Origin of the sequence: Fontibacillus forbon (genome assembly GCF_046559655.1) — a bacterium.
Taxonomy (GTDB): Bacteria; Bacillota; Bacilli; order Paenibacillales; family Paenibacillaceae; genus Fontibacillus.
The window spans coordinates 1-57,671 of sequence record NZ_JBKGFV010000005.1; the positions used below are offsets into that span (position 1 = coordinate 1).

General features: G+C 47.8%; 45 protein-coding genes and 1 pseudogene (1 of these 46 running past the window's edge). 28 read left to right on the forward strand and 18 right to left on the reverse strand.

Annotated elements, in window-relative coordinates:
• Nucleotides 1-922 precede the first annotated feature (922 nt).
• The 12 genes from ACLB09_RS18935 to ACLB09_RS18990 all read left to right on the forward strand — a co-directional run bounded on the left by ACLB09_RS18935 (nt 923) and on the right by ACLB09_RS18990 (nt 16,707).
• A complete protein-coding gene (locus ACLB09_RS18935; RefSeq protein ID WP_410771416.1) occupies nt 923-1,375 on the forward strand; it encodes a hypothetical protein in 453 nt (150 codons plus the stop codon).
• 498 nt (nt 1,376-1,873) lie between these two features.
• Nucleotides 1,874-3,037 carry a cysteine desulfurase family protein gene (locus ACLB09_RS18940; protein WP_410771417.1) on the forward strand — a complete coding sequence of 388 codons (1,164 nt, stop codon included), beginning with the start codon at nt 1,874-1,876 and terminating at the stop codon, nt 3,035-3,037.
• 42 nt (nt 3,038-3,079) lie between these two features.
• Complete coding sequence (locus tag ACLB09_RS18945) at nt 3,080-3,907, forward strand: response regulator transcription factor (protein ID WP_410771418.1); 828 nt, start codon at nt 3,080-3,082, stop codon at nt 3,905-3,907.
• 344 nt (nt 3,908-4,251) lie between these two features.
• Complete coding sequence (locus ACLB09_RS18950; protein WP_410771419.1) at nt 4,252-4,788, forward strand: hypothetical protein; 537 nt, start codon at nt 4,252-4,254, stop codon at nt 4,786-4,788.
• 14 nt (nt 4,789-4,802) lie between these two features.
• A complete protein-coding gene (locus tag ACLB09_RS18955; protein ID WP_410771420.1) occupies nt 4,803-6,647 on the forward strand; it encodes an ABC transporter ATP-binding protein in 1,845 nt (614 codons plus the stop codon).
• A gap of 167 nt (nt 6,648-6,814) precedes the next feature.
• Nucleotides 6,815-8,446 carry a formate--tetrahydrofolate ligase gene (locus ACLB09_RS18960; RefSeq protein ID WP_410771421.1) on the forward strand — a complete coding sequence of 544 codons (1,632 nt, stop codon included), beginning with the start codon at nt 6,815-6,817 and terminating at the stop codon, nt 8,444-8,446.
• 179 nt (nt 8,447-8,625) lie between these two features.
• A complete protein-coding gene (locus tag ACLB09_RS18965) occupies nt 8,626-9,981 on the forward strand; it encodes an extracellular solute-binding protein (RefSeq protein ID WP_410771422.1) in 1,356 nt (451 codons plus the stop codon).
• Nucleotides 9,982-10,100: 119 nt separating this feature from the next.
• Nucleotides 10,101-11,060, forward strand: a complete 960-nt coding sequence (locus tag ACLB09_RS18970; RefSeq protein ID WP_410771423.1) for a carbohydrate ABC transporter permease — start codon at nt 10,101-10,103, stop codon at nt 11,058-11,060.
• On the forward strand, nt 11,057-11,920 hold the full coding sequence (locus tag ACLB09_RS18975; protein WP_410771424.1) for a carbohydrate ABC transporter permease: 864 nt from the start codon (nt 11,057-11,059) through the stop codon (nt 11,918-11,920). The genes ACLB09_RS18970 and ACLB09_RS18975 overlap by 4 nt, the downstream gene beginning before the upstream one ends.
• A gap of 83 nt (nt 11,921-12,003) precedes the next feature.
• Nucleotides 12,004-13,725, forward strand: coding sequence for a sensor histidine kinase (locus tag ACLB09_RS18980; protein WP_410771425.1), 1,722 nt, complete (start codon nt 12,004-12,006; stop codon nt 13,723-13,725).
• 17 nt (nt 13,726-13,742) lie between these two features.
• On the forward strand, nt 13,743-15,092 hold the full coding sequence (locus ACLB09_RS18985) for an ABC transporter substrate-binding protein (RefSeq protein WP_410771426.1): 1,350 nt from the start codon (nt 13,743-13,745) through the stop codon (nt 15,090-15,092).
• A 22-nt stretch (nt 15,093-15,114) separates the two neighbouring features.
• On the forward strand, nt 15,115-16,707 hold the full coding sequence (locus ACLB09_RS18990; protein WP_410771427.1) for a response regulator: 1,593 nt from the start codon (nt 15,115-15,117) through the stop codon (nt 16,705-16,707).
• Between the two features lie 68 nt (nt 16,708-16,775).
• Here ACLB09_RS18990 and ACLB09_RS18995 read toward each other — a convergent pair whose 3' ends face one another.
• Nucleotides 16,776-17,033, reverse strand: coding sequence for a GlsB/YeaQ/YmgE family stress response membrane protein (locus ACLB09_RS18995; RefSeq protein ID WP_114498768.1), 258 nt, complete (start codon nt 17,031-17,033; stop codon nt 16,776-16,778).
• A 382-nt stretch (nt 17,034-17,415) separates the two neighbouring features.
• Here ACLB09_RS18995 and ACLB09_RS19000 point away from each other — a divergent pair, with 382 nt between their 5' ends.
• Entirely contained in the window at nt 17,416-20,841 is a 3,426-nt protein-coding gene (locus ACLB09_RS19000) for a carbohydrate binding domain-containing protein (RefSeq protein ID WP_410771428.1), read from the forward strand.
• A gap of 72 nt (nt 20,842-20,913) precedes the next feature.
• Here the strand turns inward: ACLB09_RS19000 and ACLB09_RS19005 are convergent, their stop codons facing one another.
• Genes ACLB09_RS19005 through ACLB09_RS19020 form a run of 4 tightly spaced genes read right to left on the reverse strand, consistent with a single transcriptional unit; the run spans nt 20,914 to nt 25,273 of the window.
• The gene (locus ACLB09_RS19005) at nt 20,914-21,687 is read right to left on the reverse strand and encodes a VOC family protein (RefSeq protein WP_410771429.1); all 774 of its coding nucleotides are present in this window, start codon (nt 21,685-21,687) and stop codon (nt 20,914-20,916) included.
• Nucleotides 21,688-21,743: 56 nt separating this feature from the next.
• On the reverse strand, nt 21,744-23,834 hold the full coding sequence (locus ACLB09_RS19010) for a CotH kinase family protein (protein ID WP_410771430.1): 2,091 nt from the start codon (nt 23,832-23,834) through the stop codon (nt 21,744-21,746).
• 15 nt (nt 23,835-23,849) lie between these two features.
• A complete protein-coding gene (locus ACLB09_RS19015) occupies nt 23,850-24,545 on the reverse strand; it encodes a DUF4956 domain-containing protein (RefSeq protein ID WP_410771431.1) in 696 nt (231 codons plus the stop codon).
• Nucleotides 24,546-24,550: 5 nt separating this feature from the next.
• Nucleotides 24,551-25,273, reverse strand: a complete 723-nt coding sequence (locus ACLB09_RS19020; RefSeq protein ID WP_410771432.1) for a polyphosphate polymerase domain-containing protein — start codon at nt 25,271-25,273, stop codon at nt 24,551-24,553.
• 174 nt (nt 25,274-25,447) lie between these two features.
• On the opposite strand from ACLB09_RS19020, the gene ACLB09_RS19025 reads away from it, so the two are divergent.
• Nucleotides 25,448-26,698, forward strand: a complete 1,251-nt coding sequence (locus tag ACLB09_RS19025) for a purple acid phosphatase family protein (RefSeq protein WP_410771433.1) — start codon at nt 25,448-25,450, stop codon at nt 26,696-26,698.
• Between the two features lie 51 nt (nt 26,699-26,749).
• Here the strand turns inward: ACLB09_RS19025 and ACLB09_RS19030 are convergent, their stop codons facing one another.
• The 4 genes from ACLB09_RS19030 to ACLB09_RS19045 all read right to left on the reverse strand — a co-directional run bounded on the left by ACLB09_RS19030 (nt 26,750) and on the right by ACLB09_RS19045 (nt 30,216).
• Nucleotides 26,750-27,295: an HXXEE domain-containing protein gene (locus tag ACLB09_RS19030; RefSeq protein WP_410771434.1), complete on the reverse strand. Its 546-nt coding sequence runs from the start codon at nt 27,293-27,295 to the stop codon at nt 26,750-26,752.
• Between the two features lie 16 nt (nt 27,296-27,311).
• Nucleotides 27,312-27,893: a TetR/AcrR family transcriptional regulator gene (locus tag ACLB09_RS19035; RefSeq protein WP_410771435.1), complete on the reverse strand. Its 582-nt coding sequence runs from the start codon at nt 27,891-27,893 to the stop codon at nt 27,312-27,314.
• 184 nt (nt 27,894-28,077) lie between these two features.
• Complete coding sequence (locus tag ACLB09_RS19040; protein ID WP_410771436.1) at nt 28,078-29,853, reverse strand: SulP family inorganic anion transporter; 1,776 nt, start codon at nt 29,851-29,853, stop codon at nt 28,078-28,080.
• Nucleotides 29,854-29,886: 33 nt separating this feature from the next.
• Nucleotides 29,887-30,216: an ArsR/SmtB family transcription factor gene (locus ACLB09_RS19045; protein ID WP_114498759.1), complete on the reverse strand. Its 330-nt coding sequence runs from the start codon at nt 30,214-30,216 to the stop codon at nt 29,887-29,889.
• A 206-nt stretch (nt 30,217-30,422) separates the two neighbouring features.
• Here ACLB09_RS19045 and ACLB09_RS19050 point away from each other — a divergent pair, with 206 nt between their 5' ends.
• The 4 genes from ACLB09_RS19050 (at nt 30,423) to ACLB09_RS19065 (ending at nt 33,813) form a co-directional block, all read left to right on the forward strand.
• Nucleotides 30,423-30,749 (forward strand): antibiotic biosynthesis monooxygenase, encoded by a 327-nt coding sequence (locus ACLB09_RS19050; protein ID WP_410771437.1) that lies wholly within the window; start codon nt 30,423-30,425, stop codon nt 30,747-30,749.
• Between the two features lie 196 nt (nt 30,750-30,945).
• Complete coding sequence (locus ACLB09_RS19055; RefSeq protein WP_410771438.1) at nt 30,946-31,728, forward strand: exodeoxyribonuclease III; 783 nt, start codon at nt 30,946-30,948, stop codon at nt 31,726-31,728.
• 165 nt (nt 31,729-31,893) lie between these two features.
• Nucleotides 31,894-32,808 carry a helix-turn-helix domain-containing protein gene (locus ACLB09_RS19060; protein ID WP_410771439.1) on the forward strand — a complete coding sequence of 305 codons (915 nt, stop codon included), beginning with the start codon at nt 31,894-31,896 and terminating at the stop codon, nt 32,806-32,808.
• 108 nt (nt 32,809-32,916) lie between these two features.
• Nucleotides 32,917-33,813 (forward strand): MBL fold metallo-hydrolase, encoded by an 897-nt coding sequence (locus ACLB09_RS19065; protein ID WP_410771440.1) that lies wholly within the window; start codon nt 32,917-32,919, stop codon nt 33,811-33,813.
• 1,317 nt (nt 33,814-35,130) lie between these two features.
• On the opposite strand, the pseudogene ACLB09_RS19070 reads toward ACLB09_RS19065, so the two are convergent.
• Nucleotides 35,131-35,958 (reverse strand): annotated as a pseudogene (locus tag ACLB09_RS19070) (VanZ family protein); the annotation flags it as partial.
• Nucleotides 35,959-36,166: 208 nt separating this feature from the next.
• On the opposite strand from ACLB09_RS19070, the gene ACLB09_RS19075 reads away from it, so the two are divergent.
• From ACLB09_RS19075 to ACLB09_RS19085, 3 genes are all read left to right on the forward strand, one after another.
• A complete protein-coding gene (locus ACLB09_RS19075) occupies nt 36,167-36,997 on the forward strand; it encodes a DUF6492 family protein (RefSeq protein WP_410771441.1) in 831 nt (276 codons plus the stop codon).
• A gap of 39 nt (nt 36,998-37,036) precedes the next feature.
• A complete protein-coding gene (locus tag ACLB09_RS19080) occupies nt 37,037-38,395 on the forward strand; it encodes a sugar phosphate nucleotidyltransferase (protein WP_410771442.1) in 1,359 nt (452 codons plus the stop codon).
• Between the two features lie 124 nt (nt 38,396-38,519).
• Entirely contained in the window at nt 38,520-39,287 is a 768-nt protein-coding gene (locus tag ACLB09_RS19085; RefSeq protein ID WP_410771443.1) for a YheC/YheD family protein, read from the forward strand.
• 92 nt (nt 39,288-39,379) lie between these two features.
• Here the strand turns inward: ACLB09_RS19085 and ACLB09_RS19090 are convergent, their stop codons facing one another.
• The 4 genes from ACLB09_RS19090 to ACLB09_RS19105 form a co-directional block, all read right to left on the reverse strand.
• Nucleotides 39,380-40,420 (reverse strand): hypothetical protein, encoded by a 1,041-nt coding sequence (locus ACLB09_RS19090; RefSeq protein WP_410771444.1) that lies wholly within the window; start codon nt 40,418-40,420, stop codon nt 39,380-39,382.
• Nucleotides 40,421-40,423: 3 nt separating this feature from the next.
• Nucleotides 40,424-40,768, reverse strand: a complete 345-nt coding sequence (locus ACLB09_RS19095) for a PadR family transcriptional regulator (RefSeq protein ID WP_410771445.1) — start codon at nt 40,766-40,768, stop codon at nt 40,424-40,426.
• A gap of 233 nt (nt 40,769-41,001) precedes the next feature.
• Nucleotides 41,002-41,826, reverse strand: a complete 825-nt coding sequence (locus tag ACLB09_RS19100) for an SDR family oxidoreductase (RefSeq protein WP_410771446.1) — start codon at nt 41,824-41,826, stop codon at nt 41,002-41,004.
• 74 nt (nt 41,827-41,900) lie between these two features.
• The gene (locus tag ACLB09_RS19105; protein WP_410771447.1) at nt 41,901-42,350 is read right to left on the reverse strand and encodes a MarR family winged helix-turn-helix transcriptional regulator; all 450 of its coding nucleotides are present in this window, start codon (nt 42,348-42,350) and stop codon (nt 41,901-41,903) included.
• Between the two features lie 213 nt (nt 42,351-42,563).
• On the opposite strand from ACLB09_RS19105, the gene ACLB09_RS19110 reads away from it, so the two are divergent.
• The gene (locus ACLB09_RS19110) at nt 42,564-43,973 is read left to right on the forward strand and encodes a deoxyguanosinetriphosphate triphosphohydrolase family protein (protein ID WP_410771448.1); all 1,410 of its coding nucleotides are present in this window, start codon (nt 42,564-42,566) and stop codon (nt 43,971-43,973) included.
• A gap of 79 nt (nt 43,974-44,052) precedes the next feature.
• On the opposite strand, the gene ACLB09_RS19115 is transcribed toward ACLB09_RS19110, so the two are convergent.
• A complete protein-coding gene (locus tag ACLB09_RS19115; protein WP_410771449.1) occupies nt 44,053-44,622 on the reverse strand; it encodes a thymidine kinase in 570 nt (189 codons plus the stop codon).
• 178 nt (nt 44,623-44,800) lie between these two features.
• On the opposite strand from ACLB09_RS19115, the gene ACLB09_RS19120 reads away from it, so the two are divergent.
• The 5 genes from ACLB09_RS19120 to ACLB09_RS19140 all read left to right on the forward strand — a co-directional run bounded on the left by ACLB09_RS19120 (nt 44,801) and on the right by ACLB09_RS19140 (nt 51,707).
• Nucleotides 44,801-45,841, forward strand: coding sequence for a helix-turn-helix domain-containing protein (locus tag ACLB09_RS19120; RefSeq protein WP_410771450.1), 1,041 nt, complete (start codon nt 44,801-44,803; stop codon nt 45,839-45,841).
• 6 nt (nt 45,842-45,847) lie between these two features.
• Nucleotides 45,848-47,098, forward strand: a complete 1,251-nt coding sequence (locus tag ACLB09_RS19125; RefSeq protein ID WP_410771451.1) for an FAD-dependent oxidoreductase — start codon at nt 45,848-45,850, stop codon at nt 47,096-47,098.
• Between the two features lie 250 nt (nt 47,099-47,348).
• Nucleotides 47,349-48,263 (forward strand): DUF5692 family protein, encoded by a 915-nt coding sequence (locus ACLB09_RS19130; RefSeq protein WP_410771452.1) that lies wholly within the window; start codon nt 47,349-47,351, stop codon nt 48,261-48,263.
• A 356-nt stretch (nt 48,264-48,619) separates the two neighbouring features.
• On the forward strand, nt 48,620-50,605 hold the full coding sequence (locus ACLB09_RS19135; RefSeq protein WP_410771453.1) for a beta propeller repeat protein: 1,986 nt from the start codon (nt 48,620-48,622) through the stop codon (nt 50,603-50,605).
• A 217-nt stretch (nt 50,606-50,822) separates the two neighbouring features.
• Nucleotides 50,823-51,707, forward strand: coding sequence for a pentapeptide repeat-containing protein (locus tag ACLB09_RS19140; protein WP_410771454.1), 885 nt, complete (start codon nt 50,823-50,825; stop codon nt 51,705-51,707).
• Between the two features lie 80 nt (nt 51,708-51,787).
• Here ACLB09_RS19140 and ACLB09_RS19145 read toward each other — a convergent pair whose 3' ends face one another.
• The 3 genes from ACLB09_RS19145 to ACLB09_RS19155 are packed head-to-tail and all read right to left on the reverse strand — an operon-like array spanning nt 51,788 to nt 55,408.
• Entirely contained in the window at nt 51,788-52,927 is a 1,140-nt protein-coding gene (locus tag ACLB09_RS19145) for a toxic anion resistance protein (RefSeq protein WP_410771455.1), read from the reverse strand.
• A gap of 29 nt (nt 52,928-52,956) precedes the next feature.
• Nucleotides 52,957-54,645, reverse strand: a complete 1,689-nt coding sequence (locus tag ACLB09_RS19150) for a vWA domain-containing protein (RefSeq protein ID WP_410771456.1) — start codon at nt 54,643-54,645, stop codon at nt 52,957-52,959.
• A gap of 13 nt (nt 54,646-54,658) precedes the next feature.
• Nucleotides 54,659-55,408 (reverse strand): hypothetical protein, encoded by a 750-nt coding sequence (locus tag ACLB09_RS19155; RefSeq protein ID WP_410771457.1) that lies wholly within the window; start codon nt 55,406-55,408, stop codon nt 54,659-54,661.
• Nucleotides 55,409-55,778: 370 nt separating this feature from the next.
• Between ACLB09_RS19155 and ACLB09_RS19160 the strand changes: the two genes are divergently transcribed.
• Nucleotides 55,779-57,671: the 5' end (the start) of an S-layer homology domain-containing protein gene (locus tag ACLB09_RS19160; RefSeq protein ID WP_410771458.1), read on the forward strand. The gene runs 2,436 nt beyond the window's last position; 1,893 of the gene's 4,329 nt are visible here — the first part of the coding sequence; its start codon is at nt 55,779-55,781; its stop codon lies beyond the right edge, outside the window.

Consider the following 57,671-nt stretch of genomic DNA (forward strand, 5'->3'; position numbering starts at 1 on the left):
CAATCGTTTTTCGTCTAAATTCTTCAGTGTAATGTTTCCGTTTTTGTCCCATGTCACACCTCAACATTATTTCTTTTAGTTTAGCAGGTTCCATTAGAGGTGTGTCCACTTAATAGTCTAAGTCCAGTTTGAGCCATTTTAGCGGAAAAGTGTGAAATTAGCTGGAGGTTTTCCATCTAATTTAGGTCGGCAACCCATAAAGACAAAATTAACTGTAGAAAATCCAGTTAATGAGGCAAATCCAAAGTGTGTTAGGCCGGATCACGAAAGTTAGATGGAGTTATGGGAATTAGAGTTGGTAATCAGGGAGTATAGAAGTTGATGCATAGAAATTAGTGTATAGCAGCAGTATCAACACTGCCGCTATCCTCGTTGGTGCTCTTTTGCTATTCAGACCCTACAAACTAACTGGAAAACTTACAGTTAATTTTAGCGTAGATCCTCTTTTTGAGACAATTAACTGGAAAAGGTACAGCTAAGTCGGAGGGTTTGAGACATTTCAGCGGAAAAGCGCGAAATTAGCTGGAGGTTTTCCATCTAATTTACTCCGTCAGCCCATCCAGACAAAAATAACTGTAGGAAATCCAGTTAATTAGGCAAACCCAAAGTGTGTTAGGAAGGGGCCACGAGAGTTAGACGGAGTTACGGAAACTAGTCGGTAACCGAGGAGTATAGAAACTGGTGTATCGAAGTAGTATCAACACTGCCGATAACTTCGGTGGTGCTTTTTTTTGTGCTATATATCAGGACGGATATCATTTGTTGTTTAAATGAAAAATGAATAATTTATACAAAATCAGCGAAATTTCAAGTATATTATCATAATTTTTTAAATCTTGACGAAAAAAAGGAGATCCAAGTAAAATTATAGTAAATAATGTAATTAATAATATATATACCCTTTAGAGAAAGAAGGTAGAAAATGAGTAATTTTATTGGTGAAATCGTAGATTTCCCTCTGGGTAAATTATTTCCGGAAATAATACAGTTGCATCTTGATGATTTAGGAACAGATTTCTCATGGATTAAAAAAAATGGCAGAGGATCAATGATATTCTTTTATGGTGATTTCTGTTCCACTTGCAATACTCAAATCATTGAAGATATTAGTACCAGAGGATACGAAATAAATATTATTTTTTTCAACGTTACTTACTCGAATGCATTAACTACTCCCCATAAATTCAATAAGATTTCCTCATTGGGCGTCTCTGTTTATAGTATAAATCTTGAGTTTCTAGTAAGTGCATTAGGAATATCAATGGTTCCTAGTGTGATTACTATTGATTCCTACGGGAGGATAATAAGCGGTAGTATAATATCCAATTCTAGAAAAGTCGAAAAAATGGCGAAAAAAATATTAAAGATTTTATAGAAAGAAGGCAAAGGTATGCAAATAAACGGCCATCCGATGAGCAGGTCTAGGACAAGCAAAATACCCAGTACGATTCCCCAATTATTCCTTCATGATTGTAGAGATAATAGGATTCAAATTTCCCCGAACGGCAAATTTCAAGTCTTTTTTTTTATTTCACTTTATTGCGTACGTTGTATTGAATTTATCTCTGTCTTAAAAGATGTGAAGAAGAAGCTTGCGACAACAGACTTTGTAGTGTTCTCAGCCGGCGATAATAAGAGGAACGAACAAATGGTAAGTTATTTCAATTGGGACTTTCCGGTTATTTCTCTTCAACCAGATGATATGCTTAATTATTTTAACGTATCAACTATGCCGTATATGATTTATGTAAACAAAACCGGTGATGTGGAGATATCCGGCCTGGTTCACAGTGAACAGGAATTCTTGTCATATCTCGAAAAAATAAAATAGCATTTAAAGTTTCTTCAAGAAGAAATTCGATCGGGAGGAAATATGAAAAATTTATATTTTGATTATTGTGCATCTGCTCCAAGTTACCCCGAGGTAAATCAGCTTGTGTTTGATATTTCTAGTACTATATTTGGAAATCCCTCTTCAAATCATGAGCATGGGTATCAGGCAAAACAGCTTGTTGATCGTTCTAGAAAAATCGTATCCAGTATATTAAATGTGGAAGAGTCAGAAGTAATATTTACATCAGGGGCAACAGAAAGCAACAACCTCGCAATTCATGGAGTTCTTAATGTTCTAATGATCAATAATGTCGAGCAGAAACCTTTGCACGTTATTATATCGGATATTGAACATTCGTCGGTATATAATTGCCTTCAGTTGCTGGAAAATAAAAACCTAGAAGTTTCGTATTTACCAGTTGATTCGAATGGTATTGTTTCAGTTTCTTCCGTAAAAGAGGCAATTAAGGATAATACGGTTTTGATAAGCATTATGCATGTCAATAATGAAACTGGAGCTATTCAACCGATCGAGGAGATCGGGGAGCTTCTTAAAATGTATAAAGATATAGTTTTTCATGTCGACGGAGTTCAGGGTTTCGGAAAGGTGAAATTAGATTTAACTAACGTGGGGATGTATACTTTGTCTGGCCATAAAATAGGAGGTCCTAAGGGAACTGGGGTTTTAGTTGCGAAAAACAACATTGAAATTGCACCCTTATTACATGGGGGAGGGCAAGAATTTGGAGTTAGACCGGGGACGGTTAATGTTCCAGGTGTTGTAGGCTTAGCTGAAGCGATCAAAATTACAGACATGGCAAAAGAAGCGAGTATTAAAAAAATAATACTTCTAAATGCCTTTTTGTATACTGAACTTAAAAATATTCCTGAAATTGTGCTTAACAGTCCCCCATATCCATTATCTTCCCCACACATAATAAATTTCTCATACCCAGGAGTTACCTCCGCTTTTATTTTAAATTACCTTTCAAAACGGGGAATTATGGCTTCCTCCCAATCAGCTTGTTCCTCTCAAGAAAACAAGGCGAGTAGAGTTTTAATGTCCATTACTAAAGATGAAAGTATAGCTTCCAGTGGAGTCAGAGTTAGCCTGCATGAAACCGTTGATTTAGAAGATATAGAATATTTGGTACGGTCCATATCCGATATGATATGTGATTTGTCCGGTATGAGAATTGGATAAAGTAATTTTGCCATTCTATAAATTCCGGGGAGGTAACAGAATATGGCTATTATTTTGCTGAATACTGGATTAGCCTATTTGGCAGCATCCATAGTAATAAAGCTTATTGATAAGAAGTCTTTGATCTACAAATACTTCTCAATGTTTTGCTTGGGTATCTCTATAACTTTTTTCTATTACTTTCTGCGCCAATCGCATGGTTTGATTATGGAGTCCCTTTACTTTATTGGAGAATTATTAACTCTGTCAGCTTGTTTACTGTTTTCAAAAACCTATTGTCAGAAATCTTGGTCAATAAATAGGAATACCTTACCATTCATTATCACGATTGTTCTAGCGTCATTTATTTTATTCGTTCGGAATTATCATCTTGAACTTAGGTTTTTGGCAGCTCCCTTTTACTTTTATTCAATTTATATCTTGATAAAAACTTTTTGCAGTATTAAGGGGGCCGAAAAAGGGCGATTTGCGCTAACAAGCTGCATAATTATTTTCCCAGTAATAAGCTTCATTTTAAATCCGATTTTTATGGTATTTAAGGGATTTACGTGGAGCTGCCTGGTATCTCTTATGCTTTGTATCTCTAGTCTTGTTATATTTACATTTAACTTAAATAATACAGGTTTTATGAATCACAAAGTTACTATAACGGTAACGCGAATAAACGAATCCACTCCTGTTAATCTGACCGAACGTGAAATAGAGATTTTAAAATACATCGAAGGTGGACTTACGAATAAAACGGTAAGTGAACATTTATATCTTTCCGAGTCTACAGTCCGGAATCATATTACGAATATCAATCGAAAACTCTCGACTAAGAACAAAACAGAGGCATTGGAAAAAGCTAAAAAGTTAAATATTGTGTAGTCTAGGAGGTCCTATATCGGTGTTTGTGAGTATCGCCGGCAAAAGTCATGTGTGATGATAATAGTTGATTAGCTAATCAGAAACTGAGTAGAAACTCTAAAAGAAAGGAGGGAACAGAATATGTGTTATTCATATACTGTAACCGGGAGTACATGTACGGAGCCTTGGTATAATGATACAGGCGTATGGAAAGAAGAGTATACATGCTGCCCAAATGGCCCTGGCCAATACAAATGTGAATTGACTAGTTCATACTGTGATTATAACTGATTATTTTTCTTGAAAGGGGGCAAAATGCCCTCTTTCATTTTAATTTACATACGAATAGAGAAGGGATGGAGTTTATGACTTTTCTGCAGATATCGAATTACGCGTTATGGTGTTCAATGATATTCTTGTACTATTTGCATTTTAAAAAGGGGAAGTCATCTAGTGAAACGATTAACTATAATCAAGGCACAATAAGTGAAAGTGATCATGGCATAGATCGGGGACGTGATTTTCCGATTATGGAATTCATATCTAATGAAGGGAATAAAACTAAAGTTTCTGGTGAAGGTGAAAGTTTGGTTATCATTACCTCGGCATCCTGTTTGCCGTGTAATTCAGTTTATCGGTCTTTGCCCAAATTCACAAAAAAACATCCTGATACGAGGGTGGTACTATTTATGATTGGTTTAATAGAACAGATAAATCAGAAAATAATAGAAGAGAACATACAATTGCCAGTATGTCCGGTTCACCCAAAAGACTTGGATATATTAGAAACTAGGATTTTCCCTTTCGGGTATAGATTAAATGGTGCGGGCAAGGTCGTTTGCAAGGGGCTGGTCAATACCGATCTAGAGATGGTAAATATTTTGAATTGTAAAGGTATTTAATTGGAGGGTTGGACATGTCGGAATCGAGCATTTTTAGTTCGAACCGAATGAAGAAGATAAAAATTATTGGATCCTATTCAAAAAAAGTACTGGGACTCCTCTTTTCACTTGCACCAGGTTATTTGTTCCTAAATATTTTAATAAAGATTTTACAAGTACTTATCCCGTTATATCAAGTTTACTTAACAACACAATTAATAGATCGAATCGGACTTGTATTTCTTGGAAAGATACAGTGGGAACATGCTTTTATTATAATTCTAATACAAACTATGTTGACCTATTTGGATTATTTTTTAACAAATATTAACCGTTTATTTTTGATAATTATGTCCCAAAGAATGAGCTATTACTTTGACTATAACATTATTGTTAAGTCATCAAGTGTTCCTTTTCTTTTATTTGAAAAAGAGGATTATTATAAACAAAAGGAACTAACTCATGGACATTCCGATAGGGCGATTAGGTTTGTTAATAATTTGCTCGATATTATAAAAAACTTCATGACCATCCTAGGTTACACAGGTATTTTGATTTCAATTCACTGGACGTTAGTCTCCGGCATTATTATTACAGTGATCCCCTTTTTAATTTTAAATATGAGAATTAGCAAGTGGAAGTATGAACTAACATATGGGCAAACAAATAGTGTTAGAAGATCAAGTTTTTTAATGTCATTATTAACTGATCGTAATTCGGCGAAAGAAATCCGTTTATATGAGCTATTTCCCTTTTTATCTGCTAAATGGAGTAAACTTTATTGGGAAAGAGCCAGGCAACTAATACAATTAAATAAAAAAGTAACTTATGCAACCATGGGAATTGATGGATTCCGAACCGTTTTGGGATTCATGGTCTCCGGATTGTTACTATGGTTGGGGGTTATTGGAAAAATGACAATCGGGCAGTATGTTGCACTTCCTCAAGCTATACTCAAAACCCAATCCAATATAGAAAGTATCGCTACTAAATTTTCTGGAATTTATGAAGATGCCATGTATATTAAACATTATTTTGAGTTTTTAGACTTGCCCGAAGAAAAGACAGAGGCTCAAATTCAAAACTTTGAAGTTCCTCTGCAACAAGGAATATTAGTCAAGGATTTAAGTTTTTCATATCCGGGAAATCCGGTCGCGTTAAACGCCATATCTTTTAGTATAAAACCAGGGGAAACAGTAGCTATAGTCGGAGAGAATGGATCCGGGAAAACCACTTTAATTAAGTGTTTGCTTGGACTATACAATAGTTATGAAGGAGAAATTCATTACAATGGCATTGAACTCAAACAGATTAGAGTTTCGTCATTACGGAGGCATGTATCTGCAGTGTTTCAAGATTTTGTACAGTATCCGTTAAGTGTAAAAGAAAATATAGCATTAGGGGATACGGATAAAATTAATGACAATGATTTAATAATGCGTGCAGCGGAGAAATCAGGTGCTGACCAATTTATTCGGTATTTAAAAAATGGTTACGATACAGACTTAGGTCCTTATTTTACCGGAGGGCAAGATATTTCTTATGGGCAGTGGCAAAAAATAGCAATAAGCAGAGCCTTCATGAGGGATGCTGAGGTTTTAATTCTGGATGAGCCAACTGCCTCATTGGATCCAAAAGCGGAAGAGGCGATCTTTGAAAGACTTATGGATATCTCTAAAGGAAAAACCTCAATTTTCATATCTCATCGGCTCGGAAGTTGCCGCAAAGCTGATAGAATTTTAGTTATGCAAAGAGGTCAACTGACAGAATCCGGAAGCCATGAGGAATTGATGAAATTAAACGGAGAATACGCTCAAATGTTCTATAAACAAGCTAAATGGTACGGAAATGAAATAAACTATAGTTCAATTAGCATTTAATTACTATTTCAAGACAATTAAAAATAACACGCTTCTAATCTCTTTTATAACTTAGGGATAGTAACTTCCTTATTTCCGTCACGCACATACAGAGGCATCTCATGTACAATAAGAGTTGTGTCATTTACATAAGGTTGACGGACTAAATTTGGAGGTAGCTTGCGGGAATGAGACCAATCTTGGAAGTAGCCGGATCGTTTGGGATACCGGAACATTATCTGGAACTGTACGGCAGATATAAAAGCAAACTTGATTTGAGTTTAGCGAGAGATTTGAAGGATCGTCCGGATGGTAAATTAGTGCTGGTGACTGCGATGAATCCGACGCCTGCGGGAGAAGGAAAAACGCTGACGACGATTGGTCTTGCTCAAGCGCTCAATGCGATAGGCGAGCCGACCATCGCCGCGCTGAGGGAACCGTCGCTTGGTCCGTGTTTTGGCATGAAAGGCGGTGCCACGGGGGATAATCAGGCACGATTGATGCCTTCCGAGGATATTAATTTGCATTTTACCGGCGACCTGCATGCGATCACTTCGGCGCACAATTTATTGGCCGCGATGATCGACAATCATATATTCCAGGGGAATCGTCTTCAAATTGATCCAGGACGCATTGTATGGAAGAGGGCCATGGACATGAACGACCGCAGCCTCCGTCAAATCGTAGTAGGAGTTGGCGAGGGAAACGGAAGTGTACATGAATCCGGCTTTATGATAACGACGGCCTCCGAGGTGATGGCAGTGCTATGTCTCAGCGAGGATCTTCAAGATCTCAGGGAGCGTCTAAGCCGTATGGTAGTGGCTTACAATATGGCTGGCGAGATAGTTACGGCATCGCAGATCGGCGCGATCAACGCGATGACCGTGCTGCTTAAAGATGCGGTCAAACCGAATCTGGTGCAGACGTACGAAGGTACGCCGGCAATCGTTCACGGCGGGCCTTTTGCGAACATTGCCCATGGCTGCAGCAGCGTCATCGGTACCAAAACCGCGCTGAAGCTCGCAGATATCGTCGTAACGGAAGCTGGATTCGGAGCAGATCTTGGTGCGGAGAAATTTTTTGATATCAAATGCCGGCAAGCCGGATTAAAGCCGGATGCTGCGGTATTGGTGGTCACGGTTAAGGCGCTGAAATTTAACGGAGGCGTCGCTAAGACTGAACTTGACCGAGTGAATATGGAAGCTTTGCGAAAGGGCATGCTCAACGCAGCCAGGCATCTTGAGAATATTACGAAATTCGGTGTTCCGGTGATGGTGGCGATTAACCACTTTGCTAACGATGCGGAGGAGGAAGTTTCGTACATTATGGAGGAATGCCGCCAGTTAGGTGTTCAAGCGGAAATTTCCGATGTATGGGCAAATGGAGGCCGGGGCGGAAAGCAAATGGCGATGACACTGCGGGACATGCTCCAGCGGGAAGACGCCTGCTTCTCGCCGCTGTACCCCGATGGCTTAGACATCAAAGCGAAAATAGAAATCATCGTGAAGGAAATTTACCGGGGAGATGGCATTAAACTCACGCTTCAAGCCGAGACCAAAATCCGTGATCTGGAGCGCCAGGGCTTCGGTCATCTGCCCGTGTGCATGGCGAAGACGCCATATTCTTTTTCCGATCAAGGCAAACTGCTCGGGGCTCCGCATGACTTTACCGTCCAGGTTCGGGACGTGACATTGTCGGCGGGTGCCGGTTTTGTCGTCGTGCATACCGGAAATGTGGTTACCATGCCCGGGTTGCCTGAAGTCCCTGCGGCGGAGCGCATTCATCTCACTGAACAGGGTGAAGTGGCCGGATTGTTGTAGGGATTATCATGCTTAAAATATAGCCGATCTTTTCGCCTGCCAAGGGTGAGAGGATCGGCTTTTTATTTTCAATCATAAAAATTCCCACCATAAATCGCAATATTGCCTCCTCAAAAGTTCGAAGCGTTTCCATTAGACTGATAATGAAAATAAGAGTTTTAGAAAGGGGTTATTAAGCAATGAAGAGAACCAAACCTTGGGCAATTCTGCTGATAGCTGTTCTGATGATTGCTTCCTTGGCAGCGTGCGGAGGAAACAACAACAAAGCGGCCAACAACGGCGGAAACGCACCTGCTGCAACAACGACAAATGAAGGCGACAAGGCGAACGACGCTGGAACCGAACCGGCGGAAAAAGTCGAGCTTTCCTTCTGGTCGCTGGGAACGACGAACTATGAGGATCTCGCAAAGGAATACACAAAAGAGCATCCAAACGTTACGTTCAAGTTCCAAAATACGTCTGACCAAACTGCGCACCACAACAATCTGACAACTGCTTTGTCCGCTGGTTCCGGAGCACCTGACATTTTCATGCTTGAAATAGCCTTCATGGAGCGCTTTATCAGCAACCAAGACAAGTTCTATAACTTGTATGACCTTGGAGCTAAAGATATCGAAGGTAACTACCTCGATTGGAAATGGAAACAAGCTACTTCGGTAGACGGCTCCTTCCAATTGGGTCTTCCAACAGACATCGGTCCTACAGTAGTTTACTACCGTACGGATTTGGCTGAAACAGCCGGCTTGCCGACGGATCCGGACGGATTCAGTGCAGCGATCGATACTTGGGATAAATTCGCAACTGTAGCTAAGGACTTCAAAACCAAAACCGGCAAACCGTTTGCCGATTTGACGGACCTTGTTTACAACGGCTTGCGCGACCAATCTCCTGATCAAATTTATTTCAACAAAGAAGATGGCGCTTTCATTGGCGATACGAATGCGCAAGTAAAGAAAGCTTATGACTTTACGGTAAAAGGCATTCAAGAAGGTTGGATCGGCAACTGGGTATTGTGGTCCCCTGAATGGCAAAATGCCATTAACAAAGGCGACTTCGGCGTCATGCTCGGCCCTGCTTGGATGGCTGGTACGATCAGAAACGCTAAGGACTCCGCAGGAAAATGGCAAATTGCTCAACTTCCTGAAGGCGCCGGTAACTGGGGCGGTTCCTTCCTGACGCTGCCAAAAGAAGGAAAACATCCAAAAGAAGCTTATGAATTTATTTCCTGGCTCGTAAACAAAGAAAACCAATTGAAATCTTTCAGTGACAGCGGCTTGTTCCCATCAATTCCAGCTGTATACGATGAACCGGATTTCAGTTCGAAGCCTGACGATTTCTTCAACGGTCAAGTCATTGCCGAAGCCTATGCCAAATCGGCTGAACGCGTAAAACCGGTTTACTACGGTCCGCTTCATGACCAAACCGATACCATCATCAAAAATGCGCTCAAGAACGTCCTTGAGAAAAAAGCGGATCCGCAAAAAGAGTGGGATGAAGCTATGAAACAAATCAAGACGTTGGTAGAACGCAGCTAATCTAGAGAGTGCCAAGTTCAACGAAACATTCTCATAGCTAGATTCATTATCCGAATTCGCGGGGAGGCATCATCCCCCTGCGGATTCGGATTTATCAATTACTTCCTGGAGGTGCGTTCATGGCTGACACAGCTACAGCTAGTCCGGCCCAGCCGATCCCGGCGAAGCGGCGCTTTTGGACGGAGAAGAGACGGAGCCAGCTAACGGCTTATACGTTTATCTCGCCATTCTTTATACTTTTCGCCATATTTGGTCTGTATCCGATTCTGTTCACTATCTACTTGTCATTTTTCAAATGGGACGCACTGGGACCCATGAAATACGTAGGATTCAAAAACTACGATTTAATTACGAGCGATCCAACCTTTTGGATTTCTTTCAGCAACACGATCATTATGGCTCTGATGGGTACGGTACCGCAGCTGATTCTGGCGCTATTCGTAGCTGTCATGCTTAACTCGGCCTTGAATAAATTCAAGAATACATTCCGTATTTTATATTTCATGCCGAATATCACTTCGATTGTTGCCGTTACGTTGGTGTTCAGCACCATGTTCGGGAACAACGGGATGGTTAACTGGTTGCTCAATAGTCTGGGCCTGGATAGCGTTCCGTTCAACTCCGGTTGGTGGGGCGTCAAAATTGCGATTTCAACCATGGTCTTGTGGCGATGGATGGGCTATAACGCCATTATTTTCTTATCCGGTCTGCAAAGTATTCCGACCGATATCTATGAAGCCGCCAGAATTGACGGTGCCACACGAAGTCAGCAGTTGTTATACATCACACTTCCGCTGCTGCGGCCATTTATTCTTTTTGTTACTCTGACATCGACCATCGGCGCACTACAGCTCTTTACCGAACCTTATGTGTTCCTCGGCCAAGGCGGTACGGGTTCCACACGCCAGGAAGGGGTAACGATGGTTACTTATCTGTATAGCGAGGCATTCAGAAACGGGTTCTTCGGTACGGCGGCGGCTACGGCGGTCCTTCTGTTTATCGCCACAATTCTTTTCTCCGTGCTTAACATGTTGCTATCAAGCCGTATGGGCGGAGATACGGGAGGTAAAAAAGCATGAGTACTGTCGCAGTTAGAAGAAAAAAACCGGATGAACCGGGAATCGTAGGAAAAACATTTTTCTACCTCTTTATGATTATTGGCGCACTGGTTTCCATCTTCCCATTTTACTGGATGTTTGTGGTTGCGACCAACGATAAGGATGCGGCATTTCAAATTCCGCCACTATTGACGCCGGGACTGCATTTCTTTGACAATTTCTCACGCGTTCTGGAACGGACCGACTTTTTCCGAGCGCTACTGAATTCCGTGGTCGTATCTTCAGCGGTTACGGTATCTGTTGTTTTCCTTTGTACCCTGGCGGGGTACGCCTTTGCCAAATACGAGTTTCCTTTGAAAAATGTTTTGTTCGTTTGCGTTATCGCCACGATGCTTGTACCGGCACAATTGGGTGTACTGCCACAGTACGTCATTATGGCCAAGCTTCATTGGATCGACAGCTACAAAGCGTTGATCGTTCCGGCAATGGTGAATGCGTTCGGGATCTTCTGGATGAGGCAGTATATCTCTTCGGCGGTCCACTCCGAGCTTATCGAAGCCGGGCGCATCGACGGAGGCGGACATTTCCGGATTTTCTGGAACATCGCGATTCCGGTCGTAACTCCGGCCATGGCAACCCTCGGGATTTTGAATTTTATGAACGTTTGGAATGATTTCTTCTGGCCTTTGGTCGTGTTGAAAAATAGAGAGAATTACACGATCCAAATCGCATTGCAGCAGTTGTTCACCAACAAGGACGGCTTGGACTTCGGGATGATTATGTCGGCCACCTTTACGGCGACTTTGCCGCTGCTCATCGTCTTCCTGCTGTTCAGCCGCTGGGTGATTGCAGGCCTGACTTCCGGAGCTATTAAAAGTTAGGCGGACTTCATCATAGCAATACAAGGAAATAAGAAGCATAATGAAGAATAATAGAGATAGGAGATTGTGGAGGGAGGGCGCTAATGAAGCTCCGTCGGAAAATCTTGCTGGCTATTATTCTTCTTGTGTTTATTCCGGTTATTTTGATGGGCTCGATTTCGTATTTCAGCTTTTCCAATGCCATGGAGAAAAAATCAACCAACTTTTATTGGGTATCCTTGCTGGAAACGGACCGCAAGCTGAAATATGCTTTGAACGAAATCACGACCAACTCGAACTCGGCGATAACACAACCGGTCATTCAAGAGACCTTGAAGGAGCCTACATCTGTCGTCACCTACGACCAAAGGCAAGATATTAACAAATCAATAGATCACCCGATGATTAGCTCATTCGGACTTTATTCGAAAGACAAATTGATTTACCAATACAATGAAGTTATGACATTCGATTCGTTAAGCCACCAAAACTGGTATGAGGCGATGAAAGCCGCGGAAGGGCGTCCGATCTGGATCGGCCCCGGCGAAAATGGCAGCGCCTCCACGGGGAAGCCGGTTTTGATCCAGGCACGCATCGTTAAAGATTATTATTCGCTGGAAGATATCGGCGCCCTCGTGATTTACGTAAAGCCGGACATTTTGGATCAAGTGTTTTGGGATGCCGCCATGCTTAAACAGGGGGATATTTTGCTGGTCAATAAACAGGGGAATATCGTATTCGACAAATCTGGCGAGCATATTGGGGAACGTACGGAATTTCCTTTTCTGAACGATGTCGAAATGAACGGAAAAGGATATTATGTGGATAAATATTTGGGGGAAAAATCGTTGATCACTTATTTGCCTTCCCATAACAAGGACTGGTATCTGGTAGCGATTACCCCAAGCAAACTGATTAATTCGGAATCGAACAATATCCGCAATATTGCGGTGATTCTTGTGCTGGTTTCCTTGATTTCGGCGTTTTTGTTCGACCGTTATTTCGTGCGCAGACTGGTCCGGAGCATCATCGGCGCCGTTAACGGCATGAAGCGGGTGCAACAAGGGATTTTTGTACCCATTCCGCCCATGGTACGGGCCGAGGACGAGACCGACTTGCTGATGGACGGCTTCAACCGGATGAGCACGCAAATTTCCGAGTTGATCGAGCAGGTGCAGGTAGAGCAGGCACGAAAAAAAGAGGTGGAGTTACAGGCGCTGGTCGCGCAGATCAATCCTCACTTCATTTATAATTCACTGGAGTCGATTAACTCGATGGCTGTGCTTCAAGGAAACAGGGATATCAGTAAAATGGTGGTGTCGCTGGGCAAGCTGCTGCGGATCAGTATCAGCGAAAATCAGCAGTTGATTCCGTTATCCATGGAAATGGATCATGTCCGGCATTACTTGGATATCCAGAAGTTCCGGTTTGAAGACAAGTTTTCCTATCAAATCGAAATTCCGGAATCACTGAAGTATTACAAGACGCAAAAGCTTATCGTACAGCCTATCGTCGAAAATGCGCTTTATCATGCCATCGAACCTATGGAGGGCAGAGGCTTCATTTCGATTACCGCCCGGGACGGAGAAAGGGATATTCTAATCGATGTCATGGACAATGGTCCGGGGTTTGATCAGGAGACTCTGATGCATCTGTGGAGCAAGGATCGCAGCAACTTGAAGAAATACCGGGAGAACGGCGTTGGCCTAAAAAATGTCCATGAGCGGTTAAGCATCCGATTCGGCGGTTATTACGGCATCATGATATGTTCTTCCCCCGGCTTCGGGTCCATCATCCGAATCCGAATTCCGAAGATCATTACTTAATGGGGGGGAAGACAACTGTGAAATGGTTTGTGAATTGGGGCTGGATTGTCATGTATGCCGTGGTGCTCGGCATCTCGGTATTGATTATCTCAATGAACGGCAGCGAACCGATTGAAGAGAAGCAGACCGAGAAGATCACGCTGACTTTTCGTCACTTCTGGATTAAGGAACATGACCGGAAGATGCTGCACATTTTTGAGGAAGTGGTAGATTCCTTTCAAAAGTCCCACCCTAACGTAAAGGTGAATTTCGAGGGGGTGGATCAAACCGTTCACCGTGAACAGAAGCTTAAGGGCGAGATGGTGACGGGTACGGCGCCGGATATGTTCGTACTGTTCGGCGGCGGTGAAATCGAACCTTACGTAAGATCCAATCGGCTAATGGATTTAACGGATTTCGTCCAGGATAACGGTTTGAAGGAGAAATTTCAGGACCTTCATTTATGGACCTATGATGACCGTATTTACGGTTTACCTTTGGAGGGCCACGCTGAGCCGCTCTATTATAACAAAGAAATCTTTGCAAGGTTAGGTATCTCGCCGCCCAAAACGCTCGATGAAATGGATGCCGCCGTGAAACTGTTGAAGGAAAAAGGGTACATTGCTTTTGCGCTCGGTAATGAGGAGCGCTGGCCGGCCGCGATTTTTGCCCATTATTTCATGGATCGTTACGCGGGTCCCGAGATGATCAATGCACTTACCCGAGGCGATGATAAAGAAAGTTTCAACAACAGTGCTTATCTGCAAGCGTTCATGCATTTTAAGAAATGGGTATCCGAGGGAGCGTTCAGCGAACCGGCTAACGATCTGTCCACCGAAGAGGCGATCGGGTTGTTTACTTCCGGTAAAGCCGCCATGTACGTAAACGGGAGCTGGGATATCAATCTGTTTCATAATGGGGAGGAACCGGATGACTTTCCGAACCGGGTGGGCGTGATTCCGTTTCCTACGCTGCTTCCGGATCAGCAAGGCTCGATGGCGGGCGGATACACGATCGGAATCGCGCTTTCCTCGAATCTGGACGAGATTAAGCGGGAAGCCGCATTGGAACTCATGCAAGCTTTTTACACCGAGGAAATCCAGAGAAGGATCGTGTATGAAGGGCTGCGCATCCCTTCGATGGAAATCTCCTTCGACTCCGAAAAAACGGGTCCCGTCTTTGAGCAGGTGGTGAGGTTAATGGAACAAAGCGAAAGTATTTTCCTTGCGTACGACAACGTATTGTCGCCCGAAGTGAATAAAACCTACTTGAAAGTCATAGAAGAGATTATCTCCGGCGAGATCGCGCCGAACGAAGCTTTGGATCAAATACAGGCGGCCTCAATGCAATATTGGAAGCAGCGAAATAGTTCACTGCCGGATGATTAATGGTCAGGAGGTGAGGGGGCTTATGGAAACCAAAGAGGCGAAATACCGGGTTATACTCGTCGATGACGAGCCGATTATTTTGCGCAGCTTGAAGGTGGCCATTCCGTGGAATGAGCTGGATTTGGAAATCGTGGGCGAAGCGAGAAACGGAGAGGACGCGCTCAAGCTGGTCCGCGAGCTTTCTCCGCATATGATCATCAGCGATATCCGCATGCCGGGTCTTGACGGGATTAGCCTGATGAAGGAAGTGATGGCGGAGAACGCCAAGCGGCTATTTATTTTTATCAGCGGATACGGGGAATTTGAATACGCCAGGGAAGCCCTGCGGGAAGGCGCATTTGACTATCTGCTCAAACCGATCGACCATGACGAACTGATTGAAATGATCCTTCGGGCCAAAAAGACCCTGGAAAAGCAGTCGGAAAACGACAAGTTGCTTCATTCGGTACAGGTCTTGTCCATGCTGGCGAGAGAGCGGATGTTTGCGGAGTTTTTGGAGGGGAATCCCAGCGATAATCACTTGCGGCATATGCAGTGGCTGGAGAGCAGCGAATTTCAGGAAGATTATTTCGTAGCGGTTCTCCAGTTGGATCACTATATGAAATTGTACGAAAACTGGTCCATGGAAGAGAGAAGGCTGTGGCTGTTTGCGATCCGTAACATTTTAAGCGAATGGTCTCTGTCCCACGGGGCGCTGACGGTGTTTCCTTTTCATAGCGGAGAATGGGTCATGCTGTTCCCGGGGTCCTTAAGAGATCGGAGAGAAAGTTTAGGCAACGATATTATCCAGCAAATTAAAATCAATGCCAAGCTGTCCTGTTCCGTCGGGTTCAGCCAATCGGCGGAAGGCATCGATCAACTGAGCGAGGCTTACCAGAGTGCAGTGAAGGCGTTATATCGGCGTTTCTACAGCGATCAGGAAGGCGTATTCGTTGATCCGGCACCCGAATTGGGAGCAACCAGGGAAGCAAGGTATCCGAAACATCTCGAAGCCAAAATGCTTGAATGCATTCGGACGCTGGATAATGAACGTCTGCTGATATTGTTAGACGAGACGAAAGCGTACATCGAAACACAGGCTTTCACCAAAGAGACCGCGGAACGGATGATCGTAGAATTGACGGTCGTGCTGTACCGCGAATTCGAGCAAATGAAACTGCTTTTGGAATGGTCGCTTGAAGGGTTGCTGCAGGAACTTCATTCGCTGGGTAGCCTGGGCGAGATGATCGGGGTTCTCAAATACAGTTTGGGGAACTGGATCCGGGAAAGCAAAGAATCCCAGCCCAAAGAAAATATCCATAAGGTTATCGCCAAAACGCAAGACTATATTTCTAACAATTACCACAAAGATCTCAGCATCGAGGAAGTATCCGAAATTGCGGATCTCAGCATCAGTCATTTTTGCATGTTGTTTAAGCAAGTGACCGGCTACACCTTTTTGGAATATTTAACTCAGTGCCGGATTGAAAAAGCCAAATATATATTGAAAAATAGCCAGGTTAAAGTGTATCAGATCGCACCTTTGGTAGGTTACCAGGATCCGCGTTATTTTACTCAGGTATTTAAAAAGGTGACCGGAATGACGCCTTCGGAGTATAGGGATGAGACCGCTTGAAAGACATAAACGATAAAAGAACCGCCCAAGGGCGGTTCTTTTATTTTCATGCGTCATCAATAGTATTCTTACGAACGTCCTCGTCTCATCGAACCCATAATGAGGCTTACGATAAATACAAGAACGACCGCACCGATCAACGCCGGAATGAAGTAGAAGTCTCCGATTACCGGCCCCCAGTTACCTAAAATCATGCTGCCCAGCCAGGCCCCGATAAAACCTGCAATGATATTCCCGATGATACCGCCGGGGATATCTCTGCCCATAATTAGACCTGCAAGCCATCCGATTACGCCACCGATGATTAAAGACCATAAGAAACCCATTTTGTATCACCTCTAAGTTATTAATTTGCTTGTCGTTTACTATTAACCAAAGAGGGGCTTTTTAAACAATTCGACTTTATTCCTGTTTTTGGATGTAGTTATCCTCTTTTTCTAAAATATGTATACAGAGGGTGGTGATATCTGATACAATTCGCTTGAGCGTCTTCCATAATTAAGCAAAAATAACATACGAGAAATGTGAGTGCATTTTAAATTTGATGTGAGAAGATGTACCCGAGATATGAGGGGGGATTTTTCGAAAGAAAATTCAAACGTTTGCATCTCGCATAATGGCTAAAAACTAGATCCGGGCTATTCAGTAGACGAAATTTTTATCAAAAATTCAAACGTTTGCACAAAAATGAGAGGAGACAATAATGTGATGAAAAGATTTACTCGTGCTGCTTCTTTTTTTCTTAGCCTTGTTTTTCTGGTCACCTCCATCTATGTCCTACCCGCAATTCAGCCTCAGGAAGCCGCTGCGGCAGCAGGGGATTTTACGGAGCTTACAAATAAACCCTTCAGTTGGGATAACGCTAACGTGTATTTTGTAATGACGGATCGATTTAAGGACGGAAATTCCAGCAACAACAATTCTTACGGCAGAACCAGTGTCGATGCGACCGGGAAAAATATCGGAACTTTTCACGGCGGTGATTTGAAAGGGCTTACACAGAAGTTGAACGAAGGATATTTTACCGAACTTGGCACCAATGCGATCTGGATTACGGCACCATATGAGCAGATGCACGGCTGGGTCGGCGGAGGAAATGGCGGGGACTTTGCGCATTATGGTTATCACGGATATTATGCGCTTGATTACACGATGATGGACAAAAATATGGGCACCGTGGAAGAAATGCGCGAGTTTGTGGATACGGCCCATGAAAAAGGAATTCGGGTCGTGCTGGACGTGATTATGAATCATCCGGGCTATGCAACCTTGAAAGATATGGAGGAATATAACTTTGGAGCAAGGAACGGCATCGGTTACAACTGGACGCCGGGAAACGGCCAGACTTGGCACAGCTACCATGACATGATCAATTATAACGATTCCTCCGCTTGGTCCAAATGGTGGGGGGGGTGGGTGCGTGCAGGCATCGCCGGGTATGAAAATTGCGGCGGCAGCGATTTGACGCAGTGCGTAGGCAATTTGCCGGATTTCCGCACCAATGTGACGAACAGCATTGGCCTTCCTCCGCTCCTGCAAACGAAGTGGGGAAAGGAGACCAGCGGATACGAGCCATGGATAGTTCCCGCAGCCAAAAACTTGCGCAAAGACTTGGGCGTGGCTCCGGCAGACTACGTGAGCAAGTGGCTGGCGGCTTGGGTGGAAGAGTTCGGGATTGACGGATTCCGGGCGGATACGGCTAAGCATGTAGAATTAAATCGGTGGAAGCAGCTTAAGAACGAAAGCAGCGCCGCGCTCGAAAGATGGAGACAAAACAATCCGGGTAAGCCGGGCGCGGACTGGACGGACAACTTTTGGATGACCGGGGAAGTATGGGGCCATGGGGTAGGGAAAAGCGAGTATTTCAATAACGGATTTGACTCGATCATCAATTTCTCGTTTCAGGATGCCAATATCAATTCGTTGGAAGGCATTTATGCGGATTATGCCTCCAAAATCAACAGCGACCCGAACTTCAATGTTCTAAGCTATATTTCATCGCATGATACCCGGTTGTACGACCGAAGCCGATTAATTCAAGCCGGTACGGCTCTGCTTCTTCTGCCTGGAGGCGTTCAGACGTTCTATGGCGATGAATCGGCCAGAGCTTTCGGCGCAACAGGATCCGATCCCCAGCAGGGAACGCGTTCGTCGATGGACTGGAACAATTTGAATCAGAGCGTACTATCGCACTGGCAAAAAGTAGGCCAGTTCCGCAGCAATCACATATCTGTAGGGGCCGGCAGCCACGAAAAAATCAGCGATAGCCCATATACGTTTAAACGGGCGTATAGCAAGAACGGAATCGAAGACAAGGTGGTCGTCGTTGTAGGCGCGTCGGGATCCACGAACGTAAACGTAGCTTCGGCATTCCCTGACGGCACTATGGTCCGTGACGTCTACACCGGCACTGAGGCCCTTGTAAGCGGCGGCATTGCCACCTTTACCCCGGGGACGAACGGATTGATATTGATCGAGCAAGGAGCGGAAACCAAGCTTCCGATCCTATCGGCGTCTCCTGCAGGCGGGACCTTTAAGACGGAAACTCTGAAGATTACGCTGCGTTTGAACAAGGCGGAGAACGGGAAATATACCTTGGACGGCAGCGTACCGGAGCAAGGAATCCGTTTTACGGACGGAACCGAGATTACAATCGGTGAAAATATGGCCTTCGATGACTCCGCCACATTGAGATTATATGCGGAGAATGAGGAAGGGGTATCGACGCAGCAGTACAAATACACCAAGAAGGATCCTAATGCCGGACTGACGATCCACTTTAAGAAACCGGCCAACTGGGGAAGCCCGTACTTGTATTATTACGGCACTTCGCCTAAAGTGACCGAGCCAACCTGGGCTACCGCTCCGGCCATGGTTAAAGAAACCGGGGATTGGTATTCCTATAAGATCGATGGCGTTGACAGCGTCACGGTGATCTTCCGTGACGGAAGCGGCAAGCAGAATCCGGGGCAAAATCAGCCGGGATTCGTAAGAAGCGCCGAAGGGTGGTACGACGGCACTTGGCATGACTCCAATCCGGATGGCGGAGGAGATACGATCGCTCCGACGGCTCCCGGGAATTTGCGCTCCACAGGGGCGACCGATAAGACCGTTACTTTGGCCTGGGATGCTGCGACCGATAATATCGCGGTAACCGGATATGATATTTACCGGAATGAGGCCAAAGTTGGCAGCACCGCGGCCACCACTTTTACGGACACGGGACTTTCCCCGGAAACGGCGTATGCATACACCGTTAAAGCCCGAGATGCCGCCAACAATGAGTCGGATCCAAGCGAAGCATTGGAAGTAACTACCGAGCCTGCCGGAACAGGCGGAAATAAAGTGACGGTGTACTATAAGCATGGCTATAGCACGCCTTACATGCATTACCGTCCGGAAGGAGGCACATGGACGTCCGTGCCGGGCTTGGCAATGGAAACTTCGGAGGTTCCCGGATACAGCAAGCTGACGATCGATATCGGAACGGCCACCCGCCTGGAGGCTTGCTTTAATAACGGGAATGGACAATGGGACAGCAATAATCAAAAGAATTATTTCTTCGGTACTGGAATATGGACTTACAAAGGCAATGGTCAAATCGTCGAAGGCGCACCCGATCCGACAGCCGCCAATACGGTAACAGTGTACTATAAGCACGGTTTCGGCACACCTTACTTGCATTATCGTCCGGAAGGCGGTGCTTGGACAGCGGTTCCGGGGGTGAAAATGGAAGCCTCCGAAGTGGCTGGATACAGCAAGCTTACAATCAACATTGGAGAAGCAACCCGTATAGAGGCCTGCTTCAATAACGGAAATGGGCAATGGGACAGCAACAACGGAAGAAATTATTTCTTTAACGCTGGGACGTGGACCTACACGGGCTCCGGCAACATCCAGCCGGGAGCTCCGGCAGCGGCCACTCCGGCGGCGGATGTTCCTAGTGGGCTTGATTCCATCATAGAACCCGAAGCTTCGGTTGAGAGTGATGTCCCGGTGGAGCCGGACAATCCGACTGAACCGGAACCGGAGATTCCGGTGAATCCGGATGTCTTGGCGGAACAGGGACAGTCATCGGATTCATGGACTTACGGTTTGCAAAGCAGCAAATGGTGGAACCGCTTCGCTGCCTAACGTTACAAAAAAAGAACCCTCTCTTGGGGGTTCTTTTTAGTTTGGGTTAAACGCAGCAATTATGTCTCATTTTTACTGTACTTGGGGGAACTCCCTCCCGTGAAGCTTCTCCCAGTCCTCCAAAAGCATCAATTTCAGTTCAGGCCGAGGAGCATCTTCCAACATGGCAATCAACTCCACGGAATGACCGTCGGGATCGTCAAAGTAAATCGATACAGCCGGCATGAAGGGAAATACAACCCATTGATCGGAACTCTCGCCCCAAAAATTTTCGGAATGAATTCCCAAGCCCTGCAAGTAGCTTCGCGCCTTACTTATATCGCTAAGATTCACCCTAAACGCAAAATGCTGTCGTTGAACAAGGGGAGAAGGATAGTTTTCACGAATTCCCAGCATGGATTCCCCGGGCTTCCCGACCCAATAAAATTTGGACTTACGGTCAGGGTCTTCGTGGAGCGGAACAATATTGAGAAGTTTCTCGTAAAATTGTGCCGATTCGATATAATTGCTGGCATTGATGTGAGTTTCAAAAATCCCTTGAATCATTAGTTCAGCTCCCTGGTGGCTCCCTGGCTGCAAATGGGAATTATTGACCTTCATTGTACCAGATTGAATGGGTAAAACCTGCAAAAGTACATCAATTGGAGCAGGCGTGCACCAAGTTTGGCTAAAATCCTGCAAAAATGCATGATTTTTTGGTTGAGTCCAGACAAATGCCGTTCTATGCGTAAAAATACTGCACAATCGCAGCAATTTATCTGTTCCAGCCAAAAAGACTTGGAAAAGCTGTACTTTTGCAGGAAAGTCCAAATTTGGGCTGACTACATGGCTTGGACACCCCTTCATGCATGTAAAAAACCGCCAGGGAGTTCATCGAACTCCGCTGACGGGTTACTATACAATCACAAGCGTCTTCTTTTGAAAAAGACAATGAATACGCAGGCGAGCAGCAGAATCAGCAGGGATATACCTGCAGTAGCAGCTTCATGGGGATTAGTCTGCACCTGCCGGTCGTTTCTTTGGCCTAATCCGCCGGGGCCACCGTTCCCGCCCATCGGACCGCCGCCTCCAAAGCCGCCCCCCCGGCCCCATTGGGCGCCGTTCGCTGCTTGGCCGCTCGTGTTGCCTTGGCCGCCAGCTCCGTCTGGCGGTTGCCCGCCGGTCATCTGGCCGTCCGTAGCGTCCGGCGGCGCTTGCGGCATCTGCCCGTCAGCACCGCCTGGCGGCTGTGGTACTTGGCCCCCCGCCCCACCCTGCGGAGCCTGAGGGTTGGCGTCTCCGCCAGCCGCACCTTGCTGGGCTTGGGCGCCCCCAGCGGCGTCAGCCGCTGCGTTACCTTGGCCGTCAGTTGCTCCGCCTTGCGCTTGCCCGGTTTGGCCGGTTTGGCCGCCACCGGCCCCGAAAGCGCCGCGATCGCCGTCTCTGCCACCGCCCATCCCGCCGCCAAATCCACCGCCGCTGCCGGAACCGTCTCCGGATGACGGAAGCGTGCCGTCCAACTGCTGCGATATGTTCTTCACCTGGGAGGCATTGGTGGAGATCAGTTTGGGAACAGCTTGTTCAAACTCTTCATACGTATAGAAGGGTCTAGGATCTGCTTTGACATAGGAAGAGATCATTTCATGCACTTCGTTGACACGAGTCGTGAAGGCATCGTCCGCAAGGAAGCCGTCCACAGCTTTCTGAAGGATGGAGTGGTACATATCCTTATATTCTTCGACGGCCAACAGTTTTGCTACCAGCGGCCGCTCGGCAACCGCGCCTTGCGTCGGTTCATCGATCAGCAGGCTGCTGCCGCCTCTGCCTTCAGGGGCTGCCGCCGCTCCGGCTTTCCAGGCGCCGCTAGCTGCGCCTGTCTCAGCGGCATTGCCCGCACCGGCTTGATCGCCGCCGGCTTTCGCGTCTCCGGCTGCACCGGCAGACGCACCCTTGCCGCTGGCAGCGCCGTCGCTCGCCTCGCCGCCCGTTGCGTTCGCGCCGGCTTGCCCGGTGCCCGCGGCGTCAGGTCTGGCGCGGTCGGCTCCGCCGAACCCGCCGCCCATGCCGCCACCGCCTCCGAGGCCGCCGAACGCCATGTTGTAATCCCACGGCAGTACGGAAAATACGCCGTCGTCCTCGTACAAGTAGTAGTTCTGCTTATTGCCGCCGATGTAACTGTCGCTATTATTGGTTAGCACATTCAGGGCGATATAGCCGAGCGATTCTTCCACATCCAGCACTTTTTCGTAATCCGATCCGTTGTTCAGCTCATCGAGCATATCGATCAACACGTCGCCGTTCGTCGTGTCCGATTTCAGAGCCAGCCCGGTATATAAATCGGGATCGTCGCCGAGCCAGGACAAGTCGCTGCCGCTCCCGGTCATTTCGCCCTTATAAAGCGCTCCGTAGGCATTTCCGAAGTGCCGGTTCAAATACGCGTCGCCGATCTGCTCCACGGCAAGATAGAAGCCCCACAGTTCGTCGTTGACGTAGACATTAACGAACGAATATTTCGGTGTGGGAAGCCCCATCTCTTCTGCCAGTTCGTAGGTCAGAAATTCGCGCATGGAGGTGGCGTCGCTGTAATTGTTGTTCAGATTGATTTTGCTGATGCCGTCCAAAGTCTGGTTGAGATATTCGTCAAAAGAGAGCTTGAAGCTGTAGCGGTCCGAATCCGGCATCTGCACGACGCTGCGCAAGCTCAAGTTGCCTTTGGTCCGGATGCCGATATTGTCAAAATGCTTGCCATTGTAATCGACCGAAGCCGTTTTGTATTCCTCTGCGCTGGCATTGTCCAGCATGTCCTGAAAATCTTCTTCATCGATCGTGATTTTGACGTCGACGACCTTATCCTTGGGAAAAACCTCCTCATCCAGCTTCTGTTCTTCCTTCGATACCGCCGTGTTTCCGGAGTCCTTGTTCTGAACCGTACCGCTACAGGCGGATAGTCCAAAGATCAGCAGCAGCGAGCAAAAGGATAGAAGAAGCTTTGAAAGGGTTCCTTTCATCTTCATCTTCTTCACCTCGTTTTAGGATACGTAATCGCCGTTGTAGCTGATCAGGACGGCATTCTTCACCCCGCCGAGCTCGGAAATCTGATTGACAAACCGGCCTTCTCCATCGCGAAGGCGGATTTCAAGCGTCATCTCGATGTTGCCTGGAGCAACGGTTTTTTGTTTGACGTTGTAGCGTTTAACTAGGCTGCGCAATTGAGCGTGGATCAAGCCCTCGCTTTCATCGTTGTCGCAGTTCACGACCAGCAAGTAAGGCGTTTCCACCGAGGTATTCTTGATAAACAAGAACATCACGAGCCCGACGATGACGGAACCGATCGCTGCAAGGGTAAAGAACCCGGCGCCGGTCACGATGCCCGCAGCCGCTGCCCAGAACAGGAAGATCAAATCGGTAGGGTCCTTGATGGGGGTTCTGAAACGAACGATCGACAGGGCTCCGACCATACCGAGCGACAGCACCAGGTTGGAGTTAACGGCGATGATGATCATCGCGGTAACCATGGTCATGCCGATGAGCGACACGTTGAAGCTTTTGGAATAAAGTACCCCGCTGAATACCCGCTTGTACAAAATGAAAATAAACAACCCGATGATGAATGAAATGCCGAGGGTTATCAGAATTTTGGAGATACTGATATCCGAAGTGAAATTGTCCATAATGGAATTTTTGATAATATCGCTGAAATTGGTAGACTGATTAGTCGTGTTCATGAAAATTATTGATCCTCCCAGGAATTCATTTTTAAATATTTGCAACAGATGACGTACTTTGAAGCGGATTGCTGACGTAGTCCTTCCATTTGCAGGGCGGTCCGGATCACTTCAGGAAGAAATTCGTCATACTTGACTTCAAGAATAATGAGATGATCGTCAATGGCCGGGACGGGCCGCAGCGACCGGTCGAAAATATCCGTTGCGTGCAGGCCAGTGCGGAGCTCTTTGTCAAACGTAATCCGGACATTGCCGTTTGCGCAGACGTAGGGTTCGCGTACATAATCGACGATGACCTTGGGACGAAGAAAGTTGAGCTTCATTTCCCGGTATAATTCCATCATGAACGGCTTATCCGTCTGGTGGAGTACTTCATAATCGCCGTTCAATATGTCATCATACATTTCCCGGGTCAACGGTTCCTTCACTTTGGCGATGTAATCGCCCTGTTTGATTTTTTTCTCGAAGTGAATGATATGGTCGCCCCCGTTATAGATGCGGATCCGGTATTTGCGGCGATCGCGGAATCCTCCGAGTTTTTCGGACAAGGCGGAGCTGTCGATGTCGTCAAAATATAAGCTGCGAATATGGTATTCCCCGCCCCGGTCCGCATGCTTGTCACGCTGAATCAGATGCTTCAGCCGCTGGCTGATGATGTAATATTGATGGCGGTTGATCAGGAATTTAAGCTCATGGCGGAATTTAAGATTTTGATAGACGGTATTCAATGCTACTAACACCTCTTTTCTCTCGCTTGTTCACAAAATTCATGCTAACAAGGTTTGCTGATTTCTTACTTAACGGAAACTGAATATAAACTGAAAGTTTTTACATTGCGTTGACAATTGGATGTAAAAGGTAAAAAATCGTAAGAAACGCGGCAACTTGGGGAGGCGAGCGAGATGAGCATAAAAAAACGCGGTATCGGCACAGGCGGATTGGCGCTGTTGTGCGTCGTTATATTGGCGGGTGCGGCGATGCTCGAAATGTGGAAGGATCGCGAACCGGATAAGAATCCCGGATATGGCAACACGGCGAAATCCTTAGTGACTACTTTTAAAGGAGACCCGAAAACGTCCCGGGCTTTTACCTGGTATTCGCAGAATGCGGAATCGCAAGGATTTCTGCAATTGGCAACCGGAACGGACGTTAGAGAGCTGGAAAAGAGCGATGCTCTAACTTTCGAAGCCGCCTCCTCGGCCATTATGCCGGAAGAAGGACGGCAAGAAACGGTTCATAGGGTGGAGGCGACCGGACTAAGCCCGGGGACTGCTTATATTTATAGAGTCGGGGATGGTACGGAGCAAGGTTGGAGTCAGCCTGCCATTTTTACGACAGAGGGCACGGACGAGACTAAGTTTACTTTTCTGAATGTCACGGATTCGCAAGGGGAGATGGAGGAGGACTTTACACTATGGGGAAAAACGCTGGACAAGGCCTTCGAAACGTTTCCCGATGCGAAATGGATAATTCATAACGGGGACTTGACGGAAGAGCCGGAGGATGAGGAGGCATGGGACTATTTTTTCGGAAAAGCCGCTCCCTGGCTGCCACGGATTCCGCTGATGCCGGTGACCGGCAACCATGACGAAGTGAAGGGACAGTCGGATCGGTTTGCCTCGCATTTCAATTTGCCGGAAAACGGGGCGGAGCGTTCCGCCGCCGGAACGACGTATTCTTTCAATTACGGGAACGCCCACATCGTCGTGTTAAACACGGAATCCAACATCAAAGGGCAGACGGAGTGGCTTCGGCAGGATTTACAGAACAGCGATAAGATTTGGAAAATCGTTGCCATCCATCGCCCGGCTTATGGGGGGAACAGGTACGAAAAAATCAGCGATTGGGTGTCGGTGTTTGATGAATCCGGCGTCGATCTGGTGCTGCAGGGCCACAATCATGAGTACTCCAGATCCTTTCCGTTGAAAAACGAGGAAATCGTGGAGCAAGGGGAAGGGACCGTTTATGTTGTGACGAATGCATCCGGATCGAAATTCAATGACAAGAAAAAGGACAAGTTCTATCATGCGGTCCATTTTCAAAACGGAAAGCAGATGTTCGCGGGGATTGCGATCAACGGGAATACGCTGACTTATCAAGCCTATGATGTGGACGGGAACAAGTTGGACGAGTTTGTATTGCAGAAGCATTGATTCAGGACTTCGGTCGGCATCTGCACTCCAGAAGCAGTCTATATAGAGGCCTCAAGCGCTTACGGATTGGTCTCTTCCTTTCAAGAGCAGGATTATTCCGATCGGAACCAGAATCAGCATCACGCCCAAACTCCACAGAAGATCTCCGGTGGTTACGATTTGGTCGGAGAGCAGGCGGTAGTAAGCGTAAAGCGAATAAGGGAGAACCGGAAAAATCGCGGTGGCGACGCCGGGAGTATATTGCTTCAGGTACAGCGTTTGGCCGATATGGGTGAACACATGCAGGAAATACAAGTGCAACGCCGCCAAAAATAGCAGGTAGAAATCGAAGAAAACGGCCAGCATCGTAACAAGAACGATGATCGAGTATACCCACAATACGTCCTTGGCGAAGTGAAACGTGTTCATTCGAAGGGAGGATTGGAACGCTCTTCTGGCGAAGCCGGGCAGGGATTGCCGGACACGATCACCGTGCTTTAAGGCCCATTTTTCGACCGTTAATATTTCTTCGAAATCGTGAAACAGGAACGTCACGGGAAAAAGCCACAACAGGCTTAAGAGTTCGATATGCTCATTTAAAAAGCTTAGAAGTTGCATAAGAACATCTCCTTTGTTAATTCCGGCGAATCAGGATGCCTTGCAGAAACAGCTTGGCGGTTTGGCGGCCCAATTCCGCTGCGTCCTTTTCCCCGGTGGCGCTGTAGCGGTAAATCAGGCGTTCCACGGAGGCGACGACCGATTCGGCAGCCAGCTCGGGCTCCACATCCGGGCGAACGATGCCTGCCTGCTGGTTGCGGACCATGTTCGCGCAAATCTGCTGCACGATTTTGTCCCGGATCGACATGCCGTCTTCGGTTTCGAGCAAAGCGATTCGGGTTAAATTGGCGTTCTCGCCCAGCAGCGCAAACAGACCCGTGAAGGCCTGAATGACGTAAGCCTCAAGCTCCTCCGGGTTTTTTCCGGCAGCACCCCGGCCCGCATCGGTAAACGGAAGCAGCCGGTCTTCGAATTTTGCCAGCAGTTCCTTGAGGATTTCATCCTTGCTTTTAAAGTAAAGGTAGAATGCGGCTTGGGTAAGCCCGGCATTTTTGACGATTTGACTGACTGTCGTTGCATGAAAGCCTTTTTGCGCGAAAAGCTCTTCGGCGGAAGCCAGCAGCTTGCTTTTGCTTGCTTCCCCTTTGGGAGTTAACATGAAAACATCCATCCTTTTTATAACTAATTAGTTAGTTATAATATAATTACATATCCAAATAAAGTAAAGCCCCTCCAGGTACCTGAGTCCGTTATCGGCCAGTTCCTGAAAGGGCTTATATTATTGGTTCGTATTATCGGTTGCTCTTAAGCACCCTAGACTTGTTCTAGGGCGGGACAAAGGACTAAACCGGCTGCTGTCCGGACCGAACGCGCGGCGAAGGCTGGGAACCGGGCTGAGCAACATAATCAAGTCCGCTGAAACCGGTGCATTCGCGGAAGGCGAAGTGCCGGCAACCCCGGCATTTTTCACCGTTCAAGGTATTCAAGGCGTAACTCAATGCTTCGCCCGTATGTTCAAAAAAGTGCTGCTCCCCGATGAGGTTCAGCCCACCCGTCTTCATGAGCAGCCTTTGGGGCTGAGGCCGGATTCCGCTGATAATGACGTTGGCCCCGATTCCATGCAGGCGTTTGACCAGGGCCAGGAAGTGGGCTTCCCCCGTCGTATCCATAAACGGGACCTTACCCATTCGAAGAATGACTGCCCTTAAATCCGGCCCGCTCTCCATGATAGAAGCAAGATTGGCAAACGTCTGCGATGCGCCGAAAAACAGCGGACCGTCTACGGTAAAGATGGAGACCTGAGGACAGTCATGATCTTTGGCTACTACGTGGGTTGCCACTTTCTCTCTAAGATTCGACCGGTCGGGCAGCACTTTATCCACGCTGAGCAGGTCGCTCATCCGTTTGATAAACAGCAGTACAGCCAGCACGAGTCCAACTTCCACCGCCGTCGTTAATGTGGTAAAGACCGTAAGCAGAAACGTTACAAGCAAAATGATGGTGTCGCTGGTTCGGGTTTTGAGCAGCTTGGCAAACGCTTTGCGTTCGCTCATGTTCCAGGCGACCATCATCAGGATTGGCGCCATGCTCGCCAGCGGGATGTTTGAAGCATAAGGCGCGAACAAGATGACGACGAGCAGAACGACCACGCCGTGGATGATCCCGGAAATAGGGGATACCGCCCCGTTTTTGATGTTGGTCGCCGTCCGTGCGATCGCGCCCGTAGCAGGGATGCCGCCGAAAAACGGGGTAATGATGTTGGCGATCCCTTGGCCGACCAATTCCCGGTTGCTGTTATGGCGCGTTCCCGTCATGCCGTCGGCGACCACGGCCGAGAGCAGCGATTCGATGCTCCCGAGCAGGGCGATGATAAGCGCCGGTTGAAGCATCGTGCCGACGCGGTCCCAGGTGAGGGAAATCGGGTGCAGCCCCGGGAATCCGCCCGGAATCGCCCCGTAGGCGGAGCCGATCGTCGCCACTTTGCCGGGGAAGAGCCATAGCGCAACCAAGGTGGAGACGAGAATGCCGACAAGGGAACCGGGTACCTTGGGAAGCACCTTCGGCGTCAGCAAAAGGGCTGCCAGGCAAATGCAGGCGATCAAAATGCTATAGAGATTCAGGGAAGGGAGGCGCAGGACGATTTCTTTCATATTTTCAAAGAAATATTCATGCCGTTCCATATTCCGGAGTCCGAGGAAGCCCGCGATCTGACCGCTGAATATCGTTACCGCAATGCCAGCCGTAAAACCGATGGTCACCGGACGCGGTATAAACTTTATCAAAGTGCCCAGTCTGAGAAGCCCCATCAGCAGCAGCATAATCCCCGCGAGAAAACCTGCGATCAGAAGATTCTCGTATCCGTACTGCATTACGATGGCCAATAGGATCGGTATGAACGCGCCTGTCGGGCCTCCGATCTGAAATCTCGATCCGCCCAGAAGCGAAATCAGAATACCCGCGACGATGGTCGTATACAGCCCGTATTCGGGCTTGACGCCCGAGGCGATGGCAAATGCCATGCCCAGGGGAATCGCGACGATGCCGACGATGCATCCGGAAATTAAGTCTTTTCGTAATGAACCTGCGTGATAATCTTTATACCGCCCACTCCACTTCATCCAAAACCCTTCTTTTCTATAGATATGTTGATCTTATTTTTCTTTGCGGATTCCCTCCAATAACGAAATCGACTCGACCAGATGATTATCGAAAATTTGCCGGGCCACCGCCAGTAGATCCTTGATCAGCGGATCGCGGAGCGAATAGACGACGGTCGTGCCCTCTTTTACCGTGTTGACCAGATTCTTGGCCCGGAGTACGGATAACTGTTGCGATACGGCGGAGCCTTCGGATCCCACGATGCTCTGCAGCTCATTGACGTTCCGTTCGCCTTCACAGAGAACCTCGAGGATACGGATGCGCATCGGGTGGGCCAGTGCTTTGAAAAACTCGGCTTTAAACTGCTGCAAGCTTACGTCCATGGAACAAAGCTCCTTTCATGCGAGAACTGATTATATTTTATTATATTCAAAGATTTGAATATATTGAATGATATTCATCATAAGGGATACGGAAAAATGACGGAGCAACCTTGTTTTATTGACAATGATAATTATTATCAACTAGAATGGATTATATTGAATTAACCGTTTGACCGGTTTATTTATTTCAGAGGAGGCGTGGTCCCTTGTTTATTATGACAAGAACGATCTTGGTAGAAAAAGGAAATAGCGACAAAGTGGTTGAGAGATTCAGCGGAGAGGGTCCGATGGACAATATGGACGGGCTCGTTGACATCAGCGTGATGGTGAACACCAAGAGCAAAGAGCAGGAAGAAGTCGTGGTAGTCATCCGTTGGGAGTCTCAGGAGGCTTGGAAGAACTGGGAGAAGAGCGATGCACATATCCAGGGCCATAAGGACAATCGCGGGAAACAGCCGCCGGCTTATGTCCTTAGCACAGAGGTTAAACTGTATGAAGGCGAAGTCGTCAAGCGGGGCAGAGCTTATCGTTGAGGAACGGTCTCGTTATCAATTAAGTCGAGGTTATGCAACCAACTATGTATGAACCTGCCGCTCTTAAGGGCGGCTTTTTGACATTTGTAGTCTAGCTAGCGTGCGATTTGACAGGCATTTTTAATAGAGGGTAAGATTTGATAGACATGTTATGATAAATATGAATCCAGAAATTACAGGCAAGGAGATAGATAGTATGAAACTGGTATCCTGGAATGTCAACGGCTTAAGGGCCTGCGTGAATAAAGGATTTTACGATTATTTCAAAGCTGTGGATGCGGATATTTTTTGTCTGCAGGAAACCAAGCTTCAGGAAGGGCAAATCATACTGGAGCTGGGAGATGAATATGAGCAGTATTGGAATTATGCCGAGAAAAAAGGATATTCGGGAACGGCCGTGTTTACCCGGAATAAACCGCTATCCGTGCGTTATGGTATAGAAGAAGATAGCGAGCCGGAGGGCAGGACGCTGACCCTGGAGTTCGAGGGTTTCTACCTTGTCAATGTATATACGCCGAACGCGAAACGCGACCTGGCCCGGCTGGGTTACAGAATGGAATGGGAGGATCGCTTCCGCAGCTACTTGCTGGAGTTGGACAGCCGCAAACCGGTGATCGTATGTGGGGACCTCAATGTCGCGCATCAGGAAATCGATTTGAAAAATCCGAAATCGAATTTTGGAAATGCCGGCTTTACGCCGGAAGAGCGGGATAAGATGACAAAATTGCTGGGCGCCGGTTTTGTGGATACGTTCCGGCATTTCTATCCCGACCGGGAGAATGTGTACAGTTGGTGGTCTTATATGCCTAAGGTACGGGAGCGGAACGTGGGCTGGCGCATCGATTATTTTCTGGCTTCTTCCAGGCTTGCACCGCATTTGCTGGACGCAGGAATCGACTGCCATGTCATGGGCAGCGATCATTGCCCGGTGTTGTTGAACGTTGCGGAGACTGCAACACGGCAAGCTCAAACGGTATAATTTATATCCTATAAGAATGAAGAACGTCCTATTGTCGGTGTAACGCGGCAGGGGCGTTTTTTTCTATGTAAAAATCGCTGCTGCCTATTATTGACATACTCCAAGTTCTGGAATTACATTTAACATAGATTGGAAATTGCGAAGGAAGCAGGGGGAAGTCAAGATATGGATTTGATCACGTTGGGGCGATTGCATTATCCGGGTCTGATTCATGTCATGAGATGTGACCTGGAGACGATGCAAGAGGGGAATATCGGAGTCGATTCCAGATATCGACTGATTTTGATTGAAGAAGGTAACGGAATCATCGAAGTGGACTCACAAATCTACAGGTTAATTTCCCCTGTTCTATTTTGTCTCAATGAAACATCGACCTTAAATATTTCCAAATGTGCTCAGCTAAAGACGAAGGCGGTTTATTTCAATCCGGATATCATTAACAATCGTTTTACGTTTGAAAATCTCTTAAATCCGGTAGAGCTTGAGGGAAGCGATTCACAAGATTTATGGGGATTGAACCCGTTCCTTGAACGATCGCCCTCTTATAATGGTTCCATACCTGTGGACAGCGTTACTGCGCGCCACATCGCAAATAGGTTGGAGCATATAGATAAGATCCTTGTGACTCAGAGCGATACTTATTGGCCATGCCGAAGCAGATCTTATTTAATGGAGTTATTGTTTTTTGTTAGCCGAAACTATAAATTGACAAATGTCCCCCCTGAAATTCCGTTGGATTCCACGGTAGATGAACTGAAGCCCGTTATTGCATATCTGCATACTCATTATCGGGAGAAGATCAAGCTCGAGCAGCTCACCCAGCTTTTTCATACGAACAAAACAACCTTAAATTCAAAATTCCGAACCCGTACGGGGCAATCCGTCATGGCCTATCTGGGAAATATTCGAATGCATACCGCCGCTGCGTTACTACGCAATACGCTTCTTCCGATGGATGAAATCCTGACCATGATTGGATTGAATGATGATGCTAACTTTATACGCAGCTTTCGAAACTACGCTGGATGCACACCAACCGAATACCGGAAGCTTCACTGTTGGATGATACCCCGAGCTTAAAGAAATTGTCGATTCACAGTTATACACTATCGATAAGCCCTGTTCCCGTTAAGATGGCTACGGTACAATCACTTTCATCAAGACATATCTTAAGGGGGATTCATGAATATGAAGGCCAAACGGCGGTTTCCGATGTGGATCATGCTTATTGTTCTGGTACTATGGCTGGCGGGTTGCAAAGGGGAAGTAAACGGCAACGGTAACCAAGAGGCAGACGACGCGGTAGCGGAGAACTCCGTGCAGCAGAAAGAGGCCGTGGGAACTACCGGGCAGCAGCCCCAAGAGGAAAAAGAAGCTATCGAGCTGGATACGGATACACTCAAAAATGATTCGGGCAAGACCATGATCAAGCTGCTTACGACCTCCACGGAAACAGCGAGGCATGACTCTTATGCCATCGTTTCTTCCAAAGGAACCGTTATTGTTGCCGATCCAAACCTCGTCCCAAGCTCGAAGGGCCTTATTAAAGCGGATGTCGTTACAGTGAGCCATACGCATCCGGATCATTCGGATCCGCAATTTTTAGCGCCATACTTAAAACAAGAGATTAAAGGAAGCCGGGTCTCTCGTTACCAGGAGGAGACGTTTACGGTAAATGACGTTAAAGTGACGGGGATCCCAGCGAGCCATAGCAGCGAATTCGATCCCGCCAATCCTTCGGATATGATTTATTTGTTTGAGGTAGACGGACTCAGAATCGCTCATTTTGGAGATATGGCACAGACCGAATTGACGGAAGGTCAGCTTAAGGCGCTCGGAAAAATCGATGTTTCCATTTCTGTTTTTTCCGATGCCGGCGGATACGGGTTCAGCAAGGATAAAACCGTGAGAGCGCTGGAACAGCTTAAACCAGCCATCGTGATGCCGGGACATTACGAACCGGAAACAGCGGATTATATTCTGGAAAAACTGAAGATTGAGGATAACACGGAAAGCGACATGCTGCTCGTTAGCAGGGAAGACATCGATAGTCAGAGTGCTTGGCGATATGTGTTGTTAAAATAGGATTAAGCAGGATGATCTACGCGCGAGCATCGTCCGGATCGACGAGAAACCCAGGTCGTTAAGACATTGGGTTTTTCTTTTTATTTGATTTGCATTTTACGCCACATTCCTCATGGTTTGCATGAGGCTTTTTTTGGCATAAGCGGGTTTACTATATGCAAAATCCGATTACTTAAAAGGCTGCGGAAAACTTCGACGGTTGATTTACTAACTTAATAAATGTGATCCTTCGACTATTGATTTACTAACTCACTAAATGCGACAAATGCGATCCTTCGACTTCTGATGTACTATCCCGCTAACTGCGATCTATCGACGGTTGATTCCAACTAACTCACTAACTCCGCCCCCTCGACTTACACAATAGATGGATTTCCTACAGCTAATTTTGGCCGTGTGCCCGCATTGGTAGAAATAGCTGGAAAACCTACAGCTAATTTAGAGGGTTTAGCCGATTTGGTGCATTTTGAGGGGAAATAACTGTAGGTTATCCAGTTAAAACTCAGGGTGACGCAAAAAACGCAAAAAATAACTGGAGGTTTTCCAGTTATTTTTGCGTTGCGTTGATAGCGAGAGAGGCGATTCTTGCGGAACGTTCGTCGGCATTTAAACGAAGCACTAACCGGAATTACGTCCGGAGTTGTTCGCTCAAACTTTCCCTCCATCTGTAGCCGCAGATGCTTTCCATATGATCTTGTGCTGTGTTTTGCTGATTTTTTCGTAGAACAGCTGGGGATCTTTTTGAAACAAATGCTTGATTACATGAATGAAGAACCATAGATCCGACAATAGAACGAGTACGCCCAGAAACATTCTCGAGATTCCCGGAAGTTCTCCGGACGAAAATGCAAGCATCCGGTTTAAGCCGAATAACAGCCAGTAAAGGATACCGTAGCGCAGAATAAGCGCGAATAATGATACCCGGCCTTCCCGGCCACCCCCGCTCTTCCCGCGTTTTGCCGCCTCCGTGGTACCTTCGCTACGCAGATTATTTGTGCCACCGATCGCGCTTTCTCCACTACGCAAATTAGATGCGCCACCGACCACGCTTTCTCCGCGATTCGCAGCATTCTCATCGCCAGTATCGTGCAGATAATTTGCACTCGTCAAGCCCTGACCCTTGCCACGGCCCGCAAGACCGGCCAAGAGTGCCGCGGCTTCGGCGGTAGGATCGTCGTCGTAGACCGGTCGATCCGCATGGACTCCGCCGCCGCGATGCGCATGCGGTTGATCCGCACTGCCGGCACTGCCGGTGGCCGGCTGTACGACCGTCCGATTACGGCCATCATCTGCTGTGGCCGTGGGTGCCGTGGCCGCGCCCGTAAGCCGGATTCGCACCAGCCATTTGCCGAAGGTGACGCCGCCGGTGAAATACGGTAGCAGTATAAAGTAGATGCCGGTGCTTACGAAATAGGCGGCGGGAACCCCCAGCTTGTAACAAATCGTCATGAGCAAGACGCAGATGACGATATCGAACATCCACGCCAGGCCCCGGCGGGTGTAGGAGACTCTTTTTGCCGACAGATCCACGCCCTTGTCGAGATGCTCAATCCGGGGCAGCAGGCCGGAAAGCCACTCCGCAGCCATGAAGCCGACCATCCCTCCAAGGGTATTGGTCATCAGGTCATCCACGTCGAACACGCGATAAGGATGGTCGAAGATACCGTAAATTCCTGTCAATTGCGTAACCTCGAAGAAGATTGACAGAAGAAACGAGAGCAGCAGGCAGCGTAAAGGGCCGAACCGGAAATAGTAGCGGACCAGCATCCCGAACGGAATGGTAAGCAGTACGTTGAACAGCACCTGCAGGACGGCACGCTCTTTGAGCAAATGCAGGTAAGTTGAGGGCACTCCTTTTACGACGGCGGTTTCTTTGAGGATGTCCTGAATAAAGTTAAACGGGACAAGCTGCATCGTCCCTCCACCCATCGGCACATTATGCCGGGTCGCAGGGAAGGGCAGCATGACCAGAAACACGGCATTCATGAGATAGAGCAGAAACAGGTACAGTACGAAGGCTCTGACCTTGTTTATATAACCGTGCCTGCGGTACTGGACCACGAGAAACGGCAGCGTAAACGCCAATGCCGCTACGGGAAAAGCCATAAAGGCATAGGCGATAGGAAACAGATAAGACTCAAACACGATAGTGGCCTCCTTTCTAGCGGCATAAAAAATGAAGAAGTTAAAGCTTGATGAGTTTTAGGACTGTTTTACATCTTATCATACGGAGTTTAAAGCCGGGTTTAAGTTTTGGTTAAAAAAATCGAAACCCTTTTCGGGCATAAGGCCCTTTCGTGTGCTACGGGGAATTCATATGCTATTGCAACTTTACAGATATGGAGTTGAAGCTATGTCTCTAAGCCCGACCGGCCGTATCAGCGCGGCCGCCACGATTGATGTGCTGATCCCGGCGATCGAGAAAGATCTGGGCACGCTTCCCTATGTGATTGACGCCGTGAGAACAAAGGTACAACATCCCATCGGACAGATTATCATTATTGCTCCGAAAAGACAAAGGATGATCGAATTTTGCCGCTCCAAGGGCTGCCGATTTGTCGACGAGAACACGGTATTGCCGCTGACCAAGCAAGATATCTCCTACGGTTCGTCCAAGTGGGAACGGTCGGGATGGCTGTTCCAGCAGTTGCTCAAGCTGGGCGGAGACCGGCTTTGCAGCGCGAATTATTTTCTGGTCATCGATGCTGATACCGTGCTGATTACGCCGCATCGATTCCGCTCCGGAGGAAAGAGCATCTTTTACTGCCGAAACTGGAGCCAGCCGCAGTACTTCGCGACGTACAAGAGATTAATGGGCCGGAAGGTGTCCTCGTCTTCTTCTTTCGTCACCCATTATATGCTCTTCGAAAAGGCGAAGCTTTCCCGGATGAAAAGAGAGATCGAGGCGAGACACGGAATGCCGTGGTATAAAGCTATTATTCGGAGCATGGACCGAAAAAAGCAATTCGCCTTTTCCGAATACGAAACCTACGGGAACTATGTCTATTCCACGGATCGTTCAGGGGTCTTGCTCCGCAAAGCCCGTAACAAGAGCTTGCACGGTAGTCCCGGAGAAATCGGCAAACCGCGGCTCGCCAAACTGGCAAGATCCTACCGTTCGCTTTCTTTTCATAAACGGAAGGGCTATGTGAGAACGCCTGGGGGAAGCCGTTCCAGAAAATAAGGGTCCGGGTTGACACTGAATGATGGGGAGGGGGTTCATTTGCGGATTGTTCTCCTGTCGGGCGGTTCGGGCAAGCGGCTGTGGCCGCTGTCGAATGAAGTAAGGTCCAAAGCGTTCCTGAGGCTGCTGCGGTCTCCGGACGGCGGGATGGAATCGATGATCGGGCGGACTTGCCGGGGGTTGAAGGAAGCGGGGCTGCTGCATTGCTGCTGTATCGTTACTCATCACACGCAAGTTGAAATTACGAGGCATCACACGGGCGGAGGCATACCGGTGCTAGGGGAACCGCAGAAACGCGGTACCTTTACGGCGATTGCCTTGGCTGCCGCTTATTTTCATTCCGTGGCGGGGGCCGACCTTGACGAGACGGTGATCGTGATGCCGGTCGACTCGTTTGTGGAGCCCTCCTTCTTCAAGCTGCTAAGAAGGCTGCCGGTTGCGCTTGCGAATTCCGGCGCCGACATGGCGCTGCTTGGCACCGTACCGCGCTTCCCTTCGGACGCCTTTGGCTATATTGTGCCGAAGGCCGGGAAACCGGCGGGCGGATATTATGAAGTCGGGAGTTTCATTGAGAAGCCGGACAAGGCTATTGCGGAGGCCTTAATTTCGCAGGGAGCATTATGGAATTGCGGCGTTTTTGCTTGCAATCAGCGCTATTTGCTGTCCTGTATGGCGGACAGGGGGATCATTCCCCACTACAGCGGGATGCTGAAACGGTACGACAGCCTGCCGCAGGAAAGTTTTGACCGCGAGGTGGTTGAACAAACGTCGCGGTCGGTCGTTTTGCCCTATGACGGGATCTGGAATGACCTTGGAAGCTGGGATGAGCTATCACGATATCTGGAGAGCCGAATTATAGGAAAGGGCAAAATTTCGGAGGATTCTTCGGATACCCATCTGGTCAATGAACTGGCCATTCCCATCCATATCGTCGGCGCTCCCGGCCTGATTGTCGCGGCAAGCACAGACGGGATTCTCGTAGCAGGTAAGCGTGAAGCCAGCCGGATCAAAAATGAACTGGAAGCCGGCTCCCCGCAGCCCATGTTCGAGGAAAAACGCTGGGGAAGCTGCTCTATCCTTGATATTTCTCAATCTCACCACGGCAGGGAAACGGTAATTTCGAAAGTCAGAATGCTTCCCGGCAAGCAAACCAGCTACCACCGGCACCGGGGCGTGAAAGAGGTATGGAGTATCTCCTCCGGTTCGGGCGAGTATGTCCTTGACGGGGTTGTACATCCCGTATCCGAGGGAGACAGCATCGTGATTCCTCCGGGTACGCCGCACGGCATAAAGGCGATTACTTTGCTGGAATTTATTCAGGTGGAGACCGGCCCACTGCCGGTAAAAGAGGATATTGAAAGATTGTCGCTGGATTGGAACTTTGAAATTCCCGAGTGAGAGGTCAGAACTTGACGACTTACAAATAGAGCATTATCCATTTCCAAGCATGGGAGAAGAGCATAGCATGTTGTAGCTCAATAAAGGCGAAATAAACAAGAGACTGTGACATTGGAGGATTGCAATGGGGACAACAGGACGGTCCACGCTCACAAGCAAATGGATAAAAACCAAAGTGCTGATGAAGAGCTCCGAGATCTCGCCGCTGATTCCGGAGACGGTCAGGTTCGGCCGGGAAAACCTGAAGACGATGCTGCATAAATACGGCATGGTCTATATCAAACCCGAGCGCGGGACTTACGGCAATGGCGTGATGAGAGCCGAAACGGCCCGGGAATCGGGCAGAATACTATATCAATACCAAAGCGGTACGAAGATCAAAAAGATGACGGACTTCGAGGCATTTTACCTTTCGCTAAAAAAGCAAATCCGCAGCCGGAGTTATCTGATACAAAAGGGGATCGTTCTTTTAAAACATAAGGATCGGCGCTTTGATCTGCGCGTGATGGTTCAGCTCAGCCCGAAGGGAAAATGGGAGACCACGGGTATGATCGGAAGAGTGGCGCAATCGGGCAAAATCGTCACCAACTATCACAATGGTGGCAAACCGACCTCTATTGAAAAGCTGCTGTCTCCCCATATGGATGCGGCCAAGCAGGCCTATTTAATCCATCGTCTCAAGAAACTGGGCGAGGATATCGGCCGGTTTTATCACAAAAAAAATCTCGGTTTCAAGCAGTTGGGCGTGGACGTGGGACTGGACCGCACGCTAACCCCGTGGATTATCGAAGTCAATACGAACCCGGATCCGTACATCTTTAATCAATTAAAAGATAAATCCATGTACCGCAAAGTCATGTCCTACCGGAGAGCCATAAAGAAGCGCAAGTGACCGCTAGGAAATAACCTTTCTCGATCGAAAAGCGTATGGCGCAGAATGTTCAGACATTCGCCACCATACGCTTTTTTTTGCTTAAGAAGTTCTTATTTCCATTTCAATGTAATAACTCCCGACGGCAATTTAACGCGATAAAACTTGTATATTTCCGAAATAACATCGATGACCGTGATCAGCGCGATTAAAAAGAATAGATTGTTAGTGACCGCGAGCCATATGGTTTTAATGACCTCGTAATCTTCGCCCGCTTGCGGAGCCAACCCGATGGCTTGAAGCTGACTCAAAAAGTCGGGGTTCCAGAAGCCCGCCGTATTCAGCAGAATGCCTGCAAACACCAGGGAAGCAAGGCTAAAACCGATATGGATGGCCAACAACGCGCCGGTGCGTCTGCGTACGATAATTTTGTAGGTTTCTTTCAAAACGGCCAGGATTCCCAAAATCGCTATGAAGGGAAGATACTTGCCGATGACGTCGGGATTCATGAGGGTAACGAGATGCCAAGTGTCGTTCTGATGTCTATAAACCCCTATGAGATCGGGGCTGAACATGAAGATGACCGTGAACAGGATCGTAAAAATGATGCCTGCCACCGGCTCCGCCAGCTTGATTTGCGACTTGGGATCCGGGATCGGCGGAAGATCGGCGGGAGACCATACTTTGGAGAATTCTCCGTTGCCGGCATATTTTTTCTGAATACCGTAATCGATAAGGGCAAAGGCGATAGTTACCCATACGAAGCCTTGGGAGCCCGTAGAAAACAGCGAAGCGAGATAACCGGTGAAATAGTCCAGGATCTCAGGCGGTTCCACGATCGATTCGATCGCGAACACTACGGTCATGGCGAGCAAAATGGCCAAAAGCACGATTTTGAGCGTAGATAGATAGGATTCAAACATTACCGGACTGATCAGATAACGGTCGTGGCCGCGGTATTTTGCCGCCATGGCGCTGGGATGGCCCAATTGGAGCAGCACTTTTTCGACGGCTTCGGGCGTGGGACCGGAAAGCGGCGCTTCCTCCTCCAACATGTCTTCAATCAGCCCGTACAGCTCTTTGCTGATATCTTCACGTTGCTGCTCCGGCAGACGCTGCGTCACGGCATAAACATAACGGTCTATCGTTTCCATGGTTTAACCTCCATCTTGATCGATAATATTTTGCATACTTGCGGTCAGTTCTTTCCATTCCCGGCATAATCCCTCGTAAACCTCGCGCCCAAACGCGGTTAATGCATAATATTTGCGGGGACGGGCTTCGTTGGTGTCCCAACTGCTCTCCAGGAGCATTTGTTTCTCCAGTCTTCTGAGCAGCGGGTAAAGGGTTCCGGGATCAATCGTCATCCCCTTTTCTTCCAGCACCGTTACGAGCGAGTAACCATATTGGGGCTCCGACAATTGACTGAGCACTCCGATGATGATCGTGCCTCTTCTCAGCTCGCTTAATATCCCTTGTATTGTTTCAGCAACATCAGCCATATTATCAACTCCTGGCATTATCATACTGTATGACACACACTATTGTAAATAGTCTATTATAATGTTTCACAAAATAATGATGTTTAAACAATTTCCGCACAAAAAAAGCAAAAGACCCGTACCGTAGCGCATGGATGAGTACGTCATGCAGCTCGCGACGTGCGCGGGAGCCGTACACGCAGTGAATAGTGGGTCTTTTGCCATAGGGTTATGGTTATATGGATGATCTTGTTCTATCGCTCGGCGCCGCAACCGAACATGGCTTGAAGCTCGTCCTTGATCGAGCGGAGCGGGGAGTTCGCAAGTCTTGCCAAATCGGGCGACACGTAGGTCATATCCGCCAGGGTAAGCATCTGGAAGACGGGATTGGACAAGCCGGGATCGGTCCTGCAGGCAACGGGGCGGCCAGTTACTTCCGCCAGAGACCGTGCCAAATCCTCCATATTCCAGGTTTCGGGAGCGGTCAATTCATAGGTTCTGTTCTCATGGCCTTCTTCGGTGAGGAGCGTTACGGCCGCTGCGGCCAAATCCTCTCTGGCCGTCGTATTAAAGGCCCATTCTCCAGGAGGGATCCGTAGTTCTCCGCTTTCGGCGGCCTCCCGGACGCCCAGAAATTTCAGAATGTCCATGTAGTAGGCGTTCCGCAGCAGGGTGTAAGGGATTCGGGACGCTTTAATGGCTTGTTCCGTCTGCAAATGAAGCTGGTGCAGCGGCAGTTTTCCTTGTTCCGGGCGGGTGATGCTCGTATAGAGAAGATGTTTTACGCCTGCCTTTTGCGCAGCTTCAACGGCATGGATATGCTGCTCGAGACGAACTTCGTCATTCTGGTGGGGAGAAGAGACCAACAGCAGCTTTGAAGCGCCGTAAAACGAAGCCTCAAGCGAAGCGGGTTCATCGTAATCGCCGTATCTCACTTCCACGCCGAGCGCGCTCCACTTCTTACCGGCCTCCGGCCTGCGCAGGCTTGCGACGATATGTTGCCCGGGCACTGCCTGAAGTAATTTCCTTAAAATATGTTGACCCAGGTGACCCGTTGCCCCAGTAACAATGATTTTCATGACCGTTTCCATCCCTTCGAAATAGGTTTAGGTTTATATAGTTAAATGTTTAACTAAATGCCCGCAAGAAACCTTTATTCGGGTTTCCTGTGCAGTTTATGAAGCAGGCTCAATAATTGCTTCATCTCCGCCTCGTCCAGGCTCTTCATATGATCCGCGACCGTCTCGCGATTTCCCGGCATTACATCCAGCAGCAGCTGCTCGCCTTCCGGCGACAGCACGATCCGGCGCTTGCGGCCGTCTTCGGGATGGCTCGAGGTGACAATATAGCCTAGCTGTTCCAGCGGAATCAGCATGGCGCTGATATTCGCTTTGGTGACGCCGATCCGGCCCGCAAGCACGGAGGGGAGGATATTTCCGCCCGCCTTGGCGATTTCGACGAGAATCCGGATTCGCGCTCCGTTTAATTGTTTGGAAAACCAATATTTTTCCGAAGCCGCTACCAGATGGGCCGTCGTATCCACCAGGGCGAAAAAAGTCCGGACTTCCAAAGGCTGCTCCAGCACATACTTTTGAATATTCACAATCAGTTCCTCCGGGTATTTAGTTAAAGGGTTAACTAAATGGATCGTACTACAGAGTCGCCGTCCCGTCAATTTTTAACGGCCATAATTCCAAACAAAGCTTTATGTTCCGCTCCCCGACGGCTACAATAGCATAAAGGTGATCATATCCCATGTAACGGAAGGCTAAGTTCTGCCAATAATAAGGCTGAAGTGATAAAAGGAGTGCGGTATATGAACATTCAAGAATTGAGGCAACATCGGCAGTATCCAGATAATATCGGCCATGAAACCAACCGGGCGACGTTCGAACGCGATTATTCCCGGCTGATTCACTCACCGACGTTTCGCCGCCTTCAGGGCAAATCGCAGGTGTTCGGGGCGGGCACGGGGGATTATTACCGGACACGGCTGACGCATTCGCTCGAGGTGGCGCAAATCGCCCGGGAAGCGGCGCGCAGTTTACTGCGGGCCTATCCGTCCGTGGCTACGGAAGCCGCGGAGCATCCGGGGCTGATCATCGATCCGGAAGTAGTGGAATGCGCGGCGATTTCCCATGATTTTGGCCATCCTCCGTTTGGTCACAAGGGGGAGGAAGTGCTGGAACATATTTTGGAGAACCTGATTGATAACAAATTCAAGCAGGAGTTGAAGGGACGGAGCGTTTCGCCTGAGGAGGCAGAGCAGATCCGGCAAGCCGTCACGCGGAAATACGAGCATTTTGAAGGTAATGCGCATAACTTCCGGCTTATGATGTTCCTGGAAAAACGGGAGAATATCGATGGCCTGAACCTGTCCGATGCGGTTCTGCTCGGAACCAATAAGTATCCTTTTCCCGGCACGGAAAATAAAAAGGGCTTGTACCGGCATGAGTGGGAATATATTTCGCATATTCGCGACCGGTGGAACATTCCTTATGGAAAAAAAACCTTTGAAGCGCAGCTTATGGATCTTTGCGATGATATAGCATACTCTGCCCATGATCTGGAGGATGGCATCAAGGCCGGCAAAATCGAAGTTCATGCTCATTTTCTGTTCGATTCGCATATTCAAAGGCTGATCGTAGAGAAGATTATGACGCTGGAGGATGACTTTTGGCAAAATTGGACCCCTGATCTGATCCAGATCAAAGTGGAGGAGGTGCTCACCTCGTTCCTGAACGTCTGGAATGCCAAAATGCCGATCTGCGATCACGACTACTCCCGGACCCGGCGCGAGGTCAAGGCCTACTGGGTCAGCCTGTTCGTGGGCAGCCTCGGCGTGATCGACGACGGCGACTGGCAAAAGGTGACTTTCGTGAAGGAAGGCCGGGAAGATAAAGACATGCTGCGTACCGTCAGCGTGCTAAAAAGTTTTGCCTGGGTAACGATGATCCGGGACCTGCGGGTTCAACGTCTGCAGAAGCGGAGCGCCTGGGTTATCAAACGGTTATGGGACGCCTTCGTTGACCCCGTTACCTCGAAATCGATCATTCCTGGGGACTGGCTGCGCCGTTTTGACCGGGATCAGCAGCAGGCCGATCCGATTTGGACCTGGGAGCACATGATCATCGACTACATAGCGGGTATGACGGACGCCTATGCCGAAAAGATTTACAATGAGCTTTACGGACTTAAAGTCGGTACGATCTACGATATGGATTAGTGGATATAAAAACAACAGTAAAGAGCCCCGAACCTGGATTCCTCTGGTTCGGGGCTCTTGTCATAGTATAAGTGCTCGGCTACAGCGGCGGATTGGCATGACATTTGCGGCATACCGGGTAGTAGGATTCGTTGCCGCCGATTTGAATCTGTTCGCCCGTATAGACCGGCTTTCCGTTCTCCACGCGGAGATTCATCGTCGCCTTACGTGCGCAAAACCAGCAGATCGTTTTCATTTCTTCGATTTTATCGGCATAGATCAGCAATTGGCGGCTTCCCTCGAATAACTGGTTTTGAAAATCGTTTTTTAAGCCGAACGCCATGACCGGAATATCCAGTTCATCGACAATTCGGACCAGTTGTCGGATGCTGCCTTCGTTCAGGAATTGGCATTCGTCAATAAGCACGCAGTACAGCTTTGGACTGTGATCCCGGACGATGGCAAAAATATCGGTATCCTCGTATATCGGAATCGCTTCTCTGCGCAATCCGATCCGGGATGATACGTAGCCTACTTCATCGCGGTTATCAATGGCAGAAGTAAAAATAAGGACAGGCTTGTTCTGTTCTTCATAGTTGTGGGCAACCTTCAAAATTTCAATCGATTTGCCGCTGTTCATCGCTCCATATTTGTAAAACAACTGTGCCAATGCGGACGTTCCTCTCTATGTTCTTATCGCTTGAAGCTTTACTTTTTACAAACACGATTATTTTATCATAAATCGGGTCGGAGGCGAATATGTAACTCATTTCATTGTTGAATCCCGCCCGCAACACTAACATGGTAAGTAATAGGTTTGTAGGCTGGTAGGAAAGGCGGTGAAACCCTTGAATGAGAGTCAGAAATACCAAGTGATCCTGCACGGGATGACCGGGGGCAATGTGGCTAAAACCTGCAAGGAATTCGGCATTTCCAGAACGCTGTATTACCGCTGGTATAACGCCTATATGCAGCAGGGAATAGCCGGTCTCGGCAAGAAAGACCGCAAACCGGCGATGCCGAACCAGGTGGATAAAAGAACCGAAAGAACCATTTTGCAATATGTTCTTCGATTTCCGCAGGATGGGCCAAGGCGTATTTATTATGAATTGCAGGATGAAGGCGTGAAGACGGGGGAATCCGGCATATATAATGTGCTACGGAGACATGGGCTGAACCGGAGGGAGGATCGCGAACGGTACGCAAGCGAGGTTAAAGCGAAAAAGAAGGCGGGGCTCGGCAGTAAAATAAGCCCTACGGGGACTCAACAAAGAGCGAAGCAGTTGGATTATCATATGAAAGATCCCGCTCATGCGTACCCCGGCTATATATGTTTTCAGGCCATTCAATACATAGGCAGTTTTCCGAAGGTCGGAAAGGTATATCAATATGTTACTCTGGATTCCTATTCAAGGCTGGCGTTGGTGAAGCTGTACAATCGGAAATCAAGCATTCAACTTGTCGAATTTATGCGTATGAGGATCATGCCCCTGCTCCGGACTTTTCATTTGAAGATCGATAATCTGGTCACGAACAAAAGCCAGGAATTCTCGACAGCCTGGGAGCGGGGAAGTCATAAGTATACGGAATATTTACATAAGCACAACATCAACTCCGTCGCTTTAAGCGCCGATCACCCGGAAGTGTTTGAGCCGTTGTACGAGTTTACGGGGATTTTGAACCGGGAATTTTACAAACCCGGTTGGCAGGAAGGGACATTGCAATCTTTTGAAATGCTGGACCAGCGCTTGAACGAATATATGAACTACTATAACTATCAACGATCTTATGGAGGCGAAGCCGATAACGGCAAGACTCCTTCCGATATGGTGCTTGATTTCAGCGGCGTTCAGGAGCCGTTGCCGCTCTGGTTATACACAAGGAGATGATGATTTGTGACCAAGGATGAAAAAATCGGGATCGTCGGAGCCGGCATCTCCGGGGTAACGCTTGCCCATGAGCTAGCCAAAAAAGGCTACCGTCACGTGACGGTCATGGAAAAAGGAGACCGGGTAGGCGGCAAGTGCCACTCGATCGAATATAAGGGCAAAACCTATGAAATGGGTGCTTTGATCGGACTTCCTTCGTATAAGTTGACTATGGAGCTGATGGAGGAATTCGATTTGAAGGATAAAGGCCCCTTGCTGGAACGAAGCTTTTTTAATCGGGAGGGGTTCAAAATTTCGCAGATTCCCAAGGAGCAGATGGCGGACTTTGCGAAAGAGTTTAAGAGGCTGCCGGCCTTGTTTGGCCGCTATGAATGCCTTAAAGCCCCCGGCCTGGAAAATATCCCCTCGGACTTGTACAAGCCTTTTGCAAACTGGTGCGACGAAAACGGACTGTTCGTACTCAAGCAGGTGTTCATGCACTATTTTAGCGCTTTCGGCTATGGCAGCATCGACGAGGTTCCCGCCGCTTATGTCATGAAACTGCTCAATTTCGATAATCTGATGTCCTTTATCGAGATCACGCATATGATTTCCTGGCCCAAAGGAGTGACCGAACTGATAAGGCGCATGGGCGACAGGGCTTCGGATCTTCGGCTCACCTGCGAGGTGAAGCATATCGCACAGGAGGAGTCCGGGAAAGTGAGGGTGGAGACGAATCAAGGGGATTTGTATTTTGACAAAGTGATTTACACAGCCTCACTACGAGACCTGCCGGACAAAACCAATCTTGATGCGGAAGACCGTAAGCTGCTGAAGAAAATCGTCTATGAACGCTTTCGGGTTTATGCTTATAGGGTCAACAATATCCCCAAGCTGTCGGGGTACATTCCGGGCAACATGGGACCGGATCGCAGAGGGCGAATGATGGCTTGGTATTACAGGTGGGCGGATCTGGCGGAGAGCGATCTGATCACCGTATATGTGGCCCAAAATGAAAGCATGAGCGATTCGGAGATGCGGGAGAATATCGAAGCCACGCTCGCCAGTCTGGGAGGGGAAAATATCCGGCTTTACATGATGAAGTCCTGGAATCACTTCCCGCATGTGGACACGGCGGCGCTGCAAAGAGGGTTCTACACGCAGCTTGAACGCGCGCAAGGCAAGTACGGTATCTATTTTGCCGGGGAGATCATGAATTTTCCGACGCTGGAGAACTGCATTATCTATGCCAAGGCTTTAGTGGAACGTTATTTTTGATTTGTCATACTGTGTCGAAATGTGCGGTTTATTTTACTTTGATGATTTGTTTACACATCAGACTTGGAATTTCCGCTGCCCGTGCGGATTTATGATAGACACTAATCAAAAAAAGAAGTGTAAACTCATCCTGAAAGCAAAGTCTGCAAATCCTTATCTGGCAAGCCTTTCCCTGATTTGAAGACAAATTGCCAAAGCGCTATATTCAAGGCAGGAAGCGATTTCATGAAGAAGTTAGGGAGGGTTATGCATGTTTTTATTCGAAGCTATGCCTTGGTACTCCGTCCTGATGTGGTTTGTGGTGCTTGGAGGCTTAATGCTTGTGAATGAACTGGCGCGGATGAGTAAATGGGTTTCGTTGTTACTCTTTCTCGTTCTGCCGATTGTTCTTACCATCGCGGTATGGCCAAATACGGCTGGAGAAGGTTCCAGCGTCGGCACTTGGTTCCATTGGGTGAAGGTCTATTCCGCACTGGCGGGCTGTCTTGGATTTATGGCTTTAAGGTACATCAAAGGATGGGATAAAAACAAATATGTGTTGATGTTTCCGGCTATCATTCTGGCGGTTAATATTCTTGAAGCCGTAATTCGGGATTTTCAGGTATATCGTTTAAACGGGATCGTCGACGGCGTCATGATGATCGGCGGACCATGGAATATCATGAACGGAATTGCCGGACTGCTGAACATTATTACGATCTCCGGCTGGATGGGGATTGTGGTCAGCAAGAGCCGGTCCAAGGACATGATCTGGCCGGATCAGCTCTGGTTTTGGATCATTGCCTATGATATCTGGAATTTCGCTTATGTATACAACTGCGTATCCGACCATTCGTTTTATGCCGGGGCAGCGTTGCTCATCTCCTGTACGATTCCGGCCTTTTTCTTTAAAAAAGGGGCATGGCTGCAGCATCGGGCACAAACGCTGGCGATTTGGATGATGTTCACGATGTCCTTCCCGATGTTTGTCGGTGAATCCAAGTTTGCGGTGCAATCCTCACATAGCGAAACGGCATTGTGGGTAGTGAGCGCTTTGTCGCTGGCTGCGAATATCGCGGTTTTCGTATACCATGTGTATAAAATTGCGAAGCATAAACGTAATCCGCTCAAGGTGGAAGTGTATACGGACTTGAAAGCCTACAAAGCGATCGCCGAGCAGAATTAAAGATTCGGAGCCGGCCGCTCCGGAAGCTTGACTCATAGACAGTTACTGAAACAATATAAAGCCCCGAACCTGGATTACTGCGGTTCGGGGCTTTGTCATAGCTAAAAGTTTGGCCTAACGCCATAATCGGACTATCCAGTTCATCGACAATTCGGACCGATTGCCGGATGCTGCCTTCGCTCAGAAATCGGCATTCATCGATGAGTTCGCAGTACAGCTTTTGATATGATCCTGAACGATGGAAAAATATCAATTTACTGGGATGATTTTCATGTCTATTTGTTTTTATTCGTTTATACTTGATTTTGATAATGGCGTTTATATCAATTTTTGTTATTTAAAGGAGAGTTCTAGACATGAAGGCGATGAAGAGCGTATTAATCATGCTGTGCCTGTTTTTAATGATTTCGGCCTTACCTGATCAATCTTTCGCAAAACAGGATTATGTGTTCAAAAAGGACACAGGTTTTTTCGGAAGTGATTTATTTGATGTCGCATACGGGAACGGTGTTTATGTTGCAGTTGGAGGAGATGGAGCGATCGTACGATCTGAGGATTCGGAAAAGTGGAATATTGTTTCCTCCGGTGTAACGAACCGTATCCTTTCTGTTGCGTTCGGCAATGGCATGTTCGTGGCTGTCGGCGACCAGAATCTGCTCCTGACTTCTACTGATGGAATCAAGTGGAGTAAACAGACACTAGCCATTACCAAGAAGAATGTTCCAAGCTGGACAGAGGCGAATAAGGGGGATTTCACCAAAAGTAAAGTGCAATCGAATACAAGCGTGATCTGGGACGGTCAGCAATTCGTTTTATTGACCCAAATGGATACCTATACATTTAAATCAGATCCAATCTACCCTAAATCGCCTTATCGGGTCTATACCCCCATCGGATATGCTTTCGTATCCACATCCAAGGACGGAGTGAACTGGAAAACGGCACAGGTTTCTCCCTATGTCTATGAAGCAAGCAAGCTAAAATACATAAATGGCATGTACTGTTTTTTTTCTAGATTTGAAGTTCTGACCAGCAAAAATCTGGTGAATTGGAATCACTATGACCATACCTTTATGGATGCAACCTTTGGTCCGCAGGGTCTGGTAATCGTTTGGGGCCGTATAGAAGGAGCACGCTCCAGAGTTGCTGGAATTAGAGCCGATTCTTTTCAGGGGGTTGATCTCAAGAAATCCAAAGATCTGTTGGAATGGTGGGAAGCTTGGGGTGCGAATGCGGTGGATTATGTCAATGGCCGGTATGTCATCAGTGCCGATGGCGGAAATTTGCTAACCTCGACCGATGCAACAACGTGGAATGCCGTGAATATGTTCGATGAACCTGTCAGTTATCGGGAAGAGAGCATTGAGGATCCTATGGATCTCACAATAAGTGATATTAACCCGGATCGAATTCAATTTTTTAAAACGATCTGGGATGGGCATCAATATATATCCGTTAGTTCTTTTGGCGGGATTTATACATCTCCGGATTTGAAAAATTTCAAAAAACAATACGTGGAGGGTGTTTTATCACCCATTGGCTCCGACTTTTCCGGAATCGGCTACGATTCAGGAACTTATTACGTTTATGGTTCGAATGGGTTGTTTCTGACATCTACGGATGCATTGAACTGGAAAAATCCGTTTTATATCCCAAAACAGTACGTTGTGAGGAGCGCCAGTTATAACGGAAAGGATTTTGCCTTGGCGGCTGAAGAGGAAGACGGGAAATGGGCATCCATCATGAGCAATTATTTTTTATCCATCTATAATAATGATAAGAACGCTCAGGATGCTGGAATCCCGGCCACCAAAATCATGTCTGAAATGGATCATCCGGTAGATGTAAAATGGGACGGACAGGCTTTTATCGCCAGAACGTATTTCGGGGATAAATATAAGGTTGAACCTGGCGTAAGCGGCTGGCAAGATATTAGTCCGCCCAATCCGCAAAGCCTTGAAGATGAACCGATTATTGTCAAAGGCAACAATCACACCGTGAAGTATCAGTATTTGGATGATAGCGCAACGATCATGCTGTATTATCTTGAGAATGGCAAATGGATAAAGGCTCAGTTTCCTGCTTGGTCGGAATACGAAAAATACTATTTGAGACACCTGGAAAATAACACCAATGAAGAAGACACGCTTAGTGCAGTAATCTATGGAAACAATGAGTTCATGGCAATAGGCGCAGGGGGATTGATATTGAAATCCGGAGACGGAAAGGTTTGGACCAAAGTCCATTCGGGTACCTCTGAATATTTGACGGGGATTATCTGGGACGGAAAACAATATATAATCGTTGGGAGTAAAGGAACCTATCTGACTTGTACTCCGTAGGACTTGGTTAATAGAAAAACAGTACGTACCTTCAAAAGGTACGTGCTGTTTTTTTGAATAAGGCTTGGCTCAGAGGATCACCTCAATTTGTACGATTTAGTTAAGAAAAGTAAAAATTGAATATAAATTAATTACCTGTTAATCTACCATTGTTTTGTCGTAAGATTAGACTGTGAAAAAATTGGAGAATACGATGAAACAATAAGGAGACCATTCCATGACTGTAGATAGAGAACAGGTAGAGGCTTCCCGTGATGAGCGCCATGCGAAGCTGCAGGCCGATTGCGAGAGTTGTTTTGGCTTATGCTGCGTTGCTCTGCCCTATGCGGCTTCGGCGGATTTTGCTAAGGATAAAGCGGCCGGGCAGCCTTGCCAAAACCTGCAACACGATTTCCGATGCGGCATTCACAACTCTCTCAGAGATCGTGGCTTTCGCGGTTGTACCGTCTATGATTGCTTCGGTGCAGGGCAACAGGTTTCCCAGATAACTTATAGTGGCGTTGACTGGCGCCAAGATCCCGGTTCTGCGAAGCAGATGTTCGAGGTGTTCCCGGTCATGCGGCAACTCCATGAGTTGCTCTCGTATCTGACGGAAGCGTTGACGCTGCAAGCGGCGCACTCCATACATGGGGAACTTGGCACGATGCTGGAGGAAACCAAGCGGCTTGCCCGTCTTGGCCCGGAAGCTCTGTTGGAGCTGGATGTGGCGGTGCATCGTGCGGAGGTCAATGTTCTGCTGCAGCAAACCAGCGAACTGGTACGTGATGAAGCCCGCCGTCGTCACCAGGGGCCCCTAAAGCCTCAGAAAAAGGTAGGCCGGGGAGCAGATCTGATCGGCGCCAAATTAAATGGGACGGATTTACGCCTTGCTAACTTGAGGGGAGCCTATCTTATCGCTGCGGACTTGAGAGGGGCAGATTTGCGGGGAGCGGATCTCATCGGTGCCGATTTCCGGGATGCGGACATCCGGGGAGCCGATCTGACCGATGCGATTTTCCTGACTCAGTTTCAGGTTAACGCGGCGAGGGGCGATGCCGGTACCAAGCTGCCGCAGTCTTTGCTCCGGCCGGATCACTGGTCCATTCCCGATAAGCGGCAATGATGCCTGTACAGCCTCTTATATAAATAAAAACAGCCTGGAACAAAATGTTCCGGGCTGTTCCTGATTATTATTGGTTGAAGCTATAGCCCTAATTTTTGGCCCTTTTCCAGGCGCTGAATCTGCTGCTCCCCGGTATCGGCCAGTTCCCTGAACTGGTTAATGGTATCGCGCATTTTAGGCAATGCTTCCTGTTTGTAGGTGCTGATCGAGTCAAATGCGGCCAGAACGTCGGTGAAGGCCTGTTTCAGCGTATCCACGGAAATGCTGGTTTCCAGTGATTGCTTCTGGATCGCCGCGCCTTGATCTTTCAGCATTCTGGACGTACTGCTGATCAGATTGTCCGTGGTTTGATTCAGGAGTTCAATCTTTTTCAGCACGATTTTTTGGTTATAGAGCGCGCTGGCGACGGTGACCGAAATCCTCAGGGCGGATACCGTCACGTTTCTGGCTCTGTCCACGCCGCGGATCAGCTCTTTGTTGTTTCTGATCACGACTTCGATCGCCATGATTCCCTGCTGGTTCACGACCAGCATTTGCTGCAGGTCCATCACGCGCTGGCGCAGCGGGAACAACACTTCCTCGGTGATAAAGCGGATTTTGTCTTCGGATTCCTGGCGCAGTTTGGCCGCTTCAAGCTGGGATTCGATTTCCGTATCCATCAGCATCCCGAGCTGGATTTCTTTTTGCAGCTTCTTCGTGAGCTCCCGCAGCGCTTGTTGTTCAAACTCCAGCGTAGTATTGTCGTTTTTTAATACGGCCTTGCCTTTATCCAATGAACCGATGATGCCGGAAATAACGGAATCGGCCTTTTCATATTTGGCAAAATAACTTCTAAGCGGATTAAACAGCTTACCCAATAAGCCGGTTTTGGCAAAATCGACGACGCTCGGATCCAGATCCTTCAGTTGAAGATGCAGTTCCGTGAGCCCCTTTGCTACCTGTCCGCCATCGTCGCCGGTTTTGGACAAATTACCGACCGATACTTGCAGGAGGGAGTTCTTTTCCGAAGACGATTTCATCGTATTCATGCCAAAGCTGTCGATGGATTGCAGAATCTCCTTCCGCTTTTCCAGGGACTCGATATCGAGGTCCAAAATCGCCGTAACGTTATTCGATGCCAACTCCTTCAACTGCGTTACTTCCTCGGGCTCGGGTTGAATCTGCTCCTCAATCGCCGTTTTAAGTCTCTCCGGGCTTACTACTTCCATCGTAAATGACATATAACCCCTCCTCTTGTAAAAGAAAATAATTACATTTGAACGTTGAGCAAATTACCGATTTTGTACACTACATCGTCCGTATCCGCATTGATACTGGCAGCCTCGTTTATGCTTGAAATGCTTTCAAGCGCTTTGATGTTCGCGTTATAACCGATCGTGTAAATGGGAAATTTGTAAGTTTCGATTAATCCCCGGATATCTTTGAGCGAATGGCCCTCGTTGGTTTCCCCGTCGCTCAACACGAAAATGAGCGGCTTCACGTCAGGGTTCACGGCTAATTCGTCCTGCAACATTTTCATGGCCACCACAATGCCGTCGAACGTCGCCGTTCCCCCGGCAGCCTGAAGGCTGTTGATCGCACCGACGAACATGGATTGCTGGTTCGTGTCGTATTTCCCGATCGGAAGATTGATCGTTACATTATCGGAGTAAGAAACAAAACCGATGCTATTGTCCCGCCCTAAGTACTTTTGGCCCGTCAATAACGATTCTTTCAGGCGTTTGAGCGGTTCGCCGTCCATGCTGCCGGACACGTCGGCCACAAATACGGCGGCGATCGGTTTGCTTACGTCTTTCTTTTCTTTCCATACTTTTTGCGCCGAAGATAAAAGGCTGCCCTCAACCGCTTCCATTTCGGAATGATAATCCTCAAGTCCGTTAAACCCCTTCTCCTTGGCCAAACTCTGATATTTCTCCTGCCCGGCAAATTCGGCGAATTTCTTGATGATGTCCAGCTTTTCCTGTGGCAAATCCCCTAGAGCATAAAGCGGGCTGTCATGTCTGACTCCAAACGGAGTAAAGACATAGCCGCTCTTGAAATCTGCCGCATTGACAAAAGTCTGGTATTCGAGGACAAAAGCATCCAGCATGCCCGTCTTGGCCGCTTCGCGCATCTGCAGGGTGGTGGAGGAAATGAAAGGGACATTGGCCTGGAATTTCTCAAATCCTTGAACCGCCTTGTCTCCAAGTAAATCCTTGTTGTCGAACGTCTTCAGGGCCGTCACCAGAAAATTCAATCCCGTTGAACTGGCGAATGGATCGGTGTAACCCATGGACAATTCGTTGTCCGCGATGGCGTCCGTAATCGTTTTGACGTTAAGCGAACCATATTTATCCACCAGTTCATCATATTTCGCCTTGTTCGAAACGATACCGGCTACATTACCGACGAGTCGTTTGGAAACCAGCTCGGTTTTGATGCCCTGCGCCTTGACCATTTCGCCCCATAGCTCATTGGACGGAGTAAAAGCATCCGGTACATACTTGCCGGATCTTATGTAATCCGTGGCCGTACCTGAAGCGATATTTCGAATTTTGACGGACACCGTAGTTCCGTTAACCGAAATTTTGGCGTTATTGAAATCGGTCGCGACTTCATTCAGCCACCCGTCGATCCCTGTGCCGGATTTCTCCGTGGAGGAGAAAATCTCAACGAAGCTGTCCGTGTTGTTCTCTACGGAGATCGGAAATTTCGAGATGTCGGGCAAAGAGTCGCCGACAGCTACAGGGTCGAGATCGATCTGGCCTTTAACCGGCTCGGCAGAAGCCACGGAAATATCCTTAAAGAGTTTATCCAGCTTTTTTGCCGCATCTTCGGTAGTGATCTGAGTCTCGGATTTGCCAAGATTAGCCGTTAACGTGATTCCAAAATACACGAGCGCAAAAACCGCCGCCGCGATAATTACCAACACCAGAAAAGCTTTACCCTTCTTTGCCATTCTCATCTCCCCTTCATTGCTTATAAAATTTAGTCTGGTTAATCAGTGCATCGATTTCCTTCATGCAGGGCATATCCTCAATCTCTTTATAGTCTGTGCTGCCTAATAGTGACATTTCGAGCAACAACTTATCCAGCTTCAGCAAAATTTCTTCGTTTGCGCCGAGATATCCGGACACATAAGCTAAATACTCGTTGTATAGTTTTGTTTTTTCCTGCACCAGCTTGTTGGAAAATCTTCCCGAACTTTCCTGGCTGGCAAAAGCGGAAAATTCCGAAGCATCGAAAACGCCGAGCTTATTCAGAATGCCCCTGACATTAAGGTAGAACAGCTTTTCGACTTCGAAAATGACGGAATTGAATTTCTGGTAGCTTAATTCGGTTGGATCGAATCGCTGGCTTAGCACATCCAGCAGGGTGGCCTTTTTCTTGTCGATTCTCTCCAGTTGATCCAGGGCAAGAACGATATCCTTCTTCAACACCTTGATGTCTTTGTAATGATGCAGCGCGTTTATGTAATCCTCATGACTTTGTATGTCTTTTACGGGCGGAGGGGCAGGGGTCTTAAACAGCAAGACATAACTCCCGTAAATCAGGACCAGGAAACTGATCACCAGCAAGGTGACGCCGAATGCGGTCTGAATCACGCTATCTCCACCGATCCGAACCCCTAATAAGCCAGGGGATAGTATCAGAACGTTCAGGATCACCACTCCGACTATAAGCCCAAACAGCTTAAAAATTCTCGAGCTATTCAAATTCACACCTCCTTCGCTATTACCTAGGTTATTCCGGCTGTTACTCGCTCCATCATTGAGCCGAATGATCTTTTTGCTAATTTTATCAGATATTTGCTACGGAGGCTCCTAAATGTTTCTAATTATAAATGCTGTAAATGAGGCTATTTCTGAGTTATTACGGGAATGCCATGGAAATTGTTTCAAAAATATACTTTCCTGGGTTCTCATCTTGTCTCTTAAAATACTGCAGGATGCCAATCGGACAAGCCCGATCGCTTTGGAAAAGTTAACTTTAGTTAATAGTTTGTGAGGAAAATCATTGATAAAATAATTGATGATATAATTAGTGGGCTCATTACATAGATTAGAAGCCGATGGAGGATGTGTGCAATAAATGGTTACAAGGAAGCGGAAGATTTTGTACTTATGTAGTTTCATAGCATTGATGTCGGCCTTTTTGCTGACAGGCTTTCCGAAGGCAGGTTTTGCCTTTTCGGGAGGGGGGAGCGGGTCGGCGGATGATCCTTTTATGATCATGACGACTGGACAATTGGGTGAGATCAGAAACAATGCATCGGCCAGTTATGTATTGGGACAGGACATCGATTTATCCGGCATCCTCTGGCAGCCCATAGACGAGTTCAAGGGCAAGTTGGACGGCAGAGGCTTTAAGATCATCAATCTAACTGTAAACAATCCGAGCGGTCAGTACGGAGGGTTTATCAAAAACATGAGAGATAGGGCCGTCGTAAAAAATATTGGATTTGAAAATGTCCATATTACCGGGCTTCAAGGGCCCGATGGCGCAGTTACAGGCGGAATGCACAGTATGACCAGACTTGAGAATGTCTATGTCACCGGAACGATCCAATCCGCCGGAACTCGAATCGGCGGTCTGGCGGGTCAGATGTTTGACGGAGGTACGATTTGCAATTCGTATTCATTGGCGTCGGTAACGACAAGTAAATACGGCGGTACGGTTGGAGGGATCAGTGGTTGGGCCCAGTTCGAGAACAACTTGATTGAAAATTCATACGTTAACGGAAACGTGAGCTATACAGTCAATGGCCTTGCTGGGGGAATTATGGGTCAGAGTGTAAATTTAACGGTAACCGGAGTCTATTGGAATCAACAATACGTAACGGATGCGGTTGGATATTCGAATATCGGGCCTCTGGTCGGGGCAGTTGGAATAAGTGCCGCGGAGATGGTGAATCAGAGCACTTTTGAGAATTGGGATTTTCAGAATACTTGGAAAATGGGAGCGAACGGGCCGGAATTTCGCAAAAAGGCGGCCTATGTGACGGCGGATAATCCGGACGGGAGTTATGCGCCGGGCGATCAAATCGTCCTAAACCTACGCTTTAATGATGCCGTAACCGTCATTGGGACGCCGTCGCTTCGCTTGAACAACGGGGGGGTGGCCTACTATCAAAGGGGAAGCGGAAGTGACACGCTGTCGTTCGGATATGCCGTTCAAGACGGACAGAGCGTTTCCAAATTGAACTACGGCGGCACGAACGCGCTGGATTTGAACGGAGGAAACATCAAGGACGCCACGGGACAAGCCGTTGACAGCACCTTGCCTTCGCCGTCCTCAAGCCTTTCCCTGGCGAAGCGCATTATCCGGGTTTTGACGGAGCCTATCACTGTAACCGGCATCACATCGACGAAACCCGACGGTACTTACGGGTTGGGCGAATCCATCGCGGTCGAGGTTACGTTTAACAAAACGGTGACGGTCTCGGGAACTCCTTCCTTTCAGTTGGATACCGGGGGTAATGCCCGTTATAGTTCGGGATCGGGCAGCCGGATTCTTCATTTTGAATATATCGTTGCCTTGGATGAGCAGTCGCCCTCCCTTAATGCGGTGTCGCTGTCGTTAAATGGAGGAGCCATTCAAGACCCCAATGGGCAAAACGCGCTGCTTACCCTGCCGGTTGCGGGAAGTGCGGGTTCATTGGCCGTCAGCTCCCGGATCGTGATCGATACGACGGCGGACAAACAAGCCATCCAAGCCGTGCAGCAAAAGCTAGATGCTCTCCCCGGGAGCGCGCTAATCACTTTGGGAAATGAGGGCGCCGTAAGGGATGCCCGTCAGCAATATGACGGGTTAAGCTCGGCAAGAAAAGGATACATCACGAACCTGGGCAGACTGACCGATGCGGAGAAAGCGCTGGAGTTGCTATATTCGGCGGCCAATTCGGATGTGATGGCCGCCGCGGAATACGTTGTCGCGAACGGTTCGGACGGATCGGAGGTTACGGTCCTTCTGAGGGATAAAAAT

What these genes read in the sequence shown, in the direction of transcription:
- ACLB09_RS18955 (WP_410771420.1), top strand. Translation starts at nt 4,803, where the DNA reads ATGTCGGAATCGAGCATTTTTAGTTCGAACCGAATGAAGAAGATAAAA.
- ACLB09_RS19085 (WP_410771443.1), top strand. Translation starts at nt 38,520, where the DNA reads ATGGGGACAACAGGACGGTCCACGCTCACAAGCAAATGGATAAAAACC.
- ACLB09_RS18940 (WP_410771417.1), top strand. Translation starts at nt 1,874, where the DNA reads ATGAAAAATTTATATTTTGATTATTGTGCATCTGCTCCAAGTTACCCC.
- ACLB09_RS18965 (WP_410771422.1), top strand. Translation starts at nt 8,626, where the DNA reads ATGAAGAGAACCAAACCTTGGGCAATTCTGCTGATAGCTGTTCTGATG.
- ACLB09_RS18945 (WP_410771418.1), top strand. Translation starts at nt 3,080, where the DNA reads ATGGCTATTATTTTGCTGAATACTGGATTAGCCTATTTGGCAGCATCC.
- ACLB09_RS19025 (WP_410771433.1), top strand. Translation starts at nt 25,448, where the DNA reads ATGAGCATAAAAAAACGCGGTATCGGCACAGGCGGATTGGCGCTGTTG.
- ACLB09_RS19055 (WP_410771438.1), top strand. Translation starts at nt 30,946, where the DNA reads ATGAAACTGGTATCCTGGAATGTCAACGGCTTAAGGGCCTGCGTGAAT.
- ACLB09_RS19145 (WP_410771455.1), bottom strand. Translation starts at nt 52,927, where the DNA reads ATGTCATTTACGATGGAAGTAGTAAGCCCGGAGAGACTTAAAACGGCG.
- ACLB09_RS19065 (WP_410771440.1), top strand. Translation starts at nt 32,917, where the DNA reads ATGAAGGCCAAACGGCGGTTTCCGATGTGGATCATGCTTATTGTTCTG.
- ACLB09_RS19095 (WP_410771445.1), bottom strand. Translation starts at nt 40,768, where the DNA reads ATGGCTGATGTTGCTGAAACAATACAAGGGATATTAAGCGAGCTGAGA.
- ACLB09_RS19015 (WP_410771431.1), bottom strand. Translation starts at nt 24,545, where the DNA reads ATGAACACGACTAATCAGTCTACCAATTTCAGCGATATTATCAAAAAT.
- ACLB09_RS19150 (WP_410771456.1), bottom strand. Translation starts at nt 54,645, where the DNA reads ATGGCAAAGAAGGGTAAAGCTTTTCTGGTGTTGGTAATTATCGCGGCG.
- ACLB09_RS19100 (WP_410771446.1), bottom strand. Translation starts at nt 41,826, where the DNA reads ATGAAAATCATTGTTACTGGGGCAACGGGTCACCTGGGTCAACATATT.
- ACLB09_RS18935 (WP_410771416.1), top strand. Translation starts at nt 923, where the DNA reads ATGAGTAATTTTATTGGTGAAATCGTAGATTTCCCTCTGGGTAAATTA.
- ACLB09_RS18990 (WP_410771427.1), top strand. Translation starts at nt 15,115, where the DNA reads ATGGAAACCAAAGAGGCGAAATACCGGGTTATACTCGTCGATGACGAG.
- ACLB09_RS19035 (WP_410771435.1), bottom strand. Translation starts at nt 27,893, where the DNA reads ATGTTAACTCCCAAAGGGGAAGCAAGCAAAAGCAAGCTGCTGGCTTCC.
- ACLB09_RS19135 (WP_410771453.1), top strand. Translation starts at nt 48,620, where the DNA reads ATGAAGGCGATGAAGAGCGTATTAATCATGCTGTGCCTGTTTTTAATG.
- ACLB09_RS19140 (WP_410771454.1), top strand. Translation starts at nt 50,823, where the DNA reads ATGACTGTAGATAGAGAACAGGTAGAGGCTTCCCGTGATGAGCGCCAT.
- ACLB09_RS18950 (WP_410771419.1), top strand. Translation starts at nt 4,252, where the DNA reads ATGACTTTTCTGCAGATATCGAATTACGCGTTATGGTGTTCAATGATA.
- ACLB09_RS18960 (WP_410771421.1), top strand. Translation starts at nt 6,815, where the DNA reads ATGAGACCAATCTTGGAAGTAGCCGGATCGTTTGGGATACCGGAACAT.
- ACLB09_RS19130 (WP_410771452.1), top strand. Translation starts at nt 47,349, where the DNA reads ATGTTTTTATTCGAAGCTATGCCTTGGTACTCCGTCCTGATGTGGTTT.
- ACLB09_RS19000 (WP_410771428.1), top strand. Translation starts at nt 17,416, where the DNA reads ATGAAAAGATTTACTCGTGCTGCTTCTTTTTTTCTTAGCCTTGTTTTT.
- ACLB09_RS19010 (WP_410771430.1), bottom strand. Translation starts at nt 23,834, where the DNA reads ATGAAGATGAAAGGAACCCTTTCAAAGCTTCTTCTATCCTTTTGCTCG.
- ACLB09_RS19075 (WP_410771441.1), top strand. Translation starts at nt 36,167, where the DNA reads ATGTCTCTAAGCCCGACCGGCCGTATCAGCGCGGCCGCCACGATTGAT.
- ACLB09_RS19005 (WP_410771429.1), bottom strand. Translation starts at nt 21,687, where the DNA reads ATGAAGGGGTGTCCAAGCCATGTAGTCAGCCCAAATTTGGACTTTCCT.
- ACLB09_RS19045 (WP_114498759.1), bottom strand. Translation starts at nt 30,216, where the DNA reads ATGGACGTAAGCTTGCAGCAGTTTAAAGCCGAGTTTTTCAAAGCACTG.
- ACLB09_RS18980 (WP_410771425.1), top strand. Translation starts at nt 12,004, where the DNA reads ATGAAGCTCCGTCGGAAAATCTTGCTGGCTATTATTCTTCTTGTGTTT.
- ACLB09_RS19110 (WP_410771448.1), top strand. Translation starts at nt 42,564, where the DNA reads ATGAACATTCAAGAATTGAGGCAACATCGGCAGTATCCAGATAATATC.
- ACLB09_RS19090 (WP_410771444.1), bottom strand. Translation starts at nt 40,420, where the DNA reads ATGGAAACGATAGACCGTTATGTTTATGCCGTGACGCAGCGTCTGCCG.
- ACLB09_RS19030 (WP_410771434.1), bottom strand. Translation starts at nt 27,295, where the DNA reads ATGCAACTTCTAAGCTTTTTAAATGAGCATATCGAACTCTTAAGCCTG.
- ACLB09_RS18970 (WP_410771423.1), top strand. Translation starts at nt 10,101, where the DNA reads ATGGCTGACACAGCTACAGCTAGTCCGGCCCAGCCGATCCCGGCGAAG.
- ACLB09_RS18995 (WP_114498768.1), bottom strand. Translation starts at nt 17,033, where the DNA reads ATGGGTTTCTTATGGTCTTTAATCATCGGTGGCGTAATCGGATGGCTT.
- ACLB09_RS18975 (WP_410771424.1), top strand. Translation starts at nt 11,057, where the DNA reads ATGAGTACTGTCGCAGTTAGAAGAAAAAAACCGGATGAACCGGGAATC.
- ACLB09_RS19040 (WP_410771436.1), bottom strand. Translation starts at nt 29,853, where the DNA reads ATGAAGTGGAGTGGGCGGTATAAAGATTATCACGCAGGTTCATTACGA.
- ACLB09_RS19060 (WP_410771439.1), top strand. Translation starts at nt 31,894, where the DNA reads ATGGATTTGATCACGTTGGGGCGATTGCATTATCCGGGTCTGATTCAT.